We start from the raw sequence: 57,671 nt of genomic DNA, 5'->3' as shown, positions 1-57,671 counted from the left end.
TTTTAGTCTTGTTATATCTGTTCCTATACCAGAAATAAATGTCTTATTTTCATAATTTGAAATAAAAATTTCTTGCATTATAAAACTCTCTTTAACATTTATTTCTTTTCTTATTATATTTTTAGCCCCTTTTTTTAAATCATAGAATACTTTATATAAGCATTGTTTATCTTTTATATTTTTTACATCTATAAGCTTTTTAAATTCATTATTTGAATATATTATTTCTCCATCTTCATCTGCTATAAATGCCGTATTTTTTATAGAATCAATAAGTAATGTTACTTTTTTTAGCATTTCCTTATTATCTTCAACTTCCTTTTCTAATATATTGTTTTTAATACTAATTTCTTCTATTAATCGTTTATTTTCTGACTTTAAAACAATTAAGAAAAAAGCTGTTGCCATTACGACTGTATAAAATAATTGTAAATCTAAAACCATATATTCTCTATACATCATTGATAGAGTATCTAAAAAATGAGATATCATAAAAAAAGATACTATAAAATCTTCTATAATTAAAAAAATAAACTCCTCCGGTTTTAATATTATACATGCTAATACTAGAATAAATATTGATAAATATTCTAAATGTGATCTATTCATATCAAATACATTAGCCAAAGATATTTCTTCTATATTAAATATAAATATTACAATGAAAAATATATAAAACCTAAATGTTAACACTATCTTTCTTACATTATTTTTAAAGATTATGTATACCACACTAAAAACTAATACATATCCTAAAAAGTTCGGCAATAGAAAATTATAAAGTGCAAAATCTACATTATTAGCTCTACCTATAGAATATAATATTTGTTCTAAAACACTCGAAACTCCAATGGTTGGAATTACTCTGAAAAAAGTCTTATCTATTATTTTATATAAATTAGCTTCATTTAGCCTTCCTCTATTATTTATTAATTTATAGATAATATATGAATTTATCATATGTATCATACTAATACATATAGATAAAGCAATCATTTTTTCATGATCTACTACTAAAAAAATAACAAATAATTGTATTGCTGTTATAACAAATGCAAATAAAAGCCCTAAATTTATAAATTTTTTCTTTTTTACTGATAGTAAGTAAACAGTTAGTATTGCACCACCTATCCACACCACATATACAGGTACTTTATTAACTAAAATAAATACTGGTAATATAGTTGCAATAATATATGCGACCATAAAAATATATATTTTTCTTATATCTTTCATATATTTTATCTCACTTTTCTATCCTGTTTCCTCATAAGTATACCTTATTAATTTTTATTTTCTTTTATACTTATGTTAACATTTAATTAAAACTCTATTTTTTGGTAAAGATTTATTTAAAACTTCCACTATTTTCTTAAATCCTATTCTTTTAATTGTGAATATTTCGTTAAGAAGGTATAATTTAATTATATTACTTTCTTAAGGGGGAATTTTTATGCATTTAGAAAACATTAAAGAAGCTAGAGAAAATATAAGAGAAACTATTCTTAAGACACCACTTTTATATAGCAATGTTTTTTCAAAATCTTGTAATAATAATGTATATATGAAATGTGAGAATTTACAATTAACAGGGGCTTATAAAATTCGTGGAGCTTTAAATAAAATTAAATCTCTATCTGATGTAGAAAAAAGTAAAGGGGTAGTTTGTTCATCAGCCGGAAATCATGCTCAAGGAGTTGCTTTTGCTTCTAACTTTGTAAATATAGATTCTACAATTGTAATGCCAAAAACAACACCATATTTAAAGGTTCAATCAACTCGTGATTTAGGTGGTAATGTTATTCTTAGTGGTGATTGTTATGATGATGCCTATAAAACTGCAAAAAAAATAGAACTTGAAGAAGAGATGACGTTTATTCATCCTTTCAATGATATAAATATTATTTATGGACAGGGAACTATTGCTTTAGAATTATTTGAGGATCTTAAGCATATTGATATAATTCTTTGTCCTATTGGCGGAGGTGGTCTCATCTCTGGAATAGCACTTGCTGCTAAAGAAATAAATCCTAATATAAAAATTATCGGTGTCCAAGCATCTGGTGCAAATGCTATGAAGAAAAGTTTCTATGCTAATAAGCTTATAAATCTTGACGATGTTAATACTATCGCTGATGGTATTGCTGTAAAATCTCCTGGGGAATTAAACTTTTCTTTTATACGCGAATATGTTGATGATATTATAGAAGTATCTGATTCTGAAATAGTAGATGCCTTTTTAATTTTAAGTGAAAAACATAAATTAGTTGCTGAAGCATCTGGAGCTGCTTCACTTGCAGCCTTATCTAAACTAGATTGTGTAAATAAAAATATCGTATCTATAATAAGTGGTGGAAACATAGATATGCTTACTATAACCTCACTTATAAATAGTGGTTTAGTTAAACGAAATAGACTTTTCTGTTTCACTTTAGAACTTCCAAATATACCTGGTGAATTAACTAAAATTTCTAAAATACTAAGCAGTCTACATGTTAATGTTGTTAAACTTGAGCATAATCAATTTAAGGCTGCCAATAAATTAAAAAATGTTCATCTTGAAGTCACCGTTGAAACTAATGGCTTTGAACATATAGATCGAGTTAAAACATGTCTTATGGACAATGGATATATCATTACTCAAATGTATTAAAACTTTCAAACAAAATAGGGTCTTATATAAGACCCTATTTCTATTTATCATAATTTTCTTTTTTTAATTTATAAACTTCATATTTTTCTTCAAAGCTTTTTTGTTCAAATGGATTTTGAATCATCGCCTTCACAAATAATTGTGGATACTCTTCTTTTAAATGGTTCATATACATAACCCATCCATTTACTATGTATCTATAAGATACTTGCACATCCTTTGCAATGTGACCTCTATCACAACACCCACACTCATACTCCATTTTAAAATATCTATCTTGAAGTTCATCTCTTAAATGGAATAATGAAATAGCAAGTTCTGAAAAACTTTCATGTTCCATAAGTGTTGGATTTGTTATTGTTGAAACTATGTACTCCTTATTATCATTTAAAATTTTAGATATCTTTTCTATGTTAAGTTTATCTGGATTAATTTCAAAACTATATTCTTTAGTTATTTTCTCTAAATTTTTAAATTCTTCTTTTCCCCACTCTTTACTTATATGTGCTTCATCACCTATTATTTTCACATTATCATCTGCTTTTATAAACTCCTCTAAAAGTTCTGTTCCAAACTCTGAAAAGAATACTCCTTTAATAATAATAAGTTTTTCTAATTTATGTGCTTTTTCCCTCTTATCTAATAATCTTTCTATTACAAATGCAGTAAAGAATACATCCATTGGAATAAAAGCAATATCTGCAAAAAGGAATATTAAGGTATGATGTAAGTCATTGAATATTTTATAGTGTAAAAAATGTAAAAATAAAGATAGTCCAATTAAAATTATACCTATAATTATGGTTTCTTTCGTGTGTTTCTTTAATTTCTTCATTTCTAGCCCCCTTCTTTATAAAAACATAACAAGAATATTATTATATATCCTTGTTATATTCAAATCAGAATTTATAAATAAATTTAACTATTTATTTATAAATCTCAATCTTCTATAATCATTTTGTATTTATATAATATCATATCTTTATAACAAATTTATGGAGGGGCATTATGGAAAAATTTAATTAAACTGGTAACATAATATTTATTTCTATTACTTTATCGCTTTAACCATAAATAAAGTATATGTAATATCTTTACCTTTTTGATTTTTCTCTCCTGTAAATATATCTTCAAATTTTTCAATCTTAAAATTAGCTTTTTTTAATTTTCCTTCTATCTCATCCTTACTAAATCCATCATAACCATTAAAATCATCCACTCCATAATGAAAATCTCCATTATCCGGTTCTAAATCTATGATATATAATTGTCCCTTCTCATTTAACAATGAGTAAAACTTCTCTATAGCCTTATCTACTTCTAAAACATGATGTAATGCCATTGATGTATATATTACATCATATTTTTCATCAATTTCTTCTTCTAAAATATTAATATTAAATACTTTTATTGTTTTATCTCTCTCTTGTGCTACCTTCAGCATATTTGCCGATGTATCTATTAAATCAATCTGGTCAAATTCATCTTTTAACTTAAAGCTAATTAGCCCTGTTCCTGCTCCAAACTCTAATGCTTTTCTTGCATTATTTCCTTTTAATTTTTTTATTTTTTCTGAAACTAGCTCTGCTCTTTCTTTCACTTCTTCTGTTTCCCAATTTTTTGCTAAATCATCAAATTTCATTTTCTTCCTCCTTAAATAACTGTTTTATAATATTATATCGTATAAACTAGATATATAGATTGATAAAATGTTAATTTTATTCCTCTACTATATATTATGTATTTTCTATTTAATTTATAAAAGGAATAGATTCTATAAGTATCTATTCCTCCCCATTTTATTATTTAAAACCTATCGCCTTAGTTGGACATTTTTTTATACATAGTCCACAATTTATACACTCACTATATTTAACCCTTGCTAATGAATTTTTTATTTTTATAGCTGATTTTGGGCAAGTTCTCTGGCATAAAGTACACCCAATACATCCTACTGCACAGTTTGATCTGACTTCTTTTCCTTTATCTTGAGAATTACAAGTTACTCTTACTTTCTTGCTTTCTTCTACTGATATAATTAATCCCTTTGGACACTTATCTATACATGCTCCACAATTTGTACATTTTTCTTTATTTACTCTTGCAACTCCATTTTCTACTGTAATTGCCTCAAATTCACAAACTCTTACACAACTTGCAAGACCTAAACAACCATATGAACATGCTTTTCCACCTTTTGTTTCTAAAGCTGCTCCTTCCTCACAATTAGATATTCCCGTATAATAAAAATTACGCTTTGCACTACCACAATCTCCACTACATTTTACAAAAGCAGTCTTTCTTTCCTCTAAACTAACTTCAATATCTAATATATCTGAAACTTTTTTAGCTATTTCTATTCCTCCAACAGTGCATAAACTTCCTTTTGCCCCTTCCAAAACCACTGCCTCTGCATAAGCATCACAGCCTGGATAACCACAGCCTCCACAGTTAGCTCCTGGAAGAGATTCTCTAAGCTTTGGTATTTTCGGATCTACTTTCACTTGGAATTTTTTTGATGCAAATCCAAGTAATATTCCAAATATTAAGCCAAGTCCTCCTAAACTTAATGCTGCATATAATATATTCATAAATCCCTCCCTAATGTATTAATCCTTGAAATCCTAAGAAAGCAATTGCCATTAACCCTGCTGTAAATAAAGTTATTGGTAATCCTCTTAAAACTACTGGTATATTTTCATTATTATCTATTTTCTCTCTTATAAATGCTAAAAGAACTATTGATAGCATAAATCCTGCTGCAGCTCCTACTCCATTTACTAAAGCTTGAATAAATGTATATCCTTCTTGTATATTTAAAACTGCCATTCCAAGCACTGCACAGTTTGTAGTTATTAATGGTAAATATATACCTAATGCCTTATGAAGGGTAGGACTTATCTTTTTCATAGCCATTTCTACAAATTGAACTAAAGCTGCAATAACTAATACATTAGCTATTGTTGATAAATATTCAAGTTCAAATTTTACTAAAATTCCATTGTAAACTAAAAATGACATTATTGATGCTAATACCATTACAAATGTAACTGCAAGTCCCATACCTATAGCTGCATCTTTCTTTTTAGACACTCCAAGGAATGAACATATTCCTAAGAATTTTGAAAGAACAAAATTATTTACAAGCATAGCACTAACAAATATAAGTAGTAATTCCATATATTCTTCCCCTTTTATCTTTTAATTTCTATTTCTTTAGATTTTAATTCCCCATCACCACATGAAGAACAATTTGCACATCCTCCACCACATTTATCTTCTAAAGGTTTTTTATCTTTTTTCAAACTAAAATAATTCAAAATAGTCATTAGAATTCCTAACGTAAAAAATGCTCCTGGTGCTAAAATCATTATTGATACTGGTTTAAAACTTTCCCACATAATATTTATTCCTAGGATACTACTATTTCCTAAAACTTCTCTAAATGAACCTATTAAGAATAATGCTACAGTAAAGCCAAGACCCATTCCTATTGCATCAAAAATAGATGGTATTACTTTATTTTTAGATGCATAACTTTCTGCTCTTCCTAAAATTACACAGTTAACTACAATTAACGGTATAAATATTCCCAAAGATTTATATAGTTCTGGAACATATCCTTGCATAAGCATTTCTAACATCGTAACAAAAGATGCTATAACAACTATATATGAAGGTATTCTTATTTTATCTGGAATAAATTTTCTAATAGCTGATATTATCATATTAGAAAATATTAATACTACTGTTGTTGCAATACCCATTCCAACTGCATTTTTAGCACTTGTAGTTACTGCAAGAGTTGGACACATTGCTAACACCTGCACAAATATAGGATTTTCAGTTATAATTCCATTTTTTAATCTCTCAATTAACTTTCCCATGATATCCTCCTACCAATCTGATTCACTAGCTCCAGTAGTAGCATCTATTTCATCATCTACTTCCTCACCTTTTATATTTTCTCTATAAAAATTTATAACTTCATTTACAGCTGTCCCCACTGCTTTAGAGGAAACAGTAGCTCCTGATATTCCATCTATTTGATGTTCTTCTGCTGGCTCCATTTTAACTATTTCTAGACTCTTTTCTATAAGTTTATCTGTAAATTCCGCTCTAAATTCTTCCTCTTCAATTCTAGCTCCAAGCCCTGGTGTTTCAGTATGCGATGATATTTTCATCCCACTTAATTTATCTTCTGCTACTCCTACAAACATATCTATAGGTCCATGGAATCCTTTAGTCGTAACTTTAAATACGTATCCAACTTCTTTATCTTCAGACTTTGCTAAATAAACTTCCTTTATTCCATCATCTTCTCCTAATTCAAAGTCTGTATCTTCTATCTTATTTGCTTCCTTCATAATAAGTCGTAAATCATCTTTATTTATTTTTGAATTTTCTAAAATAGCATCTTTAGTCAAATTATTTACTGCACCTAAAAGAATCCCCGCTATCATTGTTACGCCTAATAATATTCCTCCAAGTTTTAAGTTTTCTCTCATTATTTAACACACCCCTTTTTATAAGTTTTAGTTGTTAAATATTCAATTAATGGAGCTGCAAGATTCATTATAATAATTGCATAATAAGGGCCTTCTGGATTATATCCTTTAACTGCTATTACTGCTGCTAAAATTCCTGCTAAACTTCCAAAGATAACTTGTCCCCAATTAGTTATTGGTGATGTTGCATAATCTGTTGCTAAAAATATAGCTGAAAAATAAAATGCACCTGGTAATAGATACGGTTTACCATTATAAACACAAAAAACTGTTGCTGCTACAATAAATGCAAAAGGTGCTCTAATACTTATTCTTCCTCTTAATAAGAGATAAACTCCTCCAATTAAAATCGCTAATATAGATCCCTCACCTATATTACCTACGGGTTGCCCAATAAATTTATGGATTAATGTTACTCCCTCTGATGTAACTCCAACTGACTCCGTCACTGGCTTTGCCATAACAGATGCCCAAGAGGCAATTAAAAATGCTTTCGTTGCAGCTGTAGGTTCCATAAAATTTTGCCCATAGCCACCAAAAAACTTTTTCACTACTATAACTCCAAATAAACTTCCAATTACTACAATCCACATTGGAACATATGTAGGCATTATAAGTGCCAATAAAAGTCCATTTAAAATGGGACTTAAATCATCAAAGAATTTTTTCTTTAAAATCAATTTATTCCAAGTTCCCTCTGCTATAATACTAGTCACTAGTGCTGCTAATATTATTTTGAATCCATCTACACCATAAAAATATAACCCTGCAATAGTAGCTGGTACTAACCCTATAATAAAATCTAAAATTATCTTATTTACACAATTTCCTTTCCTTATATACGGTCCCGGTGATACGCTAAATAACCCCTTAGACAAAACTCTCACTCCTAACTTTTATTTTATCTTTACTCTTAAACCCTAATTTACAAACTTTTATGCTATGACTAATTTCAATATTAGAAGGACAAACTATTGTACATAATCCACATTCTATACATTTCATTCCTCCAAATTTAAGAAATTCTTCTTTATCTCCTCTCTTGTAAAGGTCTACAAGTTTTGTAGGATTTAATTTTTCATTACATGCTTTTAAACATCTTCCACATCTTATACAAGATTTTCTTTCCCCTATATTTGATTCTTTTTCAGTAAGAAATAATAATCCTCTTTCTCTTTCTTCCACTTTTTCATCTAAAGATTTTCTAGGAATCCCTTTTATAAATCCACCACTTACAATACTACTTAGCTTTTCTTTATCACCACTTAATTCATTAAAAATAGTCTCTAATCTCTCACCTATCTTTACTTTTAATATGCAATTTTTACTTATAGCTTGTCCTGATACTGTTATATAAACAAACTCTTTTTTTCTTTTAGTTAAAAATGCTTCTCCTAAGTAAACTAAATCTACTAAATCTAAAATTAAAACTTCTTCTATTAAACTATTTTTATAAGCTAGCTCTATAAATTCCTTCTCTTTGAATTGAATTAATTTATCTTTTACCCTTATACTTTCTGTTCCAGATATACTTATATTTCCTAAAACCTTTATTTGGACATCACTATTTATTTTTTTAAATATCTCTATCCCTTTATCTATTTCCAACGTTTTTTCAGATAAAAAATCTGTAATTTGAATATTCTTTTCAAAATTAAAAGCTTTTATTATTACTTTACCTTTACTAAAATTTGAATACACTTTTTCATCTAAACTTAATTTTCCTAAGTTATTTATAATATCATTTTCATCTACTATTTCTACTTTCTCCTCACTATCAGAACCTATTTGAATATAACAATCATTTTTAAAGTTAAATTTATCTTTAAAAAAATTCTTATTATTAAAAAAGTTAAACATCAATTCCCCCCTATTTCAGTTAACATTTTGTTCATATATGATGATTATAATTCATATCCAAATTTTTTCCAACATTTTCTATTCTTTATATCTCTAAAAATAAAAAAACCTTACAACTTAAGGTTAAGTTATAAGGTAAATTTCTATCTAATTTTAAATTTCTAAAAAACTCTTATCTTTTCTTTTTGTAAAATATGCTGATAAAAGTAATAATGCAAAACTTAATAAGAGTACCATTATTATATAATGCCATTGCAGCATGAAGCTTTGCCCATTTTGTATATTATAGATCATATCTAAAATCCATCTAGTTGGTAGAAATTTAGATATAGTATTCATTACAGCTGGAAAAACACTTACTGGTATAAAACATCCACCTATCATTACTAACATCAATACTACAATATTACTTAATAAAGCTGCTTCTTGTGAATCTCTTGTTATAGAGATACATACAGTTCCTACTGAAACAGCTACAAGTCCAGCCAGTATAAGTATTGTACATAATACTAAGTTACTCATACCAAAATTCAAATTAGCTACATTTTTTACTACTAATACTGCTAATACAATTTGAATACTAATTCCAACTAAACTGGCTATTACATTTCCACCATAATATTGCCATGGTTTAATAGATGATACAAAAACTCTTGTAAATACTTTTTCTTCCCTATCTTCATTTACTCTTTCTGCTCCAAACATAGCTCTATAGAAAATAAACATAATTAAGAACCCGATAAATATTGCTGTCTTTGTATAATCTAAATTTAAATTTGCTATATTTTCTCTCTTTATATTTAAACTACTTTTTTCATATTTACTTAGTAGCGTATTAAAATTATTTTCATTTCCTTTTGATATACTACCAAGTCTTAACATATTATCTAAATTGGAACTTACGATTCCTTTAACGATTTTATAAGTTCCATCTCCATCTTTTCCAATAATCTTTATATTTTCTATTTTTCCTTCTGTTAAACCTTTTTCAAATCCTTTATCTATAACAATTGCTGCTTGAACACTATTATCACTAAAGCTTGTATTTAATTCATTTATAGATGTGTTTTTAACCGTAGAAATACTATCATTATTATCTAATAAACTAACTATATAGTTACTAGCTTTACTATTATCAGTATTTATCACTCCTACTTTAAGTCCATTAGAACTTCCTATTAATATTTTTGAAGTTAGAAGAACAGCAATTATAGGTATTATTATTGTAATTATAAAGCTCATTTTCTTCTTTATTATCATAAATCTTAAATTGTGCTTTATCATCATAATTAAACCATTCATATTCTTACCTCTTCTTTCTTAGCTAATACTAATATTAGTCCTAATAAAACTATACCTATTAAAACAAAGCCTATCATTGTATTTATTAATAAAGTATTTTCTCCATTATATATACTTAAAAATATCCCCTTATTTATCCATCTTAGTGGAGATATATAAGTTATATATCCAAATAAATCTGTTTTTCCGCTATAAGGTAATTGAACATATGCTCCTCCTAAAAACGATAATATAGGTAAAATAGCTCCTTGTATTATGGATTGAATCTTTTCTTTATCCTCTATAACAGTAATTATTAATGTTCCAATTAATATACACATAAATGCTAATAATTCTATTGCTACATAATATAAAAGTTTATGTGTTCCCCAGTTAGATTTTAAAATAAAGTTAGAAAATAAAAATTCTGGTGCAGTAATTACAAATGAAAGTATAAAATACCCTAGCGTACTTCCTATTATATACTTTCTAGTTGTTATTCCTGACAATGCGATTCTTTCTTTTACCTTCTTTTTCTTATCATAAAAATATCCTGAAATCGGGAAGGATACAATATATAAACACATCATTGTTATTTCAACTATTGAATAATAATTAAACCCTGTTGGTGCTTGTGTTTTTGATTTCATTTCTAATGGAATATTACTCGTTTCCTTCATAATACTATTCCCATTTAAATAATCTGCTTTATAAACTTCATTTGCCACTACTATACTTTTATTTATTCCTTCAAAAGCTGATTTTAAATAAATATAACTTGTATCATCTTGTGCTGTAGTATATATAGAAGCATTATTATTATTTATTTTTAAATATACATCACCATTTAACTTAACATTATTTAATGCTTTGCTCTCATTATCACTCTTAATAAAATTAAATTTCACATCACCCTTATTAAGATTATCCTTCATTATATTAAAAGCCTCAGTAGTATTTTTTGATGCATTACTAATTGAATAATATACATTCGTAGTTGAATTTTTCACATCATTATTTCCTGTATTACTAAGAAGTCCACCTATTATTAAGATTAAAAAAATAGGAAATAAGGCACTAAATATTAAATACTTAGGACTTCGAAAATTTCTTAAAATTACATTTTTTATAATTCCAATCATGGATTTCCCTCCTAATCTCTGAGTTTTCTTCCTGTTAATGCTAAGAATACAGTTTCTAACGTTACTGCCTTTTGTTCTATATTAAGTATTTCAGTATTTTTACTACCTACATATTCAATAATTTTATTTAAATTATTTATTTCTTTTGAAGATGAAATTTCTAATACATTATCCTTTATAGAAACCTTAGTAACTCCATTTATAAAATGAATTTCTTCTTCATTTATCTCTTCAATATTACTTAATGTTAATGAAAGTAAATGTGTATCACTAATTATATTTTTAAGATCATCTTTTGAGCCTTCTGCAATTACTCTTCCTTTATCTATAATTGCAATTCTTTCACATATAGTTTCTACCTCTTCCATATAGTGAGTTGTATAAACCACTGTTACACCTTTTTTATTTAATTTTCTTACTGATTCTAATATATGATTTCTAGATTGTGGATCAATTCCTACAGTAGGCTCATCCATTATTACTATTTTAGGAGAATGAACTAATGCGCATCCAATATTTAACCTTCTTTTCATTCCTCCAGAAAACTCATTAGCTTTTTTATTTTTTACATCAGTAAGTCCTATAAATTCTAAAACTTCTTCTATTTTATTTCCTAATTCTTTTCCTCTTAATCCATAAAGTTCACCAAAAAACTTTAGATTTTCACATGCAGTTAAGTCTCCATAAAGAGCTATTTCTTGTGGCACAAGTCCTATCTCTTTATTCATATTTTTCATACTTTTAGTTACATCAGTATCTAAAATAGATATCTTTCCTTTTGAAGGTCTTAAAAGCCCACATATAATTCCTATAGTTGTACTTTTTCCTGCTCCATTTGGACCTAAAAGCCCATAAATTTCTCCTTCTTTTATATCTATTGTGATATTATCTACTGCTACGAAATCTCCAAAACTTTTTCCTAAACCTTCTAGCTTTATAGCTTCCATAATTATTTCCTCCTATACTTAATTCTTTAATATAAGTATAACTAACAATTTTTAATTTGAACTCTGAATAAAGTAATAAAGCTTATATGACGAAAGTCATATAAGCTAAACTTTTTTTAAATATTTAATTGCAATTTGAGTTCTGTGATCTAAATTAGTTTTTTGTAATATAGAAGTTATATAATTCTTCACTGTTCCTTCTGATATAAACAAACTTTTACTTATTTCCTTATTACTAAGGCCTTCTGTTATCTTTTTTATTATTTGAATTTCACGTTCTGTGAAAAGAGACAAGTCTTCTTTTTCTTCCTTTATTTCATTATTAAAACCTAACTTTATTTTTTCTAGAACTTCAGACTGTATAACAGAGTTACCTCCATACACCATTTTTATAGTTTCTATAATCTTTACTGGTGCTGTATTTTTCAAAAGATATCCTTTAGCTCCATTTTGTATTGCTCTTCTTATATACTCATCTTCATCGAAAGTAGTTAATATTATAGCTTTAGTATCTCCTTTTATCTTTTCAATTATTTCTACACCCTTTAGTATAGGCATTCTTACATCTAGCAATGCTATATCCACTTCATTATTATTTATATAATTAAGAGCATCTAATCCATTTTCAAAAGTTTCTAAAACTTCAATTTCATTATCAATATCTAATATTATTTTTAAACTTTCCCTTATTAAGCTATCATCATCAGCTATTATAATTCTAATCAAAATATCACTCCTCTATCTTCAATGTAATTATAACTTGAAATCCATTTAACGAATTAATAGTCATAATACCATTATTATTCATAACTTCTTCTTCTATTTTACTAAGTCCAAATCCCTTTTTTAAATTCATATTTCCTATCCCATCATCCTTAAAGCTAAATCTTATTATCTTATTTAAAACTTCAAAGGAAAGGACTACATTTTTACACTCTGCATATTTTAATGTATTAGTCGATAACTCCATTACTATTCTTTCAAATATTATCCACTTATTAAAAGATATTTTATCTAAATCACCCAAAGTATTAAAGCTAATTTTAACTCCACTATTCACAAATTTCTCATTAAGCTCATTTTTTATTCTATTTATTCCAATCTCATCTCTTTTAGGCGTTATTTTATGAATTATCTCTCTTATATCATTCATTCCTTCTCTAAGATTCTCAATAGATTCATCCATCATTGAGACACCTTTTTCTTTATCAGAATTTAAAATGATCTTTGATGCTTCAAGTCTCATTATAGAACCAGCTAAAACATGCCCTATTTTATCATGCATTTCTCTTCCTATTCTATTACGTTCTTCAAGCTTTGCCATTCTTATATTTTGCTCACTTAAATCTTTATATTTATTATGCTCTTGCATGTTTCTATAAAATTTTTCTTTTATTTCTTCTAACTTTTCATTTTCTCTTTTAGCTAACATCCTATATTTGTAAATAGTTTTTATTACATATATATTCAATATCCCTACTATTAAACAAATAAGACCATTTTCAACAGCTACTATATAGACACTATATAATGCAAAGAAAATGAGTGCTGTTATCCATAGAATTATTCCATACTTAAATTCTATTATAACTTCTGATATTAAACATATTATAGTAATTACTCCTATAATATAATCTATTTTAAAAAATATTATAGCCGATACTATAGCTAAAAAATAATATAACATTTTAAGATTCTTATTTTTCACCATTTCTTGTCCTAAAGTTAAGATAAATAAAATCAATAAATACGTTACTATATAAAATATATCAATATTTTCATTTAAATTTAAAATCACCATTAGTATTATCGAAAAAAATCTAATTAAAATATTTTCTGAATAGATTTCAAAACATTTATTATTCATCTTCTTTACCTCCTTTTATATTAAACCATACTCACCCATGTATATGTTAATTATTTTCCTATACAAAAATAGAGACTATATCAAAAAGCTTCTTTTGATATAGTCTCTATTTTAAATTATCTTCTTATGGCATCCTTTGGTGCTTTTATAAATAACATTATTAAGAATGCTACTATTCCTAAAACTAATACTAAATAGAATGTTGGTTTTAATCCTCCCATTACATTCGCTACAACTCCACCAAGTAAGCCTCCAATTCCAAATCCTTGATAAATAATACCGTAGTTTTTACTACTATTTGCTAATCCAAAATATTCACCAACTACTGCTGGGAATACTGTAAGATTTCCTCCAAATGAAAATGCAATTCCCCCAACTGATAATAAGAATAATTCATAGTTTAAAGGAGCAAATATAAGAATAATTGATGATATTATTATTATTGCAAAAGCTATTGCTGCAACTTTTGTTCTTTGTATTTTATCTGAAAGACTTCCAAGAACAAATCTTCCAATCGTATTAAATATAGCAATTATTGCAACTGCATTTCCTGCATCAACAGCTGTTAAATGAGCTAATGTCATCCCAACGTTTTTAGCCGCACCTATAACATATAATCCTCCTAAACAAGAAGCTAAGAATGCTATAAATAGAAGATATGCTTGTGGTGAAGAAAATAACTCACTCCTTTTATATTCTCTTCCGCCTACCATAGCTCTATTTTCTCCTATATGTTTAACAATTGCATCTTTAAGTAGAACACCACCTATAAATACTAATATAAAAGCACAGATTCCCCAATATGTAAATGCATTTACAACTCCAAATTCTTTAAGAAACCATGAGTTTATGTATTTGAATATTAGACTTCCTAACCCATAGCATCCTATCGATATTCCTGAAATAACCCCCTTTTTTTCTGGAAACCATTTAATACAGTTAGTAAGGGTTAGCATATATGCTACTCCATCTGCTAATCCAACTACTACTCCTGCAAATATGTATAATAAAGTTAATGAATTCATTCTAGGTGCAATAATAAGTCCAGCTCCTAATACTACTGCACATATAATAGTAACTTTTTTTATTCCAAAGAGTTCTTGTAACTTTCCTGAAAACAGAGTTCCTATAGCTAAAGAAAAACTTGTTATAGAAAAACTTAGAACTACCCGTTCTACTGACCATCCATGTAAATCGCCTAATGGTTTATTAAATAAACTCCACGTATATAGAGTTCCTAATCCTAATTGTGCAAGCATTGTTCCAATAAGGATAACCGTTCTTTTGTTTTTTGAATCGCTCATTTTTATCTCCTTCTATTAGTTCGTTTAATAATAGTATTTCTTAAATCAACGCTATTATTACAGAAAATTTCTGATATTCTGATAACTTCAAATATAAAATCACTTTTCAACTGCATTGCCATTGTACTTTATGTATTTATTCTTGTCATTACGTTTTACCCTTTGTTAATAATTATTTAATAATTATTATTATTTAATACTAATTGTATAACCCAAAATAAATAATTTGCTACTTATTAAAGATATTCTCCACGTAATTTTCATAAAACAAAAAAGCTGTTACAAAATATTTTGTAACAGCACTTATTATTTATATTTATTTTTTCAAAAGTATTCCTTCAATTTCTGGAACACAAACTCCACAACAAGAACCTGCTCCTGTAACTTCTTCTATTGCTTCTACGCTATCTGCACCATTTGCAATAGCTTCCTTTATTGTATCTTCATCAATGCCTAAGCATGTACATATCATTTTACTCATCCTAATCCCTCCAAATTTTATCTTAATTTATTTATATCATACTATATTACTCTGATATAGTCAATATTTTTTATTTTTAGATATTTATTATCCATAAAAACTAAGTATTGGAAGTTTTTTTGATTTTAAAATTACTTTTAGCTTACTCTTCCTTCTTCATTTTTCTTTTCAACCAATTATATGTCTTATATAGTTTAGGATTCTTTTCTTCTTCTTCCATTCTAATTTTTAATTTTGTCATTTCCATAACTGGTTCTAATATTTCAATAGTATCCCTATATCCTTCATCAATTCTTATTTTTTTAGATTCTGCATCTAAATTTAATGTTCCTTTAATAGTATTTTCATTTAAATGTCTTGGATATAATTCTATAATTTGTACGTCTGGATATAAACTCCTATCTATTTTTGAGTCCCTTGATAATAGAACAACTATTATAATGTCACATTTTTCATTATATACTGGAAGTACTGGTGTATTATCTGTAATTCCTCCATCTATATATTTATCTCCAAGGACTTCTGTGCAATCATAAATTCTTGGTAATGTAGCTGAAGCTGTAACTATTTCCCTCGCAATATTATCATCATAATCATTTAATTTAAAATATTTAGGCTTAAAATCTGGTAATTGCGTACATGCAGCATAGCATATTTTCTTTTTTTCTTTAACCTTATCTACCATTAAATATCTATCTATTATATCTATTGCTCCATCTTTAGGTGCAATACCTGTTTCCATAAGTCTCGACATTCTCTTTTTTATAAGCTCCATATGCATTCCACCAATTACTAACTCAAAACCTTTCTTTAACAGTTGAGCCTTACTAATCGGAGCAAGCTTTTCCATCGTAACTTCATCCCATAATGCCTCTGCTAAATCCATATCATCTTGTGCAAATAAAACTGCATTAAATGCCCCTATTGATGTGCCTGAAAAAACTTGAATATATTTTGCTAGTTCTAATTCTTTTAAAGCTTTCCAAACTCCTAATTCATATGCACCTTTTCCTCCACCACCTGATAACACTAGTCCAATTTTCATAGCCTTCCTCCCCTTTTGTAACTTTAATTTTTATTTTATAAATTTTCTTTTAGTATATTTTTTATCAGTTTTCTTTATTATATTATTTTCCTTTAAATACCTTCATCTTTTTATTCTAAACTTTTAAATAACTTTTAATTCCATTATAAAAAAAATTATCACATAAATTTAATAAGATACTCCTTTAAATCTATATGATAATTTCAATTTTTATTCTTCTAATCTTTTTTCTTCATCTAAAGCTTTAACAATATCCAAGTCTACACCTAAAAGTTCTGCGATTAAATCTAATGGTAATCCCTTTTTAAGCATGTTCCTAACTGGTAGCCTTGAACTTTCCATTTTTATTTTTCTATCTTCACTTTCGTCTTTATTCATTTTATCTATAAATCCCATATCTAAATGCTCCTTTACTTTGTATATTTATATTGTAACCATATTTTTTTATTAGTTGTGTTATAATTATATTAAATTTAGGAGGTGTTAAAATGGATAATTACATGCTTGGCAGAAAAGAATTAGCAGATAGCTTATTATATTATCCAAGTAGAAAAGTTGCAATCAAAAGAGGAGAAATTCTTTTTTTAGATGAATATTCTGATCAAAAAATAGCAATTGTTACGGATGGAATAATAAACTATAATAATTCTTTAAAAAATGGAAAAGAAATTTCCTTAGGTTGTTATAGTTCTGGAGCTATTATATTTTTAAGTGGTGTTTTTCAGGATACTATTCCTAATCCACAGGCTATTTCATCTTTTAATATAACAGCATCTCATGGTGCTACATTAGAATTTATCTCTAATGAAACTTTTACTAATATTATTTCTAAAAATGAGGAGCTAGTTTATAAACTTCTTAAATTTTATGGTGTCTTTTATGAAAAGAACTTTTATCAACTTCGTGACATTCAACTTTTAAATACAGAAGATGCAATTTTATCGATACTTGTAAGAGCTTATAACACTTATGGAATTGAAGAAAATAACAAGTTTATCATCAGCAAGAAAATTTTCAATACCAGCATTGCAAAATGCTTAGATGTAACTGAAGAAACTGTTTCTAGAACACTCTCTTCTTTGCGGAAAGAAGGTATTTTAGATAAAAAAAATGGATTATTTATTATTAATGATTTAAATTATGTTAGAGAAAGAATAGGTTGCTTATATTGTAAGCAACAGCTTTGCTATCTTTAAAAAAGATTCAAAAAAACAGACTGGAAATAACCAGTCTGTTTTTTTGTAAAGGCTCTATATATTTATATATATAGACTGAAATTTTTAATGTAATATATGTCGCTATGCAAATAAACTTTACTTGCATTAATGATTTAATAGTGTGTATTGAATTCAACTAAAAAACCTATGTCATTTATACAATAATATTATCATATAAAAAAATAAAAAACCTTGATTTAAATCAAGATTTTTCTAAAAAATTAGATTTCTTTATATAAACCTCTTAAAAGTTGGATTTCTTTTTCATATCCATCAATTTCATTTGGTGTTTCTAAGAAAAATGGTATCCCTTTTAATCTTGGATTATTTATTATTTTTTCAATTGCTTCTAATCCAATTTCTCCTTCACCAATTTTTTCATGTCTATCTTTATGACTATTTACGATATTTTTACTATCATTTAAATGAATTGCCTTTAATCTATCTAATCCAATGATTCTATCAAATTCATCTAAAACTCCATCTAAATTATTTACTATATCATATCCACCATCATGTACATGACATGTATCTAAACAAACACCCATTTTATCTTTTAAATTTACTCTGCTTATAATCTCTGCAATTTCTTCAAAATTTCTTCCAACTTCTGTTCCCTTTCCAGCCATTGTTTCTAAAAGAACTGTTGTTGTTTGTTCCTCTGTCAAAACTTCATTTAACATATCTACTATATAGTTAATTCCAACATCTACACCTTGTTTTACATGGCTTCCTGGATGAAAGTTATATAAATTCCCTGGAAGATATTCCATTCTTCTTAAATCATCTTTCATTGTTTCTACAGCAAATACTCTTGTACTTTCTGTTCCTGAACAAGCATTTAATGTATATGGAGCATGAGCTAAAATTTGACTAAAATTATTTTCTTTCATTATTTTTAAAAGTCCATCTACATCTTTTTGATCTATATCCTTTGCTTTTCCACCTCTTGGATTACGCGTAAAGAACTGAAATGTATTTCCTCCAATACTCACTGCTTCTTTTCCCATATGTTCAAAACCTTTAGTGGTTGATAAGTGACTTCCTATATTCAACATATATTTTCTCCTAACTAATATCTATTATTTCATAATAATATTGTAACATATATTTTTTTTCCTTCAATAGTTACTAACTTCTCTCTATAATAAATTTCTAAATCTTCATTTTAATAATTATTTTCTTAATTTATTTTTTAAACCTAATCTACTTATCTTTATTATCTCCATAGCAGTATATGTACTTAAAATCACTTTTTATTTACAATTATATATATTTTACGCATATCTTTTTGTTAAAAAAATAAAAACTATATCTCTATTTTTCGCTTTATCTATTCATTTTTGTAATTTTTTATATTTATTTTTCCTTATAATTCTTTTCTATTTTTTTAATTTTATAACTTAACTGTTTATTTAAAGTATTATTTGTAACTTTTGTAAATTATTATTTTATTGATTTTTATTTATAGTATATATTTTATTCATAATTAAAGTTTGTTTTTATGATATTTTTTATTGTTTTTTAAGAAAAATTATGTATTTTTAAAGAACTTATGTAATGCTATGTAACTTTTCAGTGCTAAGATTGTGAATTATATAACGATTGCTGTTTTTAAAATTTTTTTATTCTTTCCTTTTTGACTTTATCTTTTATTAATAAATTATCCAATTTTTTATTCTAATTTTTTTGTGCTATAACTATTAGCGAAGAGGAAATATTCCAAAAGTTTTAAAAATCAAATATATTTTATGGGGTGAAGAAAATGAAAAAAATTATTTTGGAACAACTTCTATCATATATAGAAAAAAATCCAGAAAAAAATGTAGGAAAAATTATAAGCATTGCTAAGAAGCTTGTTAAAAGCCCTTACGACAAACAAGGTGTAGAACTTTTAGAACACTTCTATAATGATGTTCCTTCTGTAAAAGAACTTTTAGCTAGAGTTGGCGATGAAATTGATCCAGAAATCGTAAAAACTTTTTTTAAAAACTTTGTTCTTAAAGGTATCTGGGAAGGTGGAGAAATCCGTAATAAATTCTATGAAGAAACAGGTGGACGTGTACCCTTTGCACTTTTAATAAGTCCCTCTATGAAATGTAATTTAAGATGTGTAGGTTGTTATGCTAATGACTGGGATAAATGTAAACAGTTAAGCTTTGAAGAAGTAGATAGCATAGTTTCACAGGCTAGAGATCTCGGAATACACTTCATGTTCGTATTAGGAGGAGAACCTTATTTTGTAGACTTTATGTGGAAAATTTATGAAAAATATCCTGATGTAGAATTCTTAACATTCTCAAACGGAACATTATTTAATGATGAATTTGCAGATAAAATCTTTAAATTAAAGAATGTTTTACCTATGTTTTCTCTTGAAGGTTATGAGTCAGATACTGATTCAAGACGTGGAGAAGGCGTTTACCAAAAAGTTATGGAAGGTATGGATAAGCTTAAAGCTAGAAAGATACCATTTGGTATTTCTTCCGCTACTGGTAAACCAAATGTAGATACAGTTATTTCAGAAGATTTTATAGATCTTGCTATATCTAAAGGTGCATTTATAGGATGGTACTTTATGTTTATGCCTATTGGTTCTAAACCAGATACTTCTTTAATGCTTACCCCTAAGCAAAGATTGAGACTCGGTACTAGAACTAATGAAATTAGACATACTAAACCATATCTAACAGTAGACTTTTTCAATGATTCACCATATGTTGGTGGTTGTATAGCAGGTACTTATTACTGTCATATAACTGCATCTGGTGATGTTGAACCTTGTGTATTTGCACATTTTACTGTAGATAATATACGAGAAAAATCTCTTAAAGAAATTTTTGCAGGTACCTTTTTCAAAACTTTATTAAAACATCAACCTTACAGCAAAAATCTTTTAAAACCTTGTATGATGATTGATAATCCTACTGTGGTTAGAAAGATTGTTAAAGAAGTTGGTGCAAGACCAACTGATGAAAGTGCTAGAGCTATGCTTGAAGATGAAAAATTTCAAAAAGAGCTTGAAGAGCTTTCAAAAAATTACACTCCTTATGCCAAGAAAGCTTGGGAAGAACTTTATCCTGAAATGCAAGGAAACGTAAAAAGAAGAATTGACGTTATGGATGAAGCTGTTCTTATGCGTAATGGCAAAAAATAATTAAAAACTCAAAAAAATAATCACTATTAATAAACCCTTATTAAAAGGCTACAGTACCCCTTATACTGTAGCCTTTCCCCTTATTATCTCAAGCCTGTTGGCATTACTAATATGCCATCCATTTTATTTAATGTTTTTGTTGCTAAATTTGGTTCTAAAGTTTCAACACAAACTAATGTGTCTACCATACTTGCTTTTACATTTGCATAGTATGTTAAATCAAAAATATTTTCATATGGAATAGCATTTTCATCTAAAGATTTAGTTACTTTTTCTATTGCAAAGTTTTTCCCCTTTACTATAGCAATAATTGTGTTACAAATCATAAAAATCGTCCCTTCTTATTAATATTTAAATCTACTACAAATCATCTCAATATATTTAAATATTCTACACTTTACCTTATTTTCCTTTTATTTCTATAATTTTATATTACTATAATATTCATCATTAAAGGACGTAACTAATCCATTGTTTTCTAATGCTCTTATTTCCTTTCTTAAATATCTATTTTTTAAACTTATCTTCTTATAAATTTCCTTTCTACTTAAAGGCTTTTCACTTAATAACTGTAGTAATTTTTCATATTCATAAAGTTTTTTCGCCTTAAACTTTCCATTATTTCCTTTTAAATTAAATATCTTTAATTTCTCTTCAGCTTCAAGATTTTTATAAACTTTTTCTCCATAACTTTTTTTAATCATTATTCCTATACTACAGTCATCTAAAGTCTTTTTTAAAATTAAGTTTTCAAAGCTTTTAATTAGATTCATTTTTATCTTTTCTTCATCTAAGATGCCTAAATAATCCATAATCTTTTTTATTCCAATAGAGAGCTTCTTTTTTCGCTTATCATACAAACTTTCGCAAGTTCCATCCGATAAAAGGACAAATCCATCAATATCACTTATATTCCCTCTATAAATTTGCATATATTTATATGCAAGACTTGATGTTACAAAGACAGTATTATTAATAAATTCCCCATTTACTGGATTTGATATTACTTTAAGCTTTTCTTCTTTTAAAACTCCGATAACTCCATCTCCTAGATGTCCAATAAAAAACTCTTCTCCCCTTACACAAACTAATAAAAACGTTGATGATAAATCTTTAATACTACATTTTAATTCTACTGATTTATTTTCTAGTTCTTTTAATAATAAATCTATAATTTTCTTCTTTACTTTCATACCATTTTCTTCTTTTATAAATTCATCAAAATTATCTTTTACTATTTCTGCTCCATATTTAGTCACAATATCAGCTCCCAAATCTGACTTACTGCAAGAACCTGCTCCATCTGCTAATGCTATTAATGCAATATCTCTTTCTCGCCTTTGTAAAGTTTTATCTTGGCAAGGAATATTCTCTTTTAAATGTCCTCTACCACAAGCTTCATAAGAAACCATTTTCCACATCTATAATTCTGCCCATCCTTTTAAGCCTTCTATATCTAATTTTATTTTATCTCCTACCATAGACTTTGAAGTATTGCTAACACTTTTACTAAGCCATGCAAAAAACTCTTTAAATCTAAGTCCTTGTAATTTTAAAGGCTTTCTATTTTTTGAAAATCTCTCTAAAACCTTAATATCTGCATTTTCACCAATTGCTATTGGGAATACAGTAAGTTTTCCATCATCTACAAGTTTATTTACTCTTTCGATAGCTCTTTCTAGCTCTTTTCTTAGTCCGTTCGGTTGTCCATCTGTCATTAAAACTAACCATGGCTGATAATAATCTACTCCATTTTCACTATACTCTTTTTTTCTTTCTTCTAATAAATCTAAAGCTATATTTACACCTTCTCCCATTGGAGTTCCCCCTATAGCATTTAAACTTCCTCCAATCTGTCTATTTTCTAAACTAGAGAATCCTTCTATGCATTTAGCATCTCCACCAAACTTAACAATAGAAACTTCCGCAGAATATTTTGCTATTTCATCCTCTTCAATAGCCTCATAAAAAAGTTTTATTCCATCATTTAATTCTTTAATCGGCTTTCCATCCATAGATCCACTTGTATCTAAACATAAACATACTGGTATTCTTGCTGTTGGATTATTAACTAAATCCTCTAATTTTAATAATTCTTCTAACATCCTTTTCCCCCTAAATATTAAGTAATTTTCTGAAAATCAATCTATACTTTCCTTCTTCTTCATAATCAATTTCTTCTTTTTGTTTTTTATATCTTGTTGGAAATATTTCCAAAGACATTTCATCATTTTTTTCTATTTTTCCCTCATCAATAAATTTTAAATACTTCTCCATATATGTTCTCCATTTAGAAGCATCTATCCTCTCTTTTTCCTTATTATAATCTTCACCTTTTTTAAATGTTTTATAAAAAGCCCTCTTTATATATAATGGTAAATGACTCCAACAATATTGCCATAATCCCTCTGGAATATTTTCATTTTCTCCATCTTTCATTGGATATGAGAAATCCATATTCAAAATATTTTTTACAATATCCTCCCCATTCTTTTTTGAGTAAGGTGGTTTTCCTGGAACCATTATCATAAATAAAAGAGTTGCTATTGCAAAATTCTCATTTCCATAGCTCCTCAAAAAATTATTGAAATCTCTTCTTTGTATTTCTGGAGCTGTATATACAGTACTTCCAACACAACATGGAAAACTTTCTATTTGATAGCTATCTGTATCCACAAAATAAACTTCTCTCGGTGAACAAATTAAAATATTTCTTGGATTAATGTCTCCTAAAATGATTTTTTGTTTATGCAAATATTCAACCTTTTTAAGAATAGTCACTCCTAGTTCTACCATATCCCTTTTTTTTAAACTTGGAAAATATTCTTCTATTTGTTTTTTTCCCATTAAAGATTTCTGCATTTCAACCCCTTTTGCTTCATTCATAATATATCCTATAACTTCGCCTTCAAAGTTGTATACAATATCTTTTGGAAAACATATTCCCTCATACTCAAGATTTCTATCTATCATTAATCTTAATTTTTCTTCTTTTAACTTATCTACTTTATTGTAAATTTTACAAACTTTTTTATTCTCTATTTTATAAACCTGTCCCTCTCCGCCATCACCAATCTTTTCTTTTAATTCATACTTTTTTCCCTTAACATACACATATATTCTTTTTTCTCTTCTTTCTTTAAATTTAATTTCTTTTATATATCTTTTTAAACTATATATTTGCACATTTGTTAATGGACTATCTGAGTTTTCTACTAAAATGCCTACCTCTTTTAACATAAACAACATTTCTTCATCTGTTTTAGCTAAATGCTTTGCTAGTACTCTAACTGTTAGTTTCAAACCTTTCAGCATTTCCTTTTCCATTTATTTTATAGACTTCAATTTTATTTCCTCTTACAGTCCTAGATTTATTAAGTTCTAATATGTCATAAGCTAAATTTTCATTTTGTGTTAGTAATAATAAATTATTACTTATTCTATGCTTTGCAAAAACATATTGAATTAAATTATTCAAATGCCCATCTGTTTCCTCTCCTCTCACATCTAGCACTCCATTTTCTTGGATATTTTTTAATATATCTATCCCTTTTTTCCATTCTAATCCTTCTTCTAAATCTAAGCTGTCTGAATTATCTTCCATTATTCTTATTCCTTTTAACGGTATAAGAAGCTTATTGTTATTCTTCACTAAACTCTCTGAAAGTTTACTAAAAAACTCAAATGCCTTTTCATGTCTTAAAGAATCTATATTAGTGAAAATTTTATATCCCTTAGTAATTTCATCTAAATCTATAAGCTCATTTAAGTTTGAATTGCTTTCTAATAATTCAGCTTTCTCCTTTTTTATTTCCTCACATTTATTCATTTTTTCCCTCCATAAATTTTTTTCTTCTTTTAATATCTATGCAAAAATAATATAAAATTTCTTAATTATCTATAAAAAAAAGAATCCTTAAAAGAATTCTTTTTAATTTACTCTATAAATCTTTTTTATAATTTAACTTTCTTTTGTTATTATCAACTACATCTTTAATAATTTTTTTTATTTCATCTTTACTTAACTCTAGATTTTCAATGCCACCAATCTGACAACCAAATATCATCTTTATATTATTGAAAATCATTCCATAAACTTGCTTTTTACTGTCTAATATTTCAGTATCTGAAAACATAGATTCATATAAAGTTTCTGCTTCTTTTCTTACATATTCTATATCTTCGTCTCTATAATCTTTCATTTTTCTCTCCTTTTTATTTAAATATATTATTTTACATTATACTCCATAAAAAATGAGAACTAAATATTCTAAGTTTATCTTCTAAATACAAATCTTTTTTGTGCTGTATAACTAAAGAAATATATTGTAACTTCTGTTAGTACTTTTGCTACATATAAATTTAATTTTAATTCATTTATATAGAAGTATATAACTACATAATTAAGTAGCATTATAAAAGCTGCTAACAATGCATATTTCCATAAAGATTTATACATTTTATCTTTATTATTTTTATTAAATACAACTAGTCTATTTGCTAAGTAATTAAATGTTGCACTACAAAGTCTTGCTCCAACTACAGCCAAAAATAGATTTTTCGTCATAAGTAATATTACTCCTAATAAAACGTAATCTATTGTTGCTGAAATTATTGATGAAATACTAAATTTTATTATTGGTAAATAAATAGCTATAGAATCTTTTACTGGATTAAAATGAGAACTCTTATTTTCTTCTAAGTAAACAGTTTCAATATCTATTTCAATAAACCCATAATTAAGACTCTTTGCCTCTAATAACATATTCATTTCATACTCATATCGCTCACCTTTAATTTCTGTAAGCCACTGAATCATATCTATCGAAAATCCTCTTAATCCAGTTTGCGTATCATGTATTTTTATCCCACTTATTATAGTAAACAATCCTCTTGTTACTGTATTTCCAAGCTTACTTCTTAAAGGAACTTTCCCCGTAAATTTTCTTGATCCTAATATTATACAATCTTTATGCAATTTTATAGCATTCCCAATTTTTATAATATCCTTTGGTAAATGCTGTCCATCACAGTCTGCACAAACTATTCCCTGAATATCATTTAAATTTTTTATATAATTAAATCCCGTTTTTAATGCTCTGCCTTTTCCCCTATTCTCTTCATGTGTTACTATATAACAGCCTTGCTTCTCTGCCTTCTTAAAAATTTCAGCATACTCTATACCACTACCATCATCAACAATTACTATCTTATAGTCACATTTTTCTTTTATATTTTTTATCAACTCTATTAATTTTTCATCTGGTTTGTATGCAGGTATTAATATTACCATAAATCCTCCTGTGTTTTGTTTTATTCTGTAACTTAAAGCCTTACTTATTTTTTACAAACCCTAAAAGATTTTTTAAAATCTTTTAATCATTATATCATTTAACTAAATTTATTTTAGTATATATCGTATTTTCTTAATATAAATATAAATTTTCGCCCTTTTTGTTAAAAAAATTCATTACCTAGTTTTATTTGAAACAGATTTTAAATATTTTTGTATAAAAATGCAAAAAATAAGATGTAATTAAACACCTTATTAAAATTTCTTATTTTTATTTATACTTTAATTTCTACATGTATAATATTATTCCAAGTACTGCTGCAATAATAATAATATATACTGGTTGAACCTTCCTTACAAATAGCAAGTACGCCCCAACAGCTGTTATTATTATTTCTCTTATATGAAATACATCTACTCCTGAAACTGAAATTAAAGCGCTAAGTATAAGAGCTATGATTGCAGGTTTCATTCCTATTAAGGCATTTTGCCATGCTGTTGCATGCTGAACCTTACTAAATATTAAATAAACAACTGTTACTAATAAAAATGGTACTGTTGCTATACCTAAAAGTGCTGCAAGACCTCCTAAAATACCTGCTGTTTTAAATCCTACATATACAGATAAATTTGTTGTGAATGGTCCTGGTGAAATTTGTACAAGTCCTATGTATGAGTTTAACTTTTCAGCTGTAAGCCAATGATTTTGGTTTACTAAAACAGTTTTTATGTAAGGAAGCATTGCATATCCACCACCAAAGGCTAATGCTCCTATTTTTAAAAATGCTAAATATAATTTTATTATCACACCCATTACTCTTCACCATCCTTTTTTCCTTTAACTCCATATACAACAATTCCATAGATGGCAGAAAAAATAATAATTAATGCTGGATTTACTTTAAAATATTCTAATGCAATAAACATTATTATTGCAAATAAAATGTTATGTATATTCTTATTAAGTCTTTTCCAAAACTTTATAACTGCTATAAATACAAGTACTGGAACAACTGCTTTTATACCTTTTAGAGCATGTTGTACATAAATATTTGATTCAAATTTCATAAATATTGTTGCTACTAAAAATATAATTATAAAAGAAGGAATAAGCATTCCTAAAAGACATGCTATAGCTCCTGGAAACTTTTTAAGCCTGTATCCAATAAATGCTGTAGATGTTATTGCTAATGGCCCCGGTAAACTTTGACACACTGTAATAATATCCATATAACTTTCTATATCTAAAAATTCTTTTTTTATTATAATTTCGTTTTCCATAATTCCTATCATTGCATAACCACCACCGTAAGTAGTTGCGCCTATTTTTAAGAATGTTAAAAACAATTGGATTAATTCTTTCATTCTATCACTTCCTAAAAAACTCTAATTTATTTATAAATCCTTATTCATCTTATTCTCTATTAGAGAATATGTCAATTTACTTATTATTTTATACTTTATATAAGTAATTACCTATTTATATATTTTTTTTATTCCTTTTTCTACTGAATTTACTAGCTATATTGTTGTTTATACGTTATCATTTTATTTTCTTTTAAGTATTTTTTTTAATACTTTATTTCTTTTCTATTCATTTTATAAAAAGAAAATTAAATAAAGAGCCTTAAAAAAAGCTCTTCATTTTCTTAAACTTCCTCTATTCTAATCACATTATGAATAGTACAAATCTTCTCTAATTCCTTTAATTTTTTAATTGCCACTTTTATATTTTTCTCTTTTGTCTCATGTGTAGTTATTACAAGCTTTATAAAATTATCCTTTACCTCTCTTTGTGCAATAAACTTTACACTTACATTATTTTCTCCAAAAACAGTAGTTACTCTACCCAAGACCCCTATTTTATCTTCTACTGATATAGTTGTATAATATTTGCTTTCAATATCCTTAAACTCTCTTATTCTTCTCTTCCATAGATTATTTTTAGTTACTAATTCTTCTGATTCTATTACAATATTATTTCTAACTATTGAAATTATATCACTTACAACAGCACTTCCTGTAGGTAAATCTCCTGCACCTTTTCCATAAAACATTAAATCTCCTACTGCATTTCCTTTAACAAATATAGCATTAAATGAATCATTAACATTTGCTAAAGGATGCCTTTTAGAAATCATAGTTGGATGTACTCTAAGCTCTAACTCATCATCTACTTCCTTTATTATTCCTAATAGTTTTATTACATAGCCAAATTCATTTGCACAATCTATATCACTTTTAGTTATTTTAGAAATTCCTTCTCTATATACATTCTTTACATCTATCTTTGTTCCAAATGCTAATGAAGCTAAAATTGCTACCTTATATTGCGCATCGTATCCTTCTATATCTGATGTTGGATCTGCTTCTGCATATCCCTTTTCCTTTGCTTCCATTAAGGCTTCTTCAAAAGCTTTCCCTTCAAACTGCATCTTACTTAAAATATAGTTAGTAGTTCCGTTTATTATTCCATAAAGACTTTGGATTTTATTTGCTGCAAGCCCCTCATTTATCCCACCAATTATAGGAATCCCACCAGCTACACTAGCTTCATAATTTAATCCTACGCTATTTTCATCAGCCTTCCTATAAAGAATATCTCCTTCAAGGGCTAAAAGCATTTTATTTGCTGTAACTATGTGCTTTCTTTTCTCCATTCCTTTAAGAATATATTCTTTTGCACTTTCAACTCCACCCATAACTTCTACTATAATTTTAATGTCATCATCCTCTAAAATATCATTAAAATCTGTTGTAAACAGTTCTTTAGGGGCATATACACTCCTCTCTTTTTCTTTATCTCTGACTAATATTTTACTTATTTCTATATTACATCCAGAACGTTTAAAAATCTCCTCTCTATTTGTATTAAATATTTTAAATACCCCTGTTCCAACATTTCCAAACCCAAGCAATGCAATTTTTATATTTCTCATAAATTCACTCCTTTCTATTTTTATACACAAAAAATTAAAGCTATTTCTCTGTCCATATCACAAAGAAATAGCTTTAAATACATTATATTCTTATGGGTTTTAAATTTCAAGTATTTTCCATTTTTTTATTTTTAAGATCTAAAAAGTTTTAACTACATCTATAGCTTTTTCTATAGCTTTATCTTTTATTTCTTCTGCTTTATCAGGTGAATATGCCATTCCTTCAACTAAAATGCTTTGAATATCCTTAATTCCAATAAAGTTAGCTATAGTTCTAACATAACTATCACTGTGTTCCACTGATTTACCTGGTTCTACAGAATATACTCCACCTGTTGCATGAATATGAACTGCTTTTTTACCTTCTAATAATCCAACTGGTCCATTCGCAGTATATTTAAATGTCTTTCCAGCTACTACTCCTGTATCTAAATAAGCTTTCATCATTGCTGGAATTCCTAAATTCCACATTGGTGTTACAAATACATACTTGTCTGCTGACATAAATTGTTCAGTAAACTCATTAAATCTAGTAAGTTTTTCACTTTCTTCTTTTGTTAAATCAGAGAATTCACTTCCGTTTGCAAGTTTATCCCATGCTGATAAAATATCTCTATCAACTAAAGGTACATTTACATCATACACTTCTATTTCAGTTACTTCGTCTTCTGGGTTTAATCTTTTATATTCTTCAATGAACTTTCTTCCTACTTGTAATCCAAATGATTTGTTTTCTGCCTTTGGGTTTGCTGTTACATATAATACTTTTTTCATATTCTTTTCCTCTTTTCCATTATTTTTAAAAAATTTAATTATTCCTTTAATCATTTTTCCACCATTAATCTATATTTTTTTCTAAATTTAAAATCTTTATTCACTCAATCATTAGTAATATTAAAGTATAAATTATTCTTTTTTCATTTCTATTACAATAAAGTGAGATTTTTCTTCTGCAACTATTTTTATATCTTCTTCAACAATCTCTAATGCATCTTTTGCATCAAGTTCAACTGAATTTATCTTTGCCTTACCTTCTATTTGAACTAAATATGCTTGTCTGCCTTGTTTAACTTCAAATTCTATTTCCTTATCTTTATCTAAAGCTAATACATATACATTTACATCTTGATTTATTTTAATTGGAGCATTTCCTGATTTTCCTGAAACGATATTAAGCCATTTATTTTCTCTTAAACTCCAATCAAATTCATAATCTCCATAATTAGGTGTATATCCAGCTTTATCTGGGTAAATCCATATTTGTAAAAGTCTTAACATTTCATCTCCATAGTTATGTTCACTATGTAACACTCCTGTTCCAGCACTCATATACTGAACATTTCCTCTAGTAAGACTTCTTTTATTCCCCATACTATCTCCATGAGTTATTTCTCCTGAAACAATATATGAAATAATCTCCATATTCTGATGTGGATGTGTATCAAACCCTGTTCCTGGTTTTACTAAATCATCATTTAAAACTCTAAGTTTTCCAAATCCCATATTATATGGATTCCAATATTCTGCAAAAGAGAAATGGAATGAACTTTGAAGCCAACCTAAATCACTTTTTCCCATATCTATATTATTCATCTTTTTTAACATCTTTTCCACTCCTTATATAGCACTAATTAGTGATATATTTTTAAAAATTTTTATCTATTTGTTAGTTTTTTTGCTATTTTTATTAAATCTTGTTTTTCTTCATCAGTTAAAACTGAAAAAATATTATTTATATTTTCCAAGTGTTTTGGAAACATATTATCTATAATGTTTTTTCCTTTTTCAGTTATACTAATAAGCACAGCTCTTTTATCTTCAGGATCTGGATACTTTTTTATAAGTCCATCTTTCTCAAGGTTTTTTATTACAACAGTTATATTTCCTGATGTTCCAAGTACTTTTTCAATAATGTCACATATTTTTAAATCACCTTTATGATTAAGTACTTCTAATACGCCAAACTGTGATACAGTAAGTCCACACTCCTTTATAGTTACATATTCCTTTTGATGAACTTTTTGTTCCGCCCTACTTAAAGCTATCAATGCTTTTAGGTTTAAATTTAAATTATTATTTTTATCAACTCTGTTTTCCATACATTTAATATATCACTAATTAGTGATATCGTCAACTAATTTTAAAAAAAGATTCTAATTAAAACTTTTAATTAGAATCTTTCATCTATTTATCTTTAAAATTAACCTTTATAACTTTTTGTCCACAACACATTTTAAATTTCTTACCACTTCCGCAAGGACACAATTCATTTCTTCCCATTTTAACTTTTTCTATAACCTTATAATTAATCCCATCTACTTCTTTTTGACTATATCCTTTTAATCTCCAACATGGTATAGAATCTAATGCTTCAAAAAGGATATTTTTTAATTTTACTTTAATCTCTTCAGGTAAAGGATATTCCTCTTCTATCATTTTCTCTATTTCTTCTTTTGATTCTAATTGATACATATAATAAAAATCTTCAATTTCTGAATTTGCCATATCTCTATCTAAACCTAAACTTTCAATAAAGTTTCTAAGCTTTTTGAATTCCTTTTCTTCTACTATTTCTTCAGCATCCTTATAATTTTCTATCTTATATTTGGGAAATATTTTATACTCTCTCTCATCATCTAATATTTGTATTATATTCTCTACATCTACAATACCAGAATCTATAACAAGGCCATCTTCATATAAAACTGAAATTTCTCCTAAGTATCCTATCTTTAACATGGCATCTAATCCATACATAAGGATATCTTTTTTTCTACCTTCTTTTTCTTCTATTATTTCATACTCCACTAATAGTTCACCAAGTTTAAATATAGGAATTACACCATAATACCTTGTTAGTCCCTTTGAAAAATTTAATATTTCACTATTTTTCTCTATTCTGTTTATATCAAATTCTGTTTCCTCAATTAATTTTGCAATTTCTTTTGGAATAAAAAATCTAACGTCACTTTTATTATTAGTTCCTACATTTGCTATTCCTAATTCATTCAATACTTCTGGTTTATTAAATGATGCAAGATAATCTATGTCCATATTATAATTATTTTTCTTTAACTCCATTAAGTCTTCATAAATATCTATTGGAATATTTGTAAATATCTCTTTATATCTTTCCACATAATTATCCATATATATATTTACTAACTCTGCTTTTTTAGCATTTTCTAAATACATTATTGATAACCTATCTAAAATATATTTTATTTCATTTTTATTTAAGTAAGATATTATCTCTTTTGAACTCCAATCTAATTTTCTTTTCAAATCCTTTTGAAAACTCTTTTCTACCTTTTTCATGAAATCTTCAATTAAATTCTCATTAAAATATCCTTCTAATGCCTCTTCATTTTCAACCGCTTGTAAATGACTATTCATTCTACTAGATAATTCTGTAATATTATTTAAGCTTTTTTTCTCTTCACTTAATTTTGTACTATTTCCCGGCTTATACTTTTCTTCTATATCTATATTTCCTACATACCCACATTCATCTTCTCTTGGAGAATTTACCGCTCCAATTTTATTATTTCTAATAATTATTTCTATTTGTGGCGCATTGTCTCCTGATTTTATTTTATCTATTATTTCTCCTTCTAAATATGTAGTAGTTCCAAAGTCATATTCATAATCAAATTTATCTCCTATATCGAAGATTTCTTCTAATCTGTACTCTTGATTTTCTCCATCATTTATCTCTGTATTACTAAAGTATCTTTCTCCATTTATCTTAAATAAGCTTAAATGATTACAACACTCTACCCATATATCTCTAATAAAATTATCTAACTCTCTTAACTTTAAATATGAATCCATTACTATGTATAGTGTGAATTTTTTAGTTTCTTTATCATTTATTTTTATAATAAATCTTTCCTTAAGACTCTTAGATAATTTTATTCCTTCTTCATTTTTTTCTTGAAATACGCTACATGTTTTTGCATGTCTTTTTGCTGTTCTATTAGTCACATCTTTCCCACAAAAGTAACATTTTCCTTCCATACTGCTCTCCTTTTATCTATTGTATCTATTTATTATCTCCTAATTAAGCAATTTTAACTATATATTCTAATTATATTTATTTCTCTATAAAAATAGGAAATTAATATAATTATATACTATATTAATCTCCTTACAATTAAATTATTTTTAATTATTTTAACTTTATTTTTCAATTTAAACCCTAAATATATTTCTAAAATTGCAATTATTATAAAATAAAAGACTTTTTTTCTTGATTGTATTTAAATCTATTTAATGTATCTTCAAAATTCTTCCTTGCATTTTTTCCGTTTTTCATTTATAATTCTTTTTGTTAACTAATAATTATTATTAATTAATATTAAAGAGAAAATTTTAAGACTTAAATATAATAGTTTTACACATAATATTAATACGAAGTTTTATATGTAACAAAGGAGAAATTTATATGATTTTAGAAAAAAGACCATCAGATTCAAAAATAGTAACTAGTGGAGTTGTTTGGCCACACCAAGCAAATATTTCTGGGAATATGCATGGTGGAGAAATTATGAAAATGATGGATTCAACTGCTTATGCAGCATCAAGAAGATATGCTAATACTAATACGGTAACTGCTAGAGTTGATGAATTACAATTTCATCTACCAATTTACATAGGAGATTTAGTTACTTGTACTGCTGAAGTTGTTTATGCTGGAAGATCTTCTATGCAAGTTAAAGTAATTGTAGAAGTTGAAAGCTTAGAATGTAAGGATGTATGTTATAGAAATAAAGCATTATCTGCATACTTTACAATGGTTGCTTTAAATAATGAAGGTAAACCTGCTCAAGTTCCAAAATTAATTCTTGAAACTGAAGAAGATAAAAAGAACTATGAAGAAGGTAAATTAAAATACGAAGCTCAAAAAAGTAAAAAATAATATAGATATGTAAGCTTAGGGATTGTTTATACAAGCTGAGACACACTAAAATTTAGTGTGTCTCCTCTTAATTTCACTTTAATTAAAATTACTTTTTCATTCTACATCTTTAAATATTTCTTTTATTTCCATCTTAAAATTATCTAAAGTTATACTTTTATAAATATCATTTTTTTCATATGCTTTATTTAAATAATATGATCCATGCTCATTTAATTTATATTGAATAATTGTTCCTTCTTGATAAACTAAATTATATTCTTCAATTCCATGTTTAGCATATAAATTCATTTTTATAATAGTATCTAATTCCGCATTGCTTGCTGATACTATTTCAAAAATTACTATAGGTATCGATACTAATGATTGCCCAACTTTTTCATATTTATTATCTTTTCCTTTACAAACAACAAATACATCTGGCTTAACTCTATTTTCTCCTAATATTACTTCTATCTGCTCCGTAAAAACTCTACATGGTTTATCATCTAAATATTCAGAAACTTTTCTTGACATAGCATTAACTATAGTATTATGATTTAATGACGTAAAAGATTTATTATAAATGTATCCACTGATAAACTCTAAAATTTCATCTGTAGAATTTTCAAATTCTAAAAATTCTTGTAATGTATAAATATTATTTGAATTTAAAATTTCCATTATTCATCACTCCTTTAATACTTTTCTTGTCTTTAATTATATCATCACTAATTTCAATATTATATCTACCTACTAAATATATTTTTTTAGAACAACTTTATTTGATTTTCCAATTTAAATCTAGACGATATAATTTCAGCCTCATCCTTTCCTTTTATATGCTCTTTTTTCAGATTTTTTATTCCTTCTTTGAATCGTGAATTCACTAAATTTAGAACATAAATATTATCAAACCTATTATAAATTGATTCGCCTCCAAGTCCTGTTAAGCAAATTAACTGTGTATTACTTTTTTTTGCTATATCCATTAATGGCTTTAAAAGATGTGCTGCATTTGTTTGTGCAAATGGATTATCCATCACCAAAACTTTTCCTTCTTCATTTTTTGTAAATATATCATTTTCATCTCTTCTTATATAGGATAGTAAACTTGATAATATTACAAACGCCGATAAGAATCCTTCTCCTCCAGAATTTTTAGCAACCTCTTGCCAGCTTATTTTCCTTTGTTTATCCTCTTCTATTTTATACAGCTTTATATCTATATTTCCTATTCCCACAACCTCGTCATATAATTTTATTGTAGTTATATTTGTACTTATTATCTCCTCTATAGTTTCATTTTTCTTAAGTTCTCCTAAAGCTCTTTCTCTTATATCTATAATATAATTTCGTACTCTAACTTTATAACTCTCTTTTTCCTCTTCAAAATTTTGTGTATCTATATTTAGCATTTTAAGCTTTCTGCCTTTTATTTCTATAGCCGAATTATCATCTATTTTCCCTATATTCAAATGAATTTCTTCTATATATTCTAAAATATTTACTATGATTTTTTCCTCTTCCTTTTGTATAAACTCAATATCAGCTTTAAGTTTATCTAACATATACTTATAGGATTCTAAAATAATTTCTAATTGTTTTGTAAATCCTTTTGGATTTTCATTTAATCTTTTTAAAGTTTCTATTGAATCTTTAAAGAATAATTCATCTTTAAAGTCCTTACTTATTTCAATTTCTATCATTCTGTCTTTAATATTTATAGCATTTTTATTTATTTTACCTTTAATAATATTTAAATCTCTCTTTAAAATACTTGCTTCATCATATATATTATTAATATTTATTTTAAAATCTAATTCCTCATTTGTCTTCAAGTCCTTATATTCACTTAAGCTTCCTAGTGCATTATTAAGTTTTTCCTTTTCCTTCTTTAATTCCTTCTTTTCTTTTTCTAAAATTTTAATTTCTATATTTACTTTTCCTATTTCTTCTTTAAAGTTTTTTTCTATAAGACTTTTCTTTTCTTTTATTTCTTCTTTTTTACATTCCTCATTAAGCTTTTTATAAAGATTCTTAGTTTCTGTATCCTTAACTGCTATAGCCTTATCTATTTTATTATAATCTTTATTTAAACGTCTTTCTTTGTCCCCTATTTTTTTAATTAATTTTTTTATTTCTCTTTCCTTAATTTTATTATAAGCTTCACTTATATAATCTTTTTCTTCTAACTTATATTCATCAGCAGCTTCTATTAATTCTTTTTCACTCTCTACATATTCACTTTGTTTTTCAATCTTTTCTTTTATAAGTTCCTCTTCTGAACTTGTTATTTCTACAGTTAAAGCCTTAAATCTTGCTAGCAAATCTTCTTTATCTTTCTCTATTTTTGTTCCTTTATCATAAGAAATATATTCAAAATGCTCTCTTTCCTTCTCGTCTTTTAAATTATTATACTTATTTATTTCATCTATAATATTTCTTAATTCTTTACTTAAGTTCTTGAATTTTTCTTCATTGCTTTCTATCTCTTTACTTATTAATCCTATTTTCATTTCTACTTCTGCTAACTTTTCTTTATTAACCACATATCTTTTATATTCTTCCTTAAACTCATCAAAAGCTTCTTTCTTTTTCTCATTAAAACTTTCTGCTTCATTTAAAGTTAATATAACTTTTTCTTTATCCCTTATTTCATCACTAAGTCTTGAAATTTCTTTATCTAAATATAATGTATTTTCTTTTATTTCTGCTTCTCTTATTCTTAATTTTTCTATGTCATTTTTTATCTCTTCGTATAATTCTAAACTTAATTTTGATATTTTTACTTTAGTTAATTTTTCATCATATAATTCTATAGAGTCATTTTTTTCATTTATTTTTAATTCTAATTTTTTTGTTTCATCTTCTTTTACTCTTATAATTTCTAAAAGTTCCTTTTCATTTAATAACTTATTATTAAATGAAACTATAAATTTTACTCCCGGTATTTCTATAACTTTTCCTACACTCTCTTTTACTCCTTTGCTTAACTCTTCCCTTTCAATTATTGATATTGGATTAGATGTAAAAAAGTCAAATTCATCTTCTTTTAATAATTCTATTTCTCTTTTTTCCATAATTAATGAATACGGAATAAATGGATTCTTTTTCACAAGATTTATATTCTGCTCTTCGCTATTTCCATTTTTCTTAAGCCACTCTAATCCATATATAACTTTTATATCTTTTTCTTTTAATCTACTTAATATTTCCTTAGGTATATGAATTATATTTCCTGTCTTTAATTTATTTGCTTCCTTTTCAATCTTTTCTTTCTCATCTCCAAATATCTTTATATCTTCTCTAAACCCTTCAAGTTTTTTATTAAATTCCTTTTTTATCTCTTTACTTTCAAATATTCTTTCTTCACTAAAATCTATAAATTTTAATATACCTTTTCTTTCTTCTAAGTCCCTATTTAACTCATCAAATCGTTCTTTTTTATTTTCTAAAGTAAATTTAATTTTATTTATTTCTTCCCTTATTGTTTCTCTTTCATTACTTCTATCTTTTTTCTCTTTTTCTAAAGTAAAAATTCCTTCTCTAGTTTGTTTCTTCTTTTTATCTAAATTAATCTTTTCATCTCTTATTTTTTCATCTATTTCTAATAAACTATTCTCTTCTAATAAATCTTCTATATTTCTATTTATATTGAAATCATAAACTTTATTAAATTTACTTTCCTTAAAATTAAATTCATTAACTTTTGCTTTATATTCACCTTTACTACTTTCTAAGCCTCTTAAATATTTTCTATCTCTATCTAACCCTTCTTCAATCCCCTTTTTTTCTTGTTCTAATATATTTTCTTTTTCAGTAATCTCTAAAAATTCTTTCTTTAATACATCCAATTCTTCTTTTGTAATTAATTTTAATGTGTATCCTAAATTTAATATCTCTTCTTTAGAGTCTTCGCTTTTATTTCTTAACACTTCTAATTTATTTTCTATTTCCTGCAGCTTTTTAGAACATTCACTATATCTTTTATGAATTTTTGCGCATTCTAAAATAGATTTTTCTCTTAATGCTACTTCTTCCTCTTCATTAGCTTTCTTAATCCACTCTTTAACTTCATCTAATTCTTCTTTTAATCTATCTTCATCATCTTTATTTTTATGAATCTCTATAGATAATTTTTCATAATTTAGCTCTTCTATTTTTTCTATAAGTTTTTCCTTTTCTTCTTCTAATTTAAGCTCTCTTTTTTCTCTAAACTCTATTTCTTCATTTAATTTTATCAATGTATTTTTTATAACATTTTCAAGTCTTTCCTTTTCAAAAATATTATTTACTCCCATTTTTGACATTTCAAAAAGTTCTATTGATAGCTCATTAAATCTTTCTATTTTTTCTTTTTTCTCAATATCTGCTCTATTCTTCTTATATTGCTTAATATAACTTTCTATAAGTGTTCTATAATTTTTAATTCTACTTTCATCTTTATCAAGCTTATTTTCTATATTGGGAATAAACCATTTTTTTATTAATCCTGTAGTATCTTTAGCCTCATTAAAAAGCTCTGAAAGTCCTGATTCTTTTACATTTATCTTTTTAATAATCCCCTCCCACTCTTTATGATCTATTCCATACTCTAGAAGTTTATTAAAGTAATCTCTACTAGTTTTTGAATTATTCATATCATAATAATTAAATTTTACATCTCTATTCTTCTTTAAATCTTCAAAAAACTTTTTAGTATTTCCAAAACTCTTTACTCTCTTACTTCTACTGTCTTCTTCTACTATCTTTATATTTTCTATATCAAATTCATTTTCACTTCTATATTCATTGATGAAATTTATTATATCTAATTTTTCCTTTGAATTTTCATCTGAACTAGTATCTTTCTTTCTAACCATCATTCCTGTTAAAAGATATCCTGCCTCATGTTCAAGTTTCCATTCTATTAAAATATAAGATGGTGTTGATGTTGTAAAATAACTTTCAAAAGGTCTATCTGAAGTTTTTCTATATTTTCCTCTTACAAAAGGTGCTGTTATCATTTGAACTAAAACAGATTTTCCTCCACCATTTCTTAAATTAAATAAAGTATTTTCATTATTTAAATAAAACAATTCATCATTTATTTTAAAATTATTATTATTATAATTTAAATTTACTATTCTAAGTTTATTTATTTTACTCATCTTCCACCTCACCTAAAGCCTTTAAAACTCTGGCATAATTATTTTTATTTAAAAGATTCCAATCCATAAAATTATTCAACTTTTTAGTTGGCAATATCATTTCATCTTCTTCAATATAATTTATTAACCCTTGTTTTTCTAAAAATTTTAAAATAGTATTTATAAAGCCTTCTTTTGTAGTCTTCGATGTTGTTTTTTTATCACTACTCTTTAAAGCTTCAAACCTCTCTAAAATATTTTCAAAAGCAATTCCATTCTTCTCATTGCTTCTCTTTACGCCTTCATTTAAATTATCTGTAATTATATTAATAAAATCTCCAAGTTTTATATATTCTCTTGAGTTAGCTGTATTTCCTTGAGCTCCATACATAGTAACTAAAAAAGTTAAAATTGTAAATTGAGACAAATAATAATCTTTGTCATTTGCTCCTGATTTACAAAGAACCTTTTTAAGTTCTCCTTTAGAATATCCTAAAAAATCGTTTTCTTCATTTGGAATAAGATATACTATTCCACCATACTTTTTTATATAACACTCTGAATCTTCTCCAAGTCCTTTAACTAATTCCATAATATTTTCATTTTCTGAGTAAGCTTTATATAACTCCTCTTCATTTTTTTCTAATCTATTATTCTTAAGTAAGTAGTAAAAAATTTTATTACTTAACTTTATTTCTTCTAATAAATATGCCATTTTTTTCTCCTTATTCTTTAATAACTTTAAAAACTACATTTGAACATACACAATTTTTATAAATTCCACCTTCAGATAAGACATTTTCTAATTTAACTTCTTCTGTAGAATTCATTTTTAATGTTTCTATAGATTTAATATTTTTAAATATCTCATTTTCATCTATTATCTCTAATATATTTTTTATAAGCCTAAATTCTATCTCTCCATTCTCTATAAACTCTTTACTTTCCTCTCGTACTTCAATAATATCTATAACTCCACTTTTTAAAAACTCTATAATCACTTCTCTAAAAATTTCTATTGTTGGAATCAATGTCTTTAAAACCTTTTCATCTTCCTTCATTATTTCATTTATTCTAGCTAAAGTAATTTCTCCATCTTTAAATGCAAATTCTAAAATAAACTCTATAACCCTTTTATATTTTTTTAATTTCTCTAACTTTTTTTTATTTTCTTCTTCTAAGAAATCTTCTTCATCAAAATTAAGTTCTTCATCGTTTTCTATTTCCTTTGCTTTTATAACCTTTTGATATTCTAAAGCCTTATTTATATTATAAATTTTTTCAGGGTTTGAATTGAATAATGGTCTTAAAAATATATCTATATCCTCTATTTTATTTAAATCATCTAAAATTTTGTCATAAACTTCTCTCTTAAAATTAAATCTTTCTATTACCGACATTTTTACTATATTCTCAAGCTCACTTCCATAAGCTTCTTTTAAATTAAAATGCTTTATTAAAATCTTTTGATCCTCGTCTATAACCTTATTTAAGTATCTCTTTATAATCTTTAAATTAGTTAAATTATCATTTTCTTCCTTAGTTAGTTCTTGTACCTTTATATTGTGTTCTATAAATTCTTGTATTCTTTCATCAACCTTTTCCTTATGTAAAGTAAATCTTTTCTTTGTATCATCTAAAAGACCAAAATTTCCTTCTAACATCTTTCTATATTCTTCATTTGAATATGATAATGGATTTTCTCTTATTCTTAATACAGCCTCTTCCATACCTAATATCTTTCTTCTATACATATCAAAAATATTTTTAATATCTAAAACTGCTTTATCATATGATGCTTTTTTTAAATGTTCTTTAAATATTAACTCCTGAATAGTTATCTTTAAATTCTCCTCAATTTCTAAAGTAGATAATAATAAATCATATCCTTGATCTGTTAGATAGTAAGAAACTCTTCTCACTCCATCTACTTCTTCCATTTTATTTTTTACAAATGAAATATTTATATCTTTATACGTTCCTTCTCTAAATTCATATCCTTTAAAGTACATCGCTTTTCCTTCATCACAAATAATATTATTGACAATAAATATTGCTAAGTTTTTTAGTTCTTCATAAGACAGTTCCTTTTTTAAATGTCTTTCATTTAAAGCATCTAAAAATTCTGTAATATGGTCAATTGTACATATTTCCTCTTTAGACGATTGTTCCATTATATAAAGAAGAATTGAAAATATTAAATTATCTTGCTCATATCCTTCTGTAAATCCATAACTACTCCAGGTTTTTTTACTTATACTATTTCTAAAAAGAAGTGCATATGCTCCTATTTTCCTCATTCTCTCATACTGTGTATCTAAAAAATTCAAGTCCATAATATCTCCTTAAATATCAGTTATATTTAATATCTCTTGTGGAATATACTCACCACGTTCTAATATAACCTGTATTTTTTCTCTATAATAAAAGTTAAATTTATTTAAAAATAAATCTCCTATATTTTTATTCTGACCTTTTTTTGATAGAGGTAATCCTATCGCCTCACTTTTATCAATCATTTTTTCATAACCTTTTATAAATGGATTAATCCAATATTTATCTTTAAATAACTTATAAAAACTTTCATATATTAAAATTCCCTCATAATCTAAATCTCCAAAATAGAACATTTTATTATCATCATCTAACAAATATTTTTCTACTGAAATACCATAATCCTTAAATGCCCTATTTACTGATTTTCCGCCTCCATACATTACTGTATCGATATTATCTCCTAAGATAATATTATTTCCATTTAAAAGATGTCTTCTTAATGTATAATATGTATCCTTATTTTCTATAATAAGAATATTTTGTGGCATATTCTTATGCATAGAATAATATGCAATTGGTTCTGATGTTTCATAAAAATTTAATATAGATATATCTATTCCTAAATTCTTAAAAATTGTTTTACCTAATTCTTTTTGAATAAATTTTTCACGTCCAAAAATCTGAAATGCCCTTTCATTCATTGAAATTTTAATATTTAAAAGATTAGAATTATTTTTTAAAAATTGACTAAGCTTTAAAATATATTCTCTATGTTCTTTATACTTTTTTAAATTCTTTCTATAATAATCTAAATTAAACCTAGTAGATAATTTAAAATTTATCTCCTCTAAAAATTTATCATAATTTTCCTCTTTAATTATCAATCTATATTTTTTATATAGAGTTGGTTTTTTCCCATTTCCTCCACTACTTTTAATAGGTTGCATTTTTTCTTCATCTATTAATTTATTAACTAACTTATATAATTCATTATAATTTTCTATCTTAAATTTTTTTTCTAATTCATATAATTCAATAGTTTTTTTATTTCTAGCACTAAATAATTCCATAAAATCACCTCATTATCTATATTATAAGATAAATCCTTGTATTTATCTCATAAAATTTAAGAACCATTAGTTAAACTAATGGCTCTATCTTACTTTTTAATTATATTAATTTCTATCAATATAATTTTTTACTGCTCCTATTATTCCTGAATCGTTAGAGAACTTACATGCCTCTAAATTTATTTCATCTTTTGTAAAAGCTTTTAACCTTCTTTTTATTTCTGGAATAAGGTCTTCTCTTTCACTTACTCCTCCACCAATTAAAATCTTTTCTGGATCCATTATAAAGAATAAATTATATATTCCTATAGTTAACACTTCATAGAATTTATTTATAACAGATTCTGCAATGATATCACCTTTTCCATATTGCTCAAAAAGATATTCTCCATTAATATTTTCTATATCTTCTCCAATAGACTTTGCATAATCTTCTCTAATGCCTCTAGTACTGCCTGTTTGACTCATTGTACATTGTTCGATAACATTATTACTTATTCCATGAGTTATCATAAATCCAAACTCACCTGCTCCAAACTTAGCTCCTCTATATAAACTATCATTTATATAGATTCCTCCACCTATGCCTGTCCCTATAGTCATAGCCATAAAATTCTTACACTCTTTTGCATTACCTAACCATTTTTCAGCTAAAACAACACAGTTTGCATCATTTTCAATTTCAACCTTAGTATTTAATCTTTCTACTAATACTTCTTTTAAATTGAAATCATAAAAATCCATTATAGCTCCACCAGTTCTCATATATCCTGTATCTACATTGATAAAACCTGGTGCACTTATAGCTATTCCTTCTAGACTGTATTTTTCTTTGTTTTCATTAAACAAAAAACAAATACTTTTTATAATATATTCTCCATCCATCAAGGTCTTCATTTTATCTTTAAAAATAATTTCTCCATTTTTTGAGAGAACACCAAACTTAATTGATGTTCCTCCTATATCAATACCTAAAATATTTTTCATTCTTATTTATTCTCCTTGCTGCACCTTGTTAGACGCTATAACAAAAGGTGTATACACTATTATACTAACAATTAGACATAATATTCCTACTACAAGAGCCATGTAATTTCCACCTGTTCCTAAGAAAGCAATTATTGGTCCTGGTGTTGTCCATGGAACTCCATATACTACCGGTGGAATTATTTCAGCCATTATACAGAAATAACCTATTAAAATGTTAATTAATGGAACTATTATAAATGGAATCATTAACATTGGATTTAAAACTACTGGTAACCCAAATATAACTGGTTCATTTATATTAAAACATCCTGGTGCTATAGATAACTTAGCAATTTCTTTATATTCTTGTCTTTTAGAGAAAATAAATATTGCTATAATTAATCCTAAAGTCACTCCTGAACCTCCTGCATTTGCAAAGGCATCATTTAATGCCCAAGTTACTGGATAAGGCGCTCCCCATGCCGTTCCATGTTCTGCTACATATTTAATATTTGCTGCTCCTGCTTCTGCAAACATAGTATCTCTTATAGCTGCAATAGTATTTGGTCCATGTATTCCTAAAACCCAAAGGAAGTTTGAAACTAGTGCTAATATTATTACTGACCAAATGCTTGTCCCCATTAATGTTAATGGTTTTTGTATTGTAGAGTACACAAGGTCATGTAATCCACCATCTACAAACTTCATTAAAATAAAGTTTCCAACTGCAAATAAAACTGTTACTAATATTATTGGAATTAAAACTTTAAAACTTCTCATTACTGCCGGAGGTACTTGCTCTGGCATTTGTATTTCTAACTTCTTAGTTCTTGTTAAAACTTTCATTAACTCTGTAACACAAAGTGCTATAATAATTGCTACAAATAATCCCTGAGCTCCCATATATTGAGTTATTAAAGCATTACCACTCTCTGTTGTTACGTAATTTGGATATACAATCATAAATACTGATAATGAGGTAAGACCTATCATAATATCATCAAGTTCATAGGATCTAGCTAATTCTTTAGCTACTAAAAATGTAATTAAAAGAGCCATAATATCTGTTGAACCTTTTAATACAGGACTAAAAACAGCTTGATACTCTGCAAGTCCTGGGAAAATTTGATGTAATCTTAAAAGACTAGCTATAAATCCATCTGGTGCTAATATTGTAAAGTTAAGAAGTAGCATTAAAGAAGCTGCCATTGTTAATGGAAAAATTAATATAAATGCATCTCTAATTGCCATAACATGCTTTTGTTGTGCTAATCTTCCTGCAATAGGTAATAATATTGCTTCTAATTTTGCTGAGACTTTATCCATTATTTTATTATTCATTTCCTTTCCCCCTAAAACCTATTTATTTATTTTTATATATTATCTCCATTAGTCTTAATAATTTCTTTATACCAATAAAAACTATCTTTTTTAATTCTCCTTAACTCTTTTTCATCAGTTTCATCTCTATCTACATAAACAAAACCATATCTTTTTTGATATCCGTTAAGCCAACTTAATAAATCTGTATATGACCATGAACAATATCCAATTAAGTTTACGCCATCATTTACGGCTTCCTTACATGCTCTTATATGCTTTTCTAAATATTCAATTCTATAAGTATCATGAATTTCCCCATCTTCTAACTTATCAAAAGCTCCAAGACCATTTTCAGTTATCATAATTGGAATATTGTCATATCTACTAGTTAAGATTCTAAGACCAACTCTTAAACCAGTTGCATCAATTTCCCAATCCCAATCTGTTGCATCTAAATATGGATTTTTCTTAGTTTTATAAACTCCTTCTATTCCTTCTTCTTTAGCTGTTCCTTTTTTACCATCTTGGTTCATAAAGTCGCTTCTTCCAACTCCATCTAAAGGATTTGCTTCTATTGTTGTAGTTCTATAATAATTTATTCCTATAAAATCTGGTTTTCCTAATGCTAAAAGTTCTAAATCCTCTTCTTCTATAGTTGGCTCAAGTCCCATTCTCTCCATGTATCTCCAAGCTATTGTTGGATATTTCCCTTTTAAATAAACATCAAGCCACCAATACATATTTAATTCATCTGCATTTTCTTTTGCAATAACATCATTTGGATTGCAAGTATATGCATAGTTTGGACCAAAAGCAAAACTTGGCCCTATCTTCCCTTCAATCCCCATTTCTCTAAATAAGTTAATTGCACTTGCATTTGCTAAATTAGCAATATGATTTGCCTCTAACATTCTTCTTGTATTTTTTACAGCTGGTGGATGTAGTCCCGCTTGATATCCAAGACCTATAAATACATTTTGTTCATTCAAAGTTACCCAGTACTTAACCTTTTTATTAAATCTTTGGAATAAAACTTTGCAGTAGTTTGTAAAGTCTTCTATAACTTCTCTTGATTCCCATCCTCCATATAAATCTTGAAGAGCCTGTGGTAAATCCCAGTGGTATATAGTTAAAACAGGCTCTATATCATTTTCAATTAACTCATCTATTAAGTCTTCATAAAACCTTAATCCCTTTTCATTAACTTCACCTTTCCCATTTGGTAAAACTCTAGCCCATGCAACGGAAAATCTATAAGCTTTTAGTCCTAGTTCTTTCATTAGAGCTACGTCTTCCTTATATCTATGATAGTGATCTACTGCCACATTTCCATTTGTATTTTTAAAGGTTGTCCCAGGAATTTTTACATATTCATCCCATATAGATAGTCCCTTTCCATCAATATCATGTGCTCCCTCAACTTGATAAGCTGCTGATGCAGTTCCCCATAAAAAATTTTCTTCAAATCCTTCTAACTTTTTGTATATCAAAAAAATCACCTCATCTTTATTTCTTGATTAAATATTAACATCTCATGAACTACTTTGAAATAGTTTTCAACGTTATTGTAATCATTTTCAGATAGGGTGATTTTTTACAATAAAGAAACAACTTGTTTCTTTATTTCTTATTTAATTCTATAAGTTCTTTTCCTAACGCTTCAATAATATATATAACTGGCACTTGAGTTGTCAACTGATGATATCCATTTTTCTGAATTTGAACATAATAATTTAAATTTAAATCTGAAAGTGTAGCTAAAGTACAACTCTTACTATTAGTTATAGAAATTGCTTTTCCTCCACATCTTTTTAATCTATTTAAATGTTCAATTACATCTGGACTTTCTCCTTCTACTGAAAAAAGTAATGAAATACCATCTTGCCCTGCAATTCTCTCCGTAGGATAAAAAGGATCTGAAATTTCTAATGCAAAACTTCCAAGTCCACTAAAATATCTTGCAGCATATTTAGCTAAAGCACCTGAACTTCCAATTCCCACACAAAATATAGTGTTATATTTACTTAATTCCTCTGCTGCTTTTCTTATATCTTTTTTAAACTCATCTGTATTTGTTCTATTGAAAAACTCAAGTATTATACTTTGATCATCTTTAATTTCTATATCAAGGGAACTTTCTAGCTCCATTTTAAGTTTTATTTTAAACTCTGAAAAACCATCACAGCCAAGCTTTCTACAAAATCTTAATATAGTAGAAGTAGAAACGTGGGTCTCATCTGCAAGTTCTCTAATTCTCATATAACTAACGCTTTTTCTATTATTTAAAATATATTTATATATATCTACCTCAAGTTCATTTAAGTTTGATGTATCCTTTAAAGTAACCATATTTTATCCCCTTCCATATATAACCTTATCTTCTAATTATATATTATCCCCACCTAATTTTAAATAATAAACAATGCCAATCTCCTTATTTTCTTCTATGTTAACTATTATTTTTATTTAAAACTCTTTTATCATTAAAATTCCTTTATACTATATAGCTTATTGTGGCTTTAGGTAAATATTTTTTTATATAAGATATTATTATCTTTTCACCATAATTTCTAAACTCACTTTTATATGTATATTTCTTAGGTGATTTAAGTCTCATTTTATTCATATCCAGTAGATTTACTGCCCTTGGCATACTTTGAGTATTTACCTGTAAGTTTGCTAATCCATATGTCATAAAGATAACTTCTATAAATACATTTTCTTTAAGTTCCTCTAATAAATTTTCACTAAGAGTCTTAAATAATCCTTCATAAAGCTTTTCAAAATTTGATACTAAAATAATAGGTGCAATATTTAACCCTACTCTATATCTAGCTTTAAACATTTTATTTGCAGCTATTATCCTCTCCTCTAATTTGCTTGTTCCAAATTCTACTTTTCTAATTATTTCTTCTGGGTTTACTGATATTCTCATTTGGGTGTTTCCATTATGTTTTAAATTTAATAATTCGTCTACTTGATGAAACTTTGTAGCAAATGTTGCTGTTGCATTATAAAGTTTTCCAAACTCTTCTATTGCCCATTTTAAATTCCCTGTAATAGTATTTTCAAGAATCATATCAGAATTACATCCAAGTTCGTACACCCTATGAACTCCCTCTTTCTCTATCTTCTTTTTTATCTTATTTAATATTTCATCCCTATTTACAAAAATCCTTAAATAGGAGCAATTTTCAAAATTACATACTAAATAACAATAAAGACATGTTGCACTACATCCAGTTGATGTAAATGGCACTATATAATCTGAACTCTTATCATTAGGTGTTAAATTAATTGTTTTTCTTTTTCCTAATACTAAGTACTTTTTAACTCTAATAAACTCTTTATATGGAAGCAATCTCAATTCATCTATCTTATGATGAGCTCTTATTTCTATTGTTTCAATATTCATTTCTTTATACTTCTCTAATAATTCTCTTCCTTGTTTGTACTCTAAAACTACCTCCTCATAATAAACTTTTTGTGGAATAAATTCATTCATAGTTTTCTCCCTTTCTTTTTCTATTTACTATATATTTTCTACAAATAAATAAATTTATTCTTTTCAATTTTTCTCCCTAAAAAACCTTTTTGTAATCTTTTATCCATTTCATGTTAAATTTAAATTGATATTATAAGTTTAATATAATTTAGAAAAGAGATGATTCAATGAAAAAATTAGCTATAACAGTGTCTACCCTTCTATGTATTTTTATAATAGGTATCGGTATATTTTTATTTAAAGAAGATTCTACATTAAATAAAAGTAAATCCCTTTTAACTAAATCTTTAAATTCATCCGTTAGTAGTATAACTCCTGAAAATACTTCTACTACAACTAACGCTAGTACCAATTCTACAAACACAACTCCAAGCAATACATCTAGTATAAGTGTCGCAAATACTTCTTCTAGTTCAACAACTGCTACTTCTCCAAAATCAAGTTTTATTTCCCAACTTGAAAGTTTAGGAACTGGTAATTTTTCTACTTTAACTAATCTTATAAATGAAGAAAATGGTTTTATTCAAATTACTACTCCAGCTGGAGAATGCACTACAATAACCAATCTTCATAGAGAAGGCAAAGCTTTAGTTGGTACTGGATATACTGTATTTTTATTAAATTTCCCTGCAACATTTTATATTAATAATTTAGGTAATAACAAGTATGAAATTCACGAATTTTTTGATGGTAAATATGTAGCTTTATATACAGGAACATATTCTAGTGGAAATGAATTTTCTTGTACTAAAACTATTATCGGTACAGGTGGTATTGTTTCTTGTTTATTTTCTATTGTTCAACCTAATAACTATGCATTTACTAGTTCGCCTTACTATGTAGGCACTGTTGGAAATACTAATGTTAAAATGGCTGTAAACGGGCAATCATTTAATGTATATGAGCAATATGAAAATGATAGAAATTCATTTTTACTTCTTCCTACTGCAATAGTACCCAATGCTTTAAAACACTATGCATCAAATAATACCTTTATTTATTGTGAAACTTATAATACTGTTACAGGATACTTTTTCTTAACATCTTCTAATAACGGAAATACACTTACTGGTGTTTATATAAGAAGATTAAATAATGGATATAGTAATCCTGAGCTAGTTTCTCTTAATGGAGCAACCTTACCTTAATAAAAACAGACACTAAATTAAATAATTTAGTGTCTGTTTTTTTACTTTTTTAATATATCTAATGTATGTGCACTCATTCCTATTAAGTCCATTCTTTCACAAGTACTATAATGATATTCTAAAAACAAATTAAAATCCTCATCATCCATATTATTTAAGATAGGTCTTATAAAGTTTGCATGTCCATCTGCAGCTATTATTTGTTCTCTCTTTAAATCTGTTTCCGCATTTATTTTGTCTATATCTTCTATTCTTACATAATCATATAGATCTTCCTTTTCAGCTATAACATGAAAATCCTTAGATACCTTTCCATTTTGTATACTCTTTTTAATATTTCCTTCTTTAAAACCATAAGTTAAAATGCTATATTCATTCATACAGTAAGCAACTAAAATTATTCCGCCTTTTTTAGTAACTCTTTCTGCTTCCTTTAAAGCTTGTACTTTATCTTCAAAACTATATAAATGATACATTGGTCCAAATACTAATGTCATATCAAAAGTATTATCTTTAAATCTTGATAAATCTAAAGCTGTACCTTGCATTGCTTTTACTGAACTTCCTTTTGATTTTAAAACTCCTAAATTATGTTTTACAAGCTCAATTGCAGTTACATCATAACCTTCTTCTGCAAGTGCTATTGAATAGCGTCCTGTACCTGCACCTACATCAAGTATTTTAGCATCTTTGTTTTCACCTAAAAACTTATGTATATATCTTAATGAAGTAAAATATTCAACTTGCGCATATCGTCTTCCAAGCCTTTTATCTTCACAAAACTTATTATAATATTTTTCTAATTCAACTGTCATATTCCCCATCCTTATCTCATTATTTTATCCTTGTTACTATCATTATAATTAATATCTACCTCTTTATTCAATAGTAATCATCTGTATTATTTTTACCTAAATATATACATACAAGATATTCTTTTCATTTATCACCATTAATTTCTTACATTTTTCACAAGCATTAATTATTTAGACATTATTTATTTATGCTTTTTTAATTTTCCTCTGCTATGATATAGAAGAATTTTACTTGAAAAGAGATGATTACATGAAAAAACTAATGATGGCAGTTTCTATTGTTCTTCTTTCTTCCATAATAGGAATTGAAGGATATTTATTTACTCAAGGTTTCAATAAAAATGTACATAATACACCAACACAAGTTTCTGTTAGCAGTTCAAACATACATAATACATCTAAATAATATACCATACAATTTAAAACTTATACTATTAATTAAAATAAGAGATGCAATGCACCTCTTATTTTTTATTTAACCCCATTTATATTTTTACATATTTTTCTTTTTATGTACATATATTCTTCTTTTTATTGTTATATTATTACTATAACAATAAAAGTGAGGTGTTCACATGGATTCATTAAGTAAAAAATCTAACTCTAATACTATTTTAGTTGTAATATTAATTATTGTAGGAATTATTGCTGTTGGTTCTGCTCTACTTACTATTCCTACTAAGTCCTATAAACTTACCTTTACTAATAATACTATTTCTATAAATGGATGGGAATCTATCAATATAAATTTAGATACAGTAAGCCATGCAACATTACTTAATACTTCTCCTAATGTAATTTCAAATGATAATGGTGGTTCCATGGATAATAAAATATTTGGCCATGAAAATTTAGAAACTTATGGTGATACAGCCTGTTATGTTGAAAATTCTTCTGGTAAATCAATTTATTTAGATACAACTAACGGAAAATATTTAATTGCCCTTGAAAATTCTAATGATACTACTACTCTTTATAATGAAATTATTAAAGCAAAACCAAGCTTATAGACTAAGAACTCCTATAGATTTTCTACAGGAATTTTAATTTACATATTCTCTTTATCGATACATCCCATAGCTAAAACTCCAAATATAATAGTAAAAATTATCTCCGCTACAATTTTTCTCATTGCCCATCCTTCAATTTACTAATCCCCCAAATAGATTATTTATCCTACTTTAAAGAAACATTTTTTTAATTATATTGACTTCTCAACATATCCATATGTCTCTATTCATATTTTTCCTTATATTTTTCATACCACTCAACATTCCACTTTTCTCTTTCACATAAACTTTTTAATTTTTCTTCATTCTCTACATTTTCTTCTGTTATTTTATCATGTGTTTCTTTATTTACTATAAGTCCATTTTCTATGTCTAAAGCTAAAGCAGGATATGATGCCTTAGATCTTATATGTGAAAATTCAGCCTTTCTTTTAATTAAAGACTCTCCTGTTAATTCATCTTCCCTTATCTTATATACTCTTATTCTAGTTTTCTTTAATTTTTTCAAATCTTTTAGATAATTTTCATCAATCTTTCCATTCATTACTCTTAATTGGTCACAATCTCTTATATTTATTAAAGCTTGTTCTGAAACTCGTAAATATTTTCTTTTACTTTCACTTCTAGCTTCATTCATTTCTTTATTTATAAGCTTTAAACATTCTCCAAGTAATATATATTTACTATTTTCATATTTATCATCTTCATTTATATTAGATAAAATTATTCTTATCTTATCTTCTGCTCTAAGCCTTAATATTTCCCCTAAAGAATCTTCTGAAATAAATACAGTAGATGTATTAGCTTCAATTATACAATCCTTACATGCATTTACTATTCTCGTAACTGTTCCTTTATGTTCACCTTCCCCAATTTCAGGTCTTTTAAAATTCAGTTCATCTCCAGTATATGCAATTCCTTGAGGTAATTCTCTTTTATCTTTAACTATTTTTTTCATTTAATTATAAGCTCACACAATTGCTCAAAAGCATGAATTGCTTCATTTGCCCTTTCGTTTGTACAAACATCTGGATGAATCTCTTTTAATATTTTATTTCTCCAAGTCTTTCCTTGTCTTTTATTCCTATAAAAACTCTCCTTAACTCCTAGCTTTTCATTTCTGTTTTTTCCACTAAGTTCAAGAATATAAAATATTAGTTCATCACTTCTACTTTTAAAGTACTCTATCTCTACAGTCTTTGTATTTTCCCCTCTTTTCTTCTCTATTTCTTCATTACTATTCTTACTCTGCAAATTAAGATAAAACTCTTTTATTCTTAATATCTTAGAGTATAATTCACTCCATCCTCTTGCAACAATTTTCTTACTATTTTTAGGTCCTACATCTAAACCATTTCCCTCTAAAAATTTATCAATATCACTATTAATTTCCCTCTTCAAATTTTCTAGTTGCCTAGTCTTATACCTCTCTTTTGTAAGTTTTCTTAAATCCTTTTCATTTTCTGCATTTAGCCACCACATTTATAATAAAACCCCTTTATTTATTACTTATAATAATTTATATTTTCTAAATAAACTTTTATTCTTTTAAAGTTCAATATCTGCCATATATTTTTATTGAACTCATTTTTTCAAAAGCTTCTAATTACATAAAAATAGAACTAGTTATACTTTTTAGCTAGTTCTATTCTCTAATTATATTTTAATTTTATAAATCCATCTTATCCAATATCTCTTTTAAACTTTTTAATTCCTCTTTACTTAATGTTACACCTTTTCCCATTTTAACATGGTCTGGGTCCCATTCTCTTATATCATATTTAGCTTCTCTTCCATTCCAACTTATTAGATTTACTTCTTTTTTCCATCCTTTTGATGATTCTGCTATAACTCCAAGATTTTCTTCTATTTCAAATTTTAAATCTGCCATTTTTATACCTCTTTTCTAATTTCCTTTAATCTTTATATTTATTATATACTTTTATGATGATTTTATATAATAAATATACTACTTTTTCTATGGTGAATTCTATTTATTTTCTCTATATTTAAACTTATAAAATTACTATCAAAATTTAAACAAATTAAACTTATATCATAAAATAATAAAAGCCACAGAAATATGTGGCTTAAAAATATTTTAATTTATATATTATTTTACATATCTTTCATAGACATACCCAACTTCTCCCGAAGATGTTTTTACTTTATCGTATTCACCTGATTGTCCTATAACTTGAACCTTCTCTCCATTATTTAAATGTTCTATATCATTACCATGACTATCTGGTGTTGAATGTAAAATAGCTTTTTTACTTGAACTATTAAAAGAAATTTCTTCATACTGTCCTTGTACTTCATTTGCTTCTTTATTTTGTGGTGCTTTTACAGCCATACTTTGGCTTTTTTCATTTTGTTTTATATTTGACTGCTTTCTATCATTATTTTGATTTACTGTATTTGTTTTATTTTCAGTACTCTTCACTACTGCATTTTGTGGTTCTGATACAGTTTCCTTTTTTATATTTTCTTGTTTTGTATCTACTCCACTATTACTCTCTACCTTTTTATGTGTATCTACTTTCTTAACTTCAGTAGCATCTTTTTTATCCACTTCTGAATTATTTATATTCTGCTTCTGTGGATTTTCTTGTGTTTGCTGTGTATTATTTTGTGTTTGTTGAACTGTCTGTGTTTGATTTTTCGTAGTTACTGCTGAATTATTTGTATTTGTTGTTCCCCTACCAGCTAAACTAAGTAAGTATATTATAAATATAATTACTATACCTATTAAAATCTTAGTTCTTTTTCTCATTTTATGCTGCTTTTTACTCTTCATTTGTATCTTCCCCTAATCTTATTTAAATTGCCTCACCTATAATATCTTATCTTTTTATCATCATCAATATCGTAATTTTATTTATCTATTATTTTCTTTATTTTTAAATTAGCAGTTTATTTCACTAAATTATTTTTTTCTACCCTTCCCTTAGTCTACTTTACCACCAACTTTTCATTTAAAATATTTTTCTTCCAAATAAAAAAAGCCTTATTGCTAAGACTTTTTTGTGTCATTAAACCTAGGGGGGATCTAATGAAAGGGTTAATGGGGGACGAATTTTATTAAATCTAACGATTTATATTTTAATTCTATCCACATCTAAAGATTATATTCACTTTAGAATTTATTTTTTTATTTTTTATAAAGAAATATTTTTACATACAAAAAAAGCCTTATTTCTAAGACTTTCTTTATCTTATTGAAAATAGGGGGTATCCAATAAGTGAATTTATGGGGGATAGATATAAATCAATTGATTTATATTTTAATTGTACCCATTCTGATTAGTTCTATTCACTTTTATTTTAAATTTATTATTTCCTTAAAATATTTTTTTATTTTTTAAATCTATTTTTTGTGTTCATGTAAATTATGCCACCTATTACAACTATGACAAATATAATATTAACACTTATTATAACTACTCCAAAATTTCCTATATTCAATACTTTAGCTATTGGCATTATAAGTTCTATTCCTGCTAAAACAAATAGAAACTTACCCATAAATTTAAAATATCTCTCTTTATCATATTTATCTTGTTCATTTTTATCTAATGTATTGTATCCAGCTATTAAAAACCCACCTTTTCCAGAGCCAATTATAATTCCTAATATAACTAATATAATTGGTGCTAAAAGTAAAGCTACATACTCCATAATCTCCCCCTTAATTCTCTACTTTCTATATCATAATTATATTATATTTTTGAAGTTTTTACCAAGGATATTTTCCACCTTTACTATAAGGCAATAGCTTTCCATCTAATGTAATTATTACTCTATCACCTTTTGGATCTTTTTCTATTTCTATATCAACACCAAAATCAATTGCACTCATAATTGCATTTCCTGATTTCTCATGTATTATCTCTTTTATTGCTGGTCCATATGTATTTAATGCTTCATGTAATCTATATAATATTGGATCTACATCCGCTTTATATGGATGTTCTTTTAAACACTCAAATTTTTCAACTGGAATATCTAGCTCTTTGGCTAAAGCATCTATATATTCATCTGGAACCCATTGCTGTCCTTTAAAAACACTTGCAAGCCAAACTTTATTCACACTAATTTTTTCTGCTAACTCTTCATAAGTCAATCCTTTTGCTTTTCTCATTTGATTTAAATATCTTAATTCTTCTTTACTACTATCTCTTAAATAATCTATATTTTTCATTTTTTTCTCCTTTGTTATATTAATTTATTTTCTTTTATTATTGGTACATTTAAATTATAATATGTGTAGTTATCTAAGTTCAATTTTCCCATGAAAAACTTTGTTTATTAGACTTTCATGGTGAAATACTTTAAGTATAGGAGATGATTTATTTTGAAACTAGATGATTTAGATATTGCTATACTAAAAGAATTAAAATTAAATTCAAAACTTACTTTTAAAGAAATTGGTGAAAGATTACACCTAACAGGACAGGCTGTTGGAAATAGAGTTAATAAGCTTATAGAAAATAATATTATAGAAAACTTTACTATTAATATTAATGAAAACTATTTAGGTTTTAAAAATACATCTTATGTAAGAATCTATATGAAAGATAACTCACATGATAAAATACTAAATCTCATTAATGATCATAATGAAATTGTAGAGGCTTATAAAACTGGTTCTGACTGCTGTTATGTTTTAAAAATAGAAAATGATAGTAATCATACTCTTACTGCACTGCTTGATAAGATATTACCTTTTGCTAACTATCAAATTTCAATGGTTTTAGAAAAAATTAAATAATATTATTTCTATGATTTAAATATAATCACAAAAAAATATAAAAAATGCCGATTTCTCGGCATTTTTTCTTTTTAATTTATAAAGTTTTCTGACTCTTATTTATCAGTATCTTTTTGTGGTTTTTTCTTTCTATTTAAAACAAATAGTCCTGCAATTGCCCCAAAAATTCCTGCTGCAAAAGGAATATTAGCTTCATCTCCAGTTTTTGGATTACCTGAAGCTTTAGTACTAGTTTCTTGTTCATTTGCATTATTGCTTGTATTTTTAGGTTCTTGATTATTTATTATTTTACCTTGTTGAGCTGTTTGTCCAACAGAACTTGCTTCATTATTAATTATTTTTCCTGTATTAATATTCTCTGTATTATTTTCTTTAGTTGTTGTCTTAACTACTGGCACTACATTATTCTTAACTACAGGTTTTACTGGTTGTTCTGGTTTTACTGGTTGCTCTGGTTTTGTTGGTTTTACAGGTTTCACTTCATTTTTCTCAACTATCCATGTTATAGTTTCTGATTTGTTTCCGTAAGTTCCTGGTACTCCATTTACTTCTCCACCTTGTCCATCAACTACTTTTACTAAGTGGTAGCCATTTGGTACTTCTGGATTTATACTTGTATCTTTGCTTCCCACAACTCCTGTTGTAGTTGTAGCTGGTACTAATATTTCTCCATTTGTTGTTTCAACTATTGTTGTTACTGAACTATTTTTAACTACTGGTTTTACAGGTTTTACTTCATTTTTCTCAACTATCCATGTTATAGTTTCTGATTTGTTTCCATAAGTTCCTGGTACCCCATTTACTTCTTGTCCTTGTCCATCAACTACTTTTACTAAGTGGTAGCCATTTGGTACTTCTGGATTTATACTTGTATCCTTACTTCCTACAACTCCTGTTGTTGTTGTAGCTGGTACTAGTATTTCTCCACTTGTTGTTTCAACTATTGTTGTTACTGAACTGTTTTTAACTACTGGTTTTACAGGTTTTACTTCATTCTTCTCAACTATCCATGTTATAGTTTCTGATTTATTTCCGTAAGTTCCTGGTACTCCAT

Annotated in this window: 59 protein-coding genes (1 of these 59 running past the window's edge); 8 read left to right on the top strand and 51 right to left on the bottom strand. The window is 26.5% G+C overall.

What is annotated here, in order from left to right:
- A protein-coding gene (locus Q0W06_RS05360) for an ATP-binding protein (protein WP_297632428.1) crosses the window boundary here: on the bottom strand, positions 1 to 1,236 show its 5' portion. Its footprint begins 1,044 nt before the window's first position; the window shows 1,236 of its 2,280 coding nt (coding positions 1–1,236); the start codon lies at positions 1,234 to 1,236; its stop codon lies beyond the left edge, outside the window.
- A gap of 217 nt (positions 1,237 to 1,453) precedes the next feature.
- Between Q0W06_RS05360 and ilvA the strand changes: the two genes are divergently transcribed.
- Entirely contained in the window at positions 1,454 to 2,653 is a 1,200-nt protein-coding gene (ilvA, locus tag Q0W06_RS05355; protein WP_297632425.1) for a threonine ammonia-lyase, read from the top strand.
- A 40-nt stretch (positions 2,654 to 2,693) separates the two neighbouring features.
- Here the strand turns inward: ilvA and Q0W06_RS05350 are convergent, their stop codons facing one another.
- The 17 genes from Q0W06_RS05350 to Q0W06_RS05270 form a co-directional block, all read right to left on the bottom strand.
- Positions 2,694 to 3,488, bottom strand: coding sequence for a hypothetical protein (locus Q0W06_RS05350; protein WP_297632422.1), 795 nt, complete (start codon positions 3,486 to 3,488; stop codon positions 2,694 to 2,696).
- Positions 3,489 to 3,704: 216 nt separating this feature from the next.
- Positions 3,705 to 4,295, bottom strand: coding sequence for a class I SAM-dependent methyltransferase (locus Q0W06_RS05345; RefSeq protein ID WP_297632419.1), 591 nt, complete (start codon positions 4,293 to 4,295; stop codon positions 3,705 to 3,707).
- 160 nt (positions 4,296 to 4,455) lie between these two features.
- Positions 4,456 to 5,244, bottom strand: coding sequence for an RnfABCDGE type electron transport complex subunit B (locus tag Q0W06_RS05340; protein WP_297632416.1), 789 nt, complete (start codon positions 5,242 to 5,244; stop codon positions 4,456 to 4,458).
- Between the two features lie 10 nt (positions 5,245 to 5,254).
- A complete protein-coding gene (locus Q0W06_RS05335; RefSeq protein ID WP_297632413.1) occupies positions 5,255 to 5,833 on the bottom strand; it encodes an electron transport complex protein RnfA in 579 nt (192 codons plus the stop codon).
- 14 nt (positions 5,834 to 5,847) lie between these two features.
- Complete coding sequence (locus tag Q0W06_RS05330; protein ID WP_297632410.1) at positions 5,848 to 6,540, bottom strand: electron transport complex subunit E; 693 nt, start codon at positions 6,538 to 6,540, stop codon at positions 5,848 to 5,850.
- Positions 6,541 to 6,549: 9 nt separating this feature from the next.
- Positions 6,550 to 7,161, bottom strand: a complete 612-nt coding sequence (locus Q0W06_RS05325) for an RnfABCDGE type electron transport complex subunit G (protein ID WP_297632407.1) — start codon at positions 7,159 to 7,161, stop codon at positions 6,550 to 6,552.
- On the bottom strand, positions 7,161 to 8,039 hold the full coding sequence (locus Q0W06_RS05320) for an RnfABCDGE type electron transport complex subunit D (RefSeq protein WP_297632404.1): 879 nt from the start codon (positions 8,037 to 8,039) through the stop codon (positions 7,161 to 7,163). The genes Q0W06_RS05325 and Q0W06_RS05320 overlap by 1 nt, the downstream gene beginning before the upstream one ends.
- Positions 8,032 to 9,021: a 4Fe-4S dicluster domain-containing protein gene (locus Q0W06_RS05315; protein ID WP_297632401.1), complete on the bottom strand. Its 990-nt coding sequence runs from the start codon at positions 9,019 to 9,021 to the stop codon at positions 8,032 to 8,034. The genes Q0W06_RS05320 and Q0W06_RS05315 overlap by 8 nt, the downstream gene beginning before the upstream one ends.
- 153 nt (positions 9,022 to 9,174) lie before the next feature.
- Positions 9,175 to 10,323: an ABC transporter permease gene (locus tag Q0W06_RS05310; RefSeq protein ID WP_297632398.1), complete on the bottom strand. Its 1,149-nt coding sequence runs from the start codon at positions 10,321 to 10,323 to the stop codon at positions 9,175 to 9,177.
- Entirely contained in the window at positions 10,320 to 11,444 is a 1,125-nt protein-coding gene (locus tag Q0W06_RS05305) for an ABC transporter permease (RefSeq protein ID WP_297632396.1), read from the bottom strand. The genes Q0W06_RS05310 and Q0W06_RS05305 overlap by 4 nt, the downstream gene beginning before the upstream one ends.
- An 11-nt stretch (positions 11,445 to 11,455) precedes the next feature.
- Entirely contained in the window at positions 11,456 to 12,391 is a 936-nt protein-coding gene (locus Q0W06_RS05300) for an ABC transporter ATP-binding protein (RefSeq protein WP_297632393.1), read from the bottom strand.
- A gap of 105 nt (positions 12,392 to 12,496) precedes the next feature.
- Positions 12,497 to 13,120 (bottom strand): response regulator transcription factor, encoded by a 624-nt coding sequence (locus tag Q0W06_RS05295; protein ID WP_297632507.1) that lies wholly within the window; start codon positions 13,118 to 13,120, stop codon positions 12,497 to 12,499.
- Position 13,121: 1 nt separating this feature from the next.
- Positions 13,122 to 14,258 carry a histidine kinase gene (locus Q0W06_RS05290; RefSeq protein ID WP_297632391.1) on the bottom strand — a complete coding sequence of 379 codons (1,137 nt, stop codon included), beginning with the start codon at positions 14,256 to 14,258 and terminating at the stop codon, positions 13,122 to 13,124.
- 116 nt (positions 14,259 to 14,374) lie between these two features.
- Positions 14,375 to 15,562 (bottom strand): OFA family MFS transporter, encoded by a 1,188-nt coding sequence (locus Q0W06_RS05285; protein ID WP_297632388.1) that lies wholly within the window; start codon positions 15,560 to 15,562, stop codon positions 14,375 to 14,377.
- A 316-nt stretch (positions 15,563 to 15,878) separates the two neighbouring features.
- Positions 15,879 to 16,043 carry a (2Fe-2S)-binding protein gene (locus tag Q0W06_RS05280; RefSeq protein ID WP_297632385.1) on the bottom strand — a complete coding sequence of 55 codons (165 nt, stop codon included), beginning with the start codon at positions 16,041 to 16,043 and terminating at the stop codon, positions 15,879 to 15,881.
- Positions 16,044 to 16,185: 142 nt separating this feature from the next.
- Entirely contained in the window at positions 16,186 to 17,088 is a 903-nt protein-coding gene (locus Q0W06_RS05275) for a patatin-like phospholipase family protein (protein WP_297632382.1), read from the bottom strand.
- A gap of 210 nt (positions 17,089 to 17,298) precedes the next feature.
- Entirely contained in the window at positions 17,299 to 17,484 is a 186-nt protein-coding gene (locus Q0W06_RS05270) for a hypothetical protein (protein WP_297632381.1), read from the bottom strand.
- Positions 17,485 to 17,576: 92 nt separating this feature from the next.
- Between Q0W06_RS05270 and Q0W06_RS05265 the strand changes: the two genes are divergently transcribed.
- Entirely contained in the window at positions 17,577 to 18,284 is a 708-nt protein-coding gene (locus Q0W06_RS05265; protein ID WP_297632379.1) for a Crp/Fnr family transcriptional regulator, read from the top strand.
- Positions 18,285 to 18,526: 242 nt separating this feature from the next.
- Here Q0W06_RS05265 and Q0W06_RS05260 read toward each other — a convergent pair whose 3' ends face one another.
- A complete protein-coding gene (locus Q0W06_RS05260; protein ID WP_297632376.1) occupies positions 18,527 to 19,363 on the bottom strand; it encodes a deoxyribonuclease IV in 837 nt (278 codons plus the stop codon).
- Between the two features lie 707 nt (positions 19,364 to 20,070).
- On the opposite strand from Q0W06_RS05260, the gene Q0W06_RS05255 reads away from it, so the two are divergent.
- Positions 20,071 to 21,462, top strand: coding sequence for a radical SAM protein (locus Q0W06_RS05255; protein ID WP_297632374.1), 1,392 nt, complete (start codon positions 20,071 to 20,073; stop codon positions 21,460 to 21,462).
- Between the two features lie 83 nt (positions 21,463 to 21,545).
- On the opposite strand, the gene Q0W06_RS05250 is transcribed toward Q0W06_RS05255, so the two are convergent.
- From Q0W06_RS05250 to Q0W06_RS05185, 14 genes are all read right to left on the bottom strand, one after another.
- Complete coding sequence (locus Q0W06_RS05250) at positions 21,546 to 21,788, bottom strand: hypothetical protein (protein WP_297632371.1); 243 nt, start codon at positions 21,786 to 21,788, stop codon at positions 21,546 to 21,548.
- A gap of 93 nt (positions 21,789 to 21,881) precedes the next feature.
- A complete protein-coding gene (locus Q0W06_RS05245; RefSeq protein WP_297632368.1) occupies positions 21,882 to 22,883 on the bottom strand; it encodes a PP2C family serine/threonine-protein phosphatase in 1,002 nt (333 codons plus the stop codon).
- A complete protein-coding gene (locus Q0W06_RS05240; RefSeq protein WP_297632366.1) occupies positions 22,884 to 23,567 on the bottom strand; it encodes a VWA domain-containing protein in 684 nt (227 codons plus the stop codon).
- A gap of 10 nt (positions 23,568 to 23,577) precedes the next feature.
- Positions 23,578 to 24,765, bottom strand: coding sequence for a protein kinase (locus Q0W06_RS05235; protein WP_297632363.1), 1,188 nt, complete (start codon positions 24,763 to 24,765; stop codon positions 23,578 to 23,580).
- A complete protein-coding gene (locus Q0W06_RS05230) occupies positions 24,749 to 25,291 on the bottom strand; it encodes a hypothetical protein (protein WP_297632360.1) in 543 nt (180 codons plus the stop codon). The genes Q0W06_RS05235 and Q0W06_RS05230 overlap by 17 nt, the downstream gene beginning before the upstream one ends.
- Positions 25,292 to 25,403: 112 nt before the next feature.
- Positions 25,404 to 25,664: a hypothetical protein gene (locus Q0W06_RS05225; protein WP_297632357.1), complete on the bottom strand. Its 261-nt coding sequence runs from the start codon at positions 25,662 to 25,664 to the stop codon at positions 25,404 to 25,406.
- A gap of 74 nt (positions 25,665 to 25,738) precedes the next feature.
- The gene (locus tag Q0W06_RS05220; RefSeq protein ID WP_297632354.1) at positions 25,739 to 26,755 is read right to left on the bottom strand and encodes a bifunctional glycosyltransferase family 2/GtrA family protein; all 1,017 of its coding nucleotides are present in this window, start codon (positions 26,753 to 26,755) and stop codon (positions 25,739 to 25,741) included.
- Between the two features lie 289 nt (positions 26,756 to 27,044).
- Entirely contained in the window at positions 27,045 to 27,569 is a 525-nt protein-coding gene (locus tag Q0W06_RS05215; RefSeq protein WP_297632351.1) for a chromate transporter, read from the bottom strand.
- The gene (locus tag Q0W06_RS05210; RefSeq protein ID WP_297632348.1) at positions 27,569 to 28,120 is read right to left on the bottom strand and encodes a chromate transporter; all 552 of its coding nucleotides are present in this window, start codon (positions 28,118 to 28,120) and stop codon (positions 27,569 to 27,571) included. Before Q0W06_RS05210 ends, Q0W06_RS05215 begins: the two co-directional genes overlap by 1 nt.
- A gap of 284 nt (positions 28,121 to 28,404) precedes the next feature.
- On the bottom strand, positions 28,405 to 29,694 hold the full coding sequence (locus Q0W06_RS05205) for a homoserine dehydrogenase (RefSeq protein WP_297632345.1): 1,290 nt from the start codon (positions 29,692 to 29,694) through the stop codon (positions 28,405 to 28,407).
- Between the two features lie 138 nt (positions 29,695 to 29,832).
- A complete protein-coding gene (locus Q0W06_RS05200) occupies positions 29,833 to 30,468 on the bottom strand; it encodes an FMN-dependent NADH-azoreductase (protein ID WP_297632342.1) in 636 nt (211 codons plus the stop codon).
- Positions 30,469 to 30,600: 132 nt separating this feature from the next.
- Positions 30,601 to 31,299 (bottom strand): pirin family protein, encoded by a 699-nt coding sequence (locus Q0W06_RS05195; protein ID WP_297632339.1) that lies wholly within the window; start codon positions 31,297 to 31,299, stop codon positions 30,601 to 30,603.
- 50 nt (positions 31,300 to 31,349) lie between these two features.
- Positions 31,350 to 31,793 carry a MarR family transcriptional regulator gene (locus Q0W06_RS05190; protein WP_297632336.1) on the bottom strand — a complete coding sequence of 148 codons (444 nt, stop codon included), beginning with the start codon at positions 31,791 to 31,793 and terminating at the stop codon, positions 31,350 to 31,352.
- 85 nt (positions 31,794 to 31,878) lie between these two features.
- A complete protein-coding gene (locus Q0W06_RS05185) occupies positions 31,879 to 33,714 on the bottom strand; it encodes an SEC-C metal-binding domain-containing protein (protein WP_297632333.1) in 1,836 nt (611 codons plus the stop codon).
- 427 nt (positions 33,715 to 34,141) lie between these two features.
- On the opposite strand from Q0W06_RS05185, the gene Q0W06_RS05180 reads away from it, so the two are divergent.
- Positions 34,142 to 34,615 carry an acyl-CoA thioesterase gene (locus tag Q0W06_RS05180; protein ID WP_297632330.1) on the top strand — a complete coding sequence of 158 codons (474 nt, stop codon included), beginning with the start codon at positions 34,142 to 34,144 and terminating at the stop codon, positions 34,613 to 34,615.
- Between the two features lie 96 nt (positions 34,616 to 34,711).
- Here Q0W06_RS05180 and Q0W06_RS05175 read toward each other — a convergent pair whose 3' ends face one another.
- The 10 genes from Q0W06_RS05175 to Q0W06_RS05130 all read right to left on the bottom strand — a co-directional run bounded on the left by Q0W06_RS05175 (position 34,712) and on the right by Q0W06_RS05130 (position 48,870).
- Entirely contained in the window at positions 34,712 to 35,278 is a 567-nt protein-coding gene (locus tag Q0W06_RS05175; RefSeq protein ID WP_297632327.1) for a Uma2 family endonuclease, read from the bottom strand.
- Positions 35,279 to 35,364: 86 nt separating this feature from the next.
- Positions 35,365 to 39,747, bottom strand: a complete 4,383-nt coding sequence (locus Q0W06_RS05170; protein WP_297632324.1) for a hypothetical protein — start codon at positions 39,745 to 39,747, stop codon at positions 35,365 to 35,367.
- Positions 39,740 to 40,441 (bottom strand): DUF6063 family protein, encoded by a 702-nt coding sequence (locus tag Q0W06_RS05165; RefSeq protein ID WP_297632321.1) that lies wholly within the window; start codon positions 40,439 to 40,441, stop codon positions 39,740 to 39,742. Before Q0W06_RS05165 ends, Q0W06_RS05170 begins: the two co-directional genes overlap by 8 nt.
- A 10-nt stretch (positions 40,442 to 40,451) precedes the next feature.
- Positions 40,452 to 42,062: a hypothetical protein gene (locus Q0W06_RS05160; RefSeq protein WP_297632318.1), complete on the bottom strand. Its 1,611-nt coding sequence runs from the start codon at positions 42,060 to 42,062 to the stop codon at positions 40,452 to 40,454.
- A 9-nt stretch (positions 42,063 to 42,071) separates the two neighbouring features.
- Positions 42,072 to 43,073, bottom strand: coding sequence for a Wadjet anti-phage system protein JetD domain-containing protein (locus Q0W06_RS05155; protein ID WP_297632315.1), 1,002 nt, complete (start codon positions 43,071 to 43,073; stop codon positions 42,072 to 42,074).
- Between the two features lie 105 nt (positions 43,074 to 43,178).
- The gene (locus Q0W06_RS05150; protein WP_297632312.1) at positions 43,179 to 44,060 is read right to left on the bottom strand and encodes an ROK family protein; all 882 of its coding nucleotides are present in this window, start codon (positions 44,058 to 44,060) and stop codon (positions 43,179 to 43,181) included.
- Positions 44,061 to 44,066: 6 nt separating this feature from the next.
- On the bottom strand, positions 44,067 to 45,383 hold the full coding sequence (locus Q0W06_RS05145) for a PTS sugar transporter subunit IIC (protein WP_297632309.1): 1,317 nt from the start codon (positions 45,381 to 45,383) through the stop codon (positions 44,067 to 44,069).
- Positions 45,384 to 45,415: 32 nt separating this feature from the next.
- Positions 45,416 to 46,855: a glycoside hydrolase family 1 protein gene (locus tag Q0W06_RS05140; protein ID WP_297632306.1), complete on the bottom strand. Its 1,440-nt coding sequence runs from the start codon at positions 46,853 to 46,855 to the stop codon at positions 45,416 to 45,418.
- Positions 46,856 to 46,985: 130 nt separating this feature from the next.
- Complete coding sequence (locus tag Q0W06_RS05135; RefSeq protein ID WP_297632303.1) at positions 46,986 to 47,714, bottom strand: MurR/RpiR family transcriptional regulator; 729 nt, start codon at positions 47,712 to 47,714, stop codon at positions 46,986 to 46,988.
- Positions 47,715 to 47,859: 145 nt separating this feature from the next.
- Positions 47,860 to 48,870 carry a spore photoproduct lyase family protein gene (locus Q0W06_RS05130; protein WP_297632300.1) on the bottom strand — a complete coding sequence of 337 codons (1,011 nt, stop codon included), beginning with the start codon at positions 48,868 to 48,870 and terminating at the stop codon, positions 47,860 to 47,862.
- 167 nt (positions 48,871 to 49,037) lie between these two features.
- On the opposite strand from Q0W06_RS05130, the gene Q0W06_RS05125 reads away from it, so the two are divergent.
- Positions 49,038 to 50,018 carry a hypothetical protein gene (locus tag Q0W06_RS05125; RefSeq protein WP_297632297.1) on the top strand — a complete coding sequence of 327 codons (981 nt, stop codon included), beginning with the start codon at positions 49,038 to 49,040 and terminating at the stop codon, positions 50,016 to 50,018.
- A gap of 41 nt (positions 50,019 to 50,059) precedes the next feature.
- Here Q0W06_RS05125 and Q0W06_RS05120 read toward each other — a convergent pair whose 3' ends face one another.
- Positions 50,060 to 50,833: a class I SAM-dependent methyltransferase gene (locus Q0W06_RS05120; RefSeq protein ID WP_297632294.1), complete on the bottom strand. Its 774-nt coding sequence runs from the start codon at positions 50,831 to 50,833 to the stop codon at positions 50,060 to 50,062.
- A gap of 250 nt (positions 50,834 to 51,083) precedes the next feature.
- Between Q0W06_RS05120 and Q0W06_RS05115 the strand changes: the two genes are divergently transcribed.
- Together Q0W06_RS05115 and Q0W06_RS05110 are read left to right on the top strand one after the other, a co-directional pair.
- The gene (locus tag Q0W06_RS05115; RefSeq protein WP_297632291.1) at positions 51,084 to 51,239 is read left to right on the top strand and encodes a hypothetical protein; all 156 of its coding nucleotides are present in this window, start codon (positions 51,084 to 51,086) and stop codon (positions 51,237 to 51,239) included.
- Positions 51,240 to 51,408: 169 nt separating this feature from the next.
- The gene (locus Q0W06_RS05110; protein ID WP_297632288.1) at positions 51,409 to 51,843 is read left to right on the top strand and encodes a hypothetical protein; all 435 of its coding nucleotides are present in this window, start codon (positions 51,409 to 51,411) and stop codon (positions 51,841 to 51,843) included.
- 223 nt (positions 51,844 to 52,066) lie between these two features.
- Here Q0W06_RS05110 and Q0W06_RS05105 read toward each other — a convergent pair whose 3' ends face one another.
- The 6 genes from Q0W06_RS05105 to cynS form a co-directional block, all read right to left on the bottom strand.
- Complete coding sequence (locus Q0W06_RS05105) at positions 52,067 to 52,801, bottom strand: hypothetical protein (RefSeq protein ID WP_297632285.1); 735 nt, start codon at positions 52,799 to 52,801, stop codon at positions 52,067 to 52,069.
- Positions 52,798 to 53,325, bottom strand: coding sequence for a hypothetical protein (locus Q0W06_RS05100; RefSeq protein ID WP_297632283.1), 528 nt, complete (start codon positions 53,323 to 53,325; stop codon positions 52,798 to 52,800). The genes Q0W06_RS05105 and Q0W06_RS05100 overlap by 4 nt, the downstream gene beginning before the upstream one ends.
- A 187-nt stretch (positions 53,326 to 53,512) precedes the next feature.
- Positions 53,513 to 53,734 (bottom strand): YdbC family protein, encoded by a 222-nt coding sequence (locus Q0W06_RS05095; protein ID WP_297632280.1) that lies wholly within the window; start codon positions 53,732 to 53,734, stop codon positions 53,513 to 53,515.
- Between the two features lie 222 nt (positions 53,735 to 53,956).
- Positions 53,957 to 54,643, bottom strand: a complete 687-nt coding sequence (locus tag Q0W06_RS05090) for an SH3 domain-containing protein (RefSeq protein ID WP_297632277.1) — start codon at positions 54,641 to 54,643, stop codon at positions 53,957 to 53,959.
- A gap of 557 nt (positions 54,644 to 55,200) precedes the next feature.
- Positions 55,201 to 55,524: a DUF3784 domain-containing protein gene (locus tag Q0W06_RS05085; protein ID WP_297632274.1), complete on the bottom strand. Its 324-nt coding sequence runs from the start codon at positions 55,522 to 55,524 to the stop codon at positions 55,201 to 55,203.
- 58 nt (positions 55,525 to 55,582) lie between these two features.
- Complete coding sequence (cynS, locus tag Q0W06_RS05080) at positions 55,583 to 56,047, bottom strand: cyanase (protein ID WP_297632271.1); 465 nt, start codon at positions 56,045 to 56,047, stop codon at positions 55,583 to 55,585.
- A 153-nt stretch (positions 56,048 to 56,200) separates the two neighbouring features.
- On the opposite strand from cynS, the gene Q0W06_RS05075 reads away from it, so the two are divergent.
- Positions 56,201 to 56,617 (top strand): AsnC family transcriptional regulator, encoded by a 417-nt coding sequence (locus tag Q0W06_RS05075; protein WP_297632268.1) that lies wholly within the window; start codon positions 56,201 to 56,203, stop codon positions 56,615 to 56,617.
- Positions 56,618 to 56,712: 95 nt separating this feature from the next.
- Here Q0W06_RS05075 and Q0W06_RS05070 read toward each other — a convergent pair.
- A partial coding sequence (locus Q0W06_RS05070; protein ID WP_297632265.1) for an LPXTG cell wall anchor domain-containing protein occupies positions 56,713 to 57,671 on the bottom strand: 959 nt, incomplete at its 5' end.

Source organism: uncultured Clostridium sp. (assembly GCF_947072515.1).
Classification (GTDB): Bacteria; Bacillota; Clostridia; order Clostridiales; family Clostridiaceae; genus Clostridium.
This window is presented reverse-complemented; position numbering and strand designations above follow the sequence as displayed.

Bases quoted from the DNA above. Each gene is read 5' to 3' on its own strand.
- ilvA (WP_297632425.1), top strand. From the start codon at position 1,454: ATGCATTTAGAAAACATTAAAGAAGCTAGAGAAAATATAAGAGAAACT.
- Q0W06_RS05350 (WP_297632422.1), bottom strand. From the start codon at position 3,488: ATGAAGAAATTAAAGAAACACACGAAAGAAACCATAATTATAGGTATA.
- Q0W06_RS05345 (WP_297632419.1), bottom strand. From the start codon at position 4,295: ATGAAATTTGATGATTTAGCAAAAAATTGGGAAACAGAAGAAGTGAAA.
- Q0W06_RS05340 (WP_297632416.1), bottom strand. From the start codon at position 5,244: ATGAATATATTATATGCAGCATTAAGTTTAGGAGGACTTGGCTTAATA.
- Q0W06_RS05335 (WP_297632413.1), bottom strand. From the start codon at position 5,833: ATGGAATTACTACTTATATTTGTTAGTGCTATGCTTGTAAATAATTTT.
- Q0W06_RS05330 (WP_297632410.1), bottom strand. From the start codon at position 6,540: ATGGGAAAGTTAATTGAGAGATTAAAAAATGGAATTATAACTGAAAAT.
- Q0W06_RS05325 (WP_297632407.1), bottom strand. From the start codon at position 7,161: ATGAGAGAAAACTTAAAACTTGGAGGAATATTATTAGGCGTAACAATG.
- Q0W06_RS05315 (WP_297632401.1), bottom strand. From the start codon at position 9,021: ATGTTTAACTTTTTTAATAATAAGAATTTTTTTAAAGATAAATTTAAC.
- Q0W06_RS05310 (WP_297632398.1), bottom strand. From the start codon at position 10,323: ATGAATGGTTTAATTATGATGATAAAGCACAATTTAAGATTTATGATA.
- Q0W06_RS05305 (WP_297632396.1), bottom strand. From the start codon at position 11,444: ATGATTGGAATTATAAAAAATGTAATTTTAAGAAATTTTCGAAGTCCT.
- Q0W06_RS05300 (WP_297632393.1), bottom strand. From the start codon at position 12,391: ATGGAAGCTATAAAGCTAGAAGGTTTAGGAAAAAGTTTTGGAGATTTC.
- Q0W06_RS05290 (WP_297632391.1), bottom strand. From the start codon at position 14,258: ATGAATAATAAATGTTTTGAAATCTATTCAGAAAATATTTTAATTAGA.
- Q0W06_RS05285 (WP_297632388.1), bottom strand. From the start codon at position 15,562: ATGAGCGATTCAAAAAACAAAAGAACGGTTATCCTTATTGGAACAATG.
- Q0W06_RS05280 (WP_297632385.1), bottom strand. From the start codon at position 16,043: ATGAGTAAAATGATATGTACATGCTTAGGCATTGATGAAGATACAATA.
- Q0W06_RS05275 (WP_297632382.1), bottom strand. From the start codon at position 17,088: ATGAAAATTGGACTAGTGTTATCAGGTGGTGGAGGAAAAGGTGCATAT.
- Q0W06_RS05270 (WP_297632381.1), bottom strand. From the start codon at position 17,484: ATGGGATTTATAGATAAAATGAATAAAGACGAAAGTGAAGATAGAAAA.
- Q0W06_RS05265 (WP_297632379.1), top strand. From the start codon at position 17,577: ATGGATAATTACATGCTTGGCAGAAAAGAATTAGCAGATAGCTTATTA.
- Q0W06_RS05260 (WP_297632376.1), bottom strand. From the start codon at position 19,363: ATGTTGAATATAGGAAGTCACTTATCAACCACTAAAGGTTTTGAACAT.
- Q0W06_RS05255 (WP_297632374.1), top strand. From the start codon at position 20,071: ATGAAAAAAATTATTTTGGAACAACTTCTATCATATATAGAAAAAAAT.
- Q0W06_RS05250 (WP_297632371.1), bottom strand. From the start codon at position 21,788: ATGATTTGTAACACAATTATTGCTATAGTAAAGGGGAAAAACTTTGCA.
- Q0W06_RS05245 (WP_297632368.1), bottom strand. From the start codon at position 22,883: ATGTGGAAAATGGTTTCTTATGAAGCTTGTGGTAGAGGACATTTAAAA.
- Q0W06_RS05240 (WP_297632366.1), bottom strand. From the start codon at position 23,567: ATGTTAGAAGAATTATTAAAATTAGAGGATTTAGTTAATAATCCAACA.
- Q0W06_RS05230 (WP_297632360.1), bottom strand. From the start codon at position 25,291: ATGAATAAATGTGAGGAAATAAAAAAGGAGAAAGCTGAATTATTAGAA.
- Q0W06_RS05225 (WP_297632357.1), bottom strand. From the start codon at position 25,664: ATGAAAGATTATAGAGACGAAGATATAGAATATGTAAGAAAAGAAGCA.
- Q0W06_RS05220 (WP_297632354.1), bottom strand. From the start codon at position 26,755: ATGGTAATATTAATACCTGCATACAAACCAGATGAAAAATTAATAGAG.
- Q0W06_RS05215 (WP_297632351.1), bottom strand. From the start codon at position 27,569: ATGGGTGTGATAATAAAATTATATTTAGCATTTTTAAAAATAGGAGCA.
- Q0W06_RS05210 (WP_297632348.1), bottom strand. From the start codon at position 28,120: ATGAAAGAATTAATCCAATTGTTTTTAACATTCTTAAAAATAGGCGCA.
- Q0W06_RS05205 (WP_297632345.1), bottom strand. From the start codon at position 29,694: ATGAGAAATATAAAAATTGCATTGCTTGGGTTTGGAAATGTTGGAACA.
- Q0W06_RS05200 (WP_297632342.1), bottom strand. From the start codon at position 30,468: ATGAAAAAAGTATTATATGTAACAGCAAACCCAAAGGCAGAAAACAAA.
- Q0W06_RS05195 (WP_297632339.1), bottom strand. From the start codon at position 31,299: ATGTTAAAAAAGATGAATAATATAGATATGGGAAAAAGTGATTTAGGT.
- Q0W06_RS05190 (WP_297632336.1), bottom strand. From the start codon at position 31,793: ATGGAAAACAGAGTTGATAAAAATAATAATTTAAATTTAAACCTAAAA.
- Q0W06_RS05185 (WP_297632333.1), bottom strand. From the start codon at position 33,714: ATGGAAGGAAAATGTTACTTTTGTGGGAAAGATGTGACTAATAGAACA.
- Q0W06_RS05180 (WP_297632330.1), top strand. From the start codon at position 34,142: ATGATTTTAGAAAAAAGACCATCAGATTCAAAAATAGTAACTAGTGGA.
- Q0W06_RS05175 (WP_297632327.1), bottom strand. From the start codon at position 35,278: ATGGAAATTTTAAATTCAAATAATATTTATACATTACAAGAATTTTTA.
- Q0W06_RS05170 (WP_297632324.1), bottom strand. From the start codon at position 39,747: ATGAGTAAAATAAATAAACTTAGAATAGTAAATTTAAATTATAATAAT.
- Q0W06_RS05165 (WP_297632321.1), bottom strand. From the start codon at position 40,441: ATGGCATATTTATTAGAAGAAATAAAGTTAAGTAATAAAATTTTTTAC.
- Q0W06_RS05160 (WP_297632318.1), bottom strand. From the start codon at position 42,062: ATGGACTTGAATTTTTTAGATACACAGTATGAGAGAATGAGGAAAATA.
- Q0W06_RS05155 (WP_297632315.1), bottom strand. From the start codon at position 43,073: ATGGAATTATTTAGTGCTAGAAATAAAAAAACTATTGAATTATATGAA.
- Q0W06_RS05150 (WP_297632312.1), bottom strand. From the start codon at position 44,060: ATGAAAAATATTTTAGGTATTGATATAGGAGGAACATCAATTAAGTTT.
- Q0W06_RS05145 (WP_297632309.1), bottom strand. From the start codon at position 45,383: ATGAATAATAAAATAATGGATAAAGTCTCAGCAAAATTAGAAGCAATA.
- Q0W06_RS05135 (WP_297632303.1), bottom strand. From the start codon at position 47,714: ATGGTTACTTTAAAGGATACATCAAACTTAAATGAACTTGAGGTAGAT.
- Q0W06_RS05130 (WP_297632300.1), bottom strand. From the start codon at position 48,870: ATGAATGAATTTATTCCACAAAAAGTTTATTATGAGGAGGTAGTTTTA.
- Q0W06_RS05125 (WP_297632297.1), top strand. From the start codon at position 49,038: ATGAAAAAATTAGCTATAACAGTGTCTACCCTTCTATGTATTTTTATA.
- Q0W06_RS05120 (WP_297632294.1), bottom strand. From the start codon at position 50,833: ATGACAGTTGAATTAGAAAAATATTATAATAAGTTTTGTGAAGATAAA.
- Q0W06_RS05115 (WP_297632291.1), top strand. From the start codon at position 51,084: ATGAAAAAACTAATGATGGCAGTTTCTATTGTTCTTCTTTCTTCCATA.
- Q0W06_RS05110 (WP_297632288.1), top strand. From the start codon at position 51,409: ATGGATTCATTAAGTAAAAAATCTAACTCTAATACTATTTTAGTTGTA.
- Q0W06_RS05105 (WP_297632285.1), bottom strand. From the start codon at position 52,801: ATGAAAAAAATAGTTAAAGATAAAAGAGAATTACCTCAAGGAATTGCA.
- Q0W06_RS05100 (WP_297632283.1), bottom strand. From the start codon at position 53,325: ATGTGGTGGCTAAATGCAGAAAATGAAAAGGATTTAAGAAAACTTACA.
- Q0W06_RS05095 (WP_297632280.1), bottom strand. From the start codon at position 53,734: ATGGCAGATTTAAAATTTGAAATAGAAGAAAATCTTGGAGTTATAGCA.
- Q0W06_RS05090 (WP_297632277.1), bottom strand. From the start codon at position 54,643: ATGAAGAGTAAAAAGCAGCATAAAATGAGAAAAAGAACTAAGATTTTA.
- Q0W06_RS05085 (WP_297632274.1), bottom strand. From the start codon at position 55,524: ATGGAGTATGTAGCTTTACTTTTAGCACCAATTATATTAGTTATATTA.
- cynS (WP_297632271.1), bottom strand. From the start codon at position 56,047: ATGAAAAATATAGATTATTTAAGAGATAGTAGTAAAGAAGAATTAAGA.